55 protein-coding genes (2 of these 55 running past the window's edge) are annotated in these 55,338 nt (G+C 63.7%); 34 read left to right on the top strand and 21 right to left on the bottom strand.

The features are described 5' to 3' along the window. The 7 genes in view from AC2TC0_RS02120 to AC2TC0_RS02090 are tightly spaced (at most 4 nt apart) and all read left to right on the top strand, a layout consistent with a single transcriptional unit that may run on beyond the window. Nucleotides 1-1,123, top strand: partial view of a DUF4350 domain-containing protein gene (locus AC2TC0_RS02120; RefSeq protein WP_484715837.1) — the 3' portion only. 137 nt of this gene lie to the left of the window's left edge; 1,123 of the gene's 1,260 nt are visible here — the last part of the coding sequence; its start codon lies off the left edge, out of view; its stop codon occupies nucleotides 1,121-1,123. After that, nucleotides 1,113-2,078, top strand: coding sequence for an AAA family ATPase (locus AC2TC0_RS02115; RefSeq protein ID WP_484715836.1), 966 nt, complete (start codon nucleotides 1,113-1,115; stop codon nucleotides 2,076-2,078). The genes AC2TC0_RS02120 and AC2TC0_RS02115 overlap by 11 nt, the downstream gene beginning before the upstream one ends. Next, nucleotides 2,075-3,412 (top strand): DUF58 domain-containing protein, encoded by a 1,338-nt coding sequence (locus AC2TC0_RS02110; protein WP_484715835.1) that lies wholly within the window; start codon nucleotides 2,075-2,077, stop codon nucleotides 3,410-3,412. The genes AC2TC0_RS02115 and AC2TC0_RS02110 overlap by 4 nt, the downstream gene beginning before the upstream one ends. Further along, nucleotides 3,412-4,431 carry a stage II sporulation protein M gene (locus AC2TC0_RS02105; RefSeq protein ID WP_484715834.1) on the top strand — a complete coding sequence of 340 codons (1,020 nt, stop codon included), beginning with the start codon at nucleotides 3,412-3,414 and terminating at the stop codon, nucleotides 4,429-4,431. The genes AC2TC0_RS02110 and AC2TC0_RS02105 overlap by 1 nt, the downstream gene beginning before the upstream one ends. Continuing rightward, nucleotides 4,428-5,303, top strand: coding sequence for an RDD family protein (locus tag AC2TC0_RS02100; RefSeq protein ID WP_484715833.1), 876 nt, complete (start codon nucleotides 4,428-4,430; stop codon nucleotides 5,301-5,303). Before AC2TC0_RS02105 ends, AC2TC0_RS02100 begins: the two co-directional genes overlap by 4 nt. Nucleotides 5,304-5,307: 4 nt before the next feature. Next, nucleotides 5,308-5,985 carry a nitroreductase gene (locus AC2TC0_RS02095; protein ID WP_484715832.1) on the top strand — a complete coding sequence of 226 codons (678 nt, stop codon included), beginning with the start codon at nucleotides 5,308-5,310 and terminating at the stop codon, nucleotides 5,983-5,985. Next, on the top strand, nucleotides 5,982-6,479 hold the full coding sequence (locus tag AC2TC0_RS02090; RefSeq protein ID WP_484715831.1) for a hypothetical protein: 498 nt from the start codon (nucleotides 5,982-5,984) through the stop codon (nucleotides 6,477-6,479). The genes AC2TC0_RS02095 and AC2TC0_RS02090 overlap by 4 nt, the downstream gene beginning before the upstream one ends. Nucleotides 6,480-6,489: 10 nt before the next feature. Here the strand turns inward: AC2TC0_RS02090 and AC2TC0_RS02085 are convergent, their stop codons facing one another. After that, complete coding sequence (locus AC2TC0_RS02085; protein ID WP_484715830.1) at nucleotides 6,490-6,915, bottom strand: hypothetical protein; 426 nt, start codon at nucleotides 6,913-6,915, stop codon at nucleotides 6,490-6,492. Nucleotides 6,916-7,008: 93 nt separating this feature from the next. Between AC2TC0_RS02085 and gyrB the strand changes: the two genes are divergently transcribed. After that, nucleotides 7,009-9,534 carry a DNA topoisomerase (ATP-hydrolyzing) subunit B gene (gyrB, locus tag AC2TC0_RS02080; RefSeq protein ID WP_484715829.1) on the top strand — a complete coding sequence of 842 codons (2,526 nt, stop codon included), beginning with the start codon at nucleotides 7,009-7,011 and terminating at the stop codon, nucleotides 9,532-9,534. Next, nucleotides 9,531-11,063 (top strand): cryptochrome/photolyase family protein, encoded by a 1,533-nt coding sequence (locus AC2TC0_RS02075; protein ID WP_484715828.1) that lies wholly within the window; start codon nucleotides 9,531-9,533, stop codon nucleotides 11,061-11,063. The genes gyrB and AC2TC0_RS02075 overlap by 4 nt, the downstream gene beginning before the upstream one ends. On the opposite strand, the gene AC2TC0_RS02070 is transcribed toward AC2TC0_RS02075, so the two are convergent. After that, entirely contained in the window at nucleotides 11,060-12,001 is a 942-nt protein-coding gene (locus tag AC2TC0_RS02070) for a glutaminase (RefSeq protein WP_484715827.1), read from the bottom strand. The two genes, AC2TC0_RS02075 and AC2TC0_RS02070, sit on opposite strands and share 4 nt — an antisense overlap. 22 nt (nucleotides 12,002-12,023) lie before the next feature. Further along, a complete protein-coding gene (locus AC2TC0_RS02065) occupies nucleotides 12,024-12,794 on the bottom strand; it encodes an SDR family NAD(P)-dependent oxidoreductase (RefSeq protein ID WP_484715826.1) in 771 nt (256 codons plus the stop codon). A gap of 121 nt (nucleotides 12,795-12,915) precedes the next feature. On the opposite strand from AC2TC0_RS02065, the gene AC2TC0_RS02060 reads away from it, so the two are divergent. From AC2TC0_RS02060 to AC2TC0_RS02045, 4 genes are all read left to right on the top strand, one after another. Continuing rightward, on the top strand, nucleotides 12,916-15,336 hold the full coding sequence (locus tag AC2TC0_RS02060) for a ligase-associated DNA damage response DEXH box helicase (protein ID WP_484715825.1): 2,421 nt from the start codon (nucleotides 12,916-12,918) through the stop codon (nucleotides 15,334-15,336). A gap of 58 nt (nucleotides 15,337-15,394) precedes the next feature. After that, nucleotides 15,395-16,414, top strand: a complete 1,020-nt coding sequence (locus AC2TC0_RS02055) for a retroviral-like aspartic protease family protein (RefSeq protein WP_484715824.1) — start codon at nucleotides 15,395-15,397, stop codon at nucleotides 16,412-16,414. 45 nt (nucleotides 16,415-16,459) lie between these two features. Further along, nucleotides 16,460-17,170: a ligase-associated DNA damage response endonuclease PdeM gene (pdeM, locus tag AC2TC0_RS02050; protein ID WP_484716457.1), complete on the top strand. Its 711-nt coding sequence runs from the start codon at nucleotides 16,460-16,462 to the stop codon at nucleotides 17,168-17,170. A 95-nt stretch (nucleotides 17,171-17,265) separates the two neighbouring features. Beyond that, nucleotides 17,266-20,034 carry a TonB-dependent receptor gene (locus AC2TC0_RS02045; protein ID WP_484715823.1) on the top strand — a complete coding sequence of 923 codons (2,769 nt, stop codon included), beginning with the start codon at nucleotides 17,266-17,268 and terminating at the stop codon, nucleotides 20,032-20,034. Nucleotides 20,035-20,147: 113 nt separating this feature from the next. On the opposite strand, the gene AC2TC0_RS02040 is transcribed toward AC2TC0_RS02045, so the two are convergent. Beyond that, the gene (locus AC2TC0_RS02040; RefSeq protein ID WP_484715822.1) at nucleotides 20,148-20,813 is read right to left on the bottom strand and encodes a YggS family pyridoxal phosphate-dependent enzyme; all 666 of its coding nucleotides are present in this window, start codon (nucleotides 20,811-20,813) and stop codon (nucleotides 20,148-20,150) included. A gap of 49 nt (nucleotides 20,814-20,862) precedes the next feature. Between AC2TC0_RS02040 and AC2TC0_RS02035 the strand changes: the two genes are divergently transcribed. Then, a complete protein-coding gene (locus AC2TC0_RS02035; RefSeq protein WP_484715821.1) occupies nucleotides 20,863-21,465 on the top strand; it encodes a thiamine phosphate synthase in 603 nt (200 codons plus the stop codon). 25 nt (nucleotides 21,466-21,490) lie between these two features. On the opposite strand, the gene AC2TC0_RS02030 is transcribed toward AC2TC0_RS02035, so the two are convergent. Then, the gene (locus tag AC2TC0_RS02030; RefSeq protein ID WP_484715820.1) at nucleotides 21,491-22,123 is read right to left on the bottom strand and encodes a hypothetical protein; all 633 of its coding nucleotides are present in this window, start codon (nucleotides 22,121-22,123) and stop codon (nucleotides 21,491-21,493) included. Between the two features lie 335 nt (nucleotides 22,124-22,458). Between AC2TC0_RS02030 and AC2TC0_RS02025 the strand changes: the two genes are divergently transcribed. Genes AC2TC0_RS02025 through holA form a run of 4 tightly spaced genes read left to right on the top strand, consistent with a single transcriptional unit; the run spans nucleotide 22,459 to nucleotide 27,037 of the window. Further along, nucleotides 22,459-22,899: a DUF3576 domain-containing protein gene (locus AC2TC0_RS02025; RefSeq protein ID WP_484715819.1), complete on the top strand. Its 441-nt coding sequence runs from the start codon at nucleotides 22,459-22,461 to the stop codon at nucleotides 22,897-22,899. Between the two features lie 51 nt (nucleotides 22,900-22,950). Next, nucleotides 22,951-25,500, top strand: a complete 2,550-nt coding sequence (leuS, locus tag AC2TC0_RS02020) for a leucine--tRNA ligase (RefSeq protein WP_484715818.1) — start codon at nucleotides 22,951-22,953, stop codon at nucleotides 25,498-25,500. After that, nucleotides 25,500-26,009: an LPS assembly lipoprotein LptE gene (lptE, locus tag AC2TC0_RS02015; RefSeq protein WP_484715817.1), complete on the top strand. Its 510-nt coding sequence runs from the start codon at nucleotides 25,500-25,502 to the stop codon at nucleotides 26,007-26,009. The genes leuS and lptE overlap by 1 nt, the downstream gene beginning before the upstream one ends. After that, entirely contained in the window at nucleotides 26,006-27,037 is a 1,032-nt protein-coding gene (holA, locus tag AC2TC0_RS02010; protein WP_484715816.1) for a DNA polymerase III subunit delta, read from the top strand. Before lptE ends, holA begins: the two co-directional genes overlap by 4 nt. Before the next feature lie 74 nt (nucleotides 27,038-27,111). Here holA and AC2TC0_RS02005 read toward each other — a convergent pair whose 3' ends face one another. Continuing rightward, the gene (locus tag AC2TC0_RS02005) at nucleotides 27,112-27,633 is read right to left on the bottom strand and encodes a DUF4402 domain-containing protein (RefSeq protein WP_484715815.1); all 522 of its coding nucleotides are present in this window, start codon (nucleotides 27,631-27,633) and stop codon (nucleotides 27,112-27,114) included. Nucleotides 27,634-27,763: 130 nt separating this feature from the next. Between AC2TC0_RS02005 and msrB the strand changes: the two genes are divergently transcribed. Together msrB and AC2TC0_RS01995 are read left to right on the top strand one after the other, a co-directional pair. Next, nucleotides 27,764-28,162, top strand: coding sequence for a peptide-methionine (R)-S-oxide reductase MsrB (gene msrB, locus AC2TC0_RS02000; protein ID WP_484715814.1), 399 nt, complete (start codon nucleotides 27,764-27,766; stop codon nucleotides 28,160-28,162). 113 nt (nucleotides 28,163-28,275) lie between these two features. Then, complete coding sequence (locus AC2TC0_RS01995; protein ID WP_484715813.1) at nucleotides 28,276-30,324, top strand: transglycosylase domain-containing protein; 2,049 nt, start codon at nucleotides 28,276-28,278, stop codon at nucleotides 30,322-30,324. Here AC2TC0_RS01995 and AC2TC0_RS01990 read toward each other — a convergent pair. Genes AC2TC0_RS01990 through AC2TC0_RS01980 form a run of 3 tightly spaced genes read right to left on the bottom strand, consistent with a single transcriptional unit; the run spans nucleotide 30,321 to nucleotide 32,054 of the window. Beyond that, the gene (locus tag AC2TC0_RS01990) at nucleotides 30,321-31,037 is read right to left on the bottom strand and encodes a M48 family metallopeptidase (protein WP_484715812.1); all 717 of its coding nucleotides are present in this window, start codon (nucleotides 31,035-31,037) and stop codon (nucleotides 30,321-30,323) included. The genes AC2TC0_RS01995 and AC2TC0_RS01990 overlap by 4 nt on opposite strands. Continuing rightward, nucleotides 31,018-31,455, bottom strand: coding sequence for a YcgN family cysteine cluster protein (locus tag AC2TC0_RS01985; protein ID WP_484715811.1), 438 nt, complete (start codon nucleotides 31,453-31,455; stop codon nucleotides 31,018-31,020). The genes AC2TC0_RS01990 and AC2TC0_RS01985 overlap by 20 nt, the downstream gene beginning before the upstream one ends. Beyond that, nucleotides 31,452-32,054 (bottom strand): SCO family protein, encoded by a 603-nt coding sequence (locus AC2TC0_RS01980; protein ID WP_484716456.1) that lies wholly within the window; start codon nucleotides 32,052-32,054, stop codon nucleotides 31,452-31,454. The genes AC2TC0_RS01985 and AC2TC0_RS01980 overlap by 4 nt, the downstream gene beginning before the upstream one ends. Before the next feature lie 103 nt (nucleotides 32,055-32,157). Between AC2TC0_RS01980 and AC2TC0_RS01975 the strand changes: the two genes are divergently transcribed. From AC2TC0_RS01975 to AC2TC0_RS01960, 4 genes are all read left to right on the top strand, one after another. Beyond that, nucleotides 32,158-32,772 carry an ankyrin repeat domain-containing protein gene (locus tag AC2TC0_RS01975; RefSeq protein ID WP_484715810.1) on the top strand — a complete coding sequence of 205 codons (615 nt, stop codon included), beginning with the start codon at nucleotides 32,158-32,160 and terminating at the stop codon, nucleotides 32,770-32,772. A gap of 81 nt (nucleotides 32,773-32,853) precedes the next feature. Further along, a complete protein-coding gene (ribB, locus tag AC2TC0_RS01970) occupies nucleotides 32,854-34,155 on the top strand; it encodes a 3,4-dihydroxy-2-butanone-4-phosphate synthase (protein WP_484715809.1) in 1,302 nt (433 codons plus the stop codon). Between the two features lie 3 nt (nucleotides 34,156-34,158). Continuing rightward, on the top strand, nucleotides 34,159-34,584 hold the full coding sequence (gene ribH, locus AC2TC0_RS01965; protein ID WP_484715808.1) for a 6,7-dimethyl-8-ribityllumazine synthase: 426 nt from the start codon (nucleotides 34,159-34,161) through the stop codon (nucleotides 34,582-34,584). A 4-nt stretch (nucleotides 34,585-34,588) separates the two neighbouring features. Then, a complete protein-coding gene (locus AC2TC0_RS01960) occupies nucleotides 34,589-35,209 on the top strand; it encodes a hypothetical protein (RefSeq protein WP_484715807.1) in 621 nt (206 codons plus the stop codon). An 85-nt stretch (nucleotides 35,210-35,294) separates the two neighbouring features. On the opposite strand, the gene AC2TC0_RS01955 is transcribed toward AC2TC0_RS01960, so the two are convergent. After that, the gene (locus AC2TC0_RS01955) at nucleotides 35,295-36,386 is read right to left on the bottom strand and encodes an alkene reductase (protein WP_484715806.1); all 1,092 of its coding nucleotides are present in this window, start codon (nucleotides 36,384-36,386) and stop codon (nucleotides 35,295-35,297) included. A 61-nt stretch (nucleotides 36,387-36,447) separates the two neighbouring features. Here AC2TC0_RS01955 and AC2TC0_RS01950 point away from each other — a divergent pair, with 61 nt between their 5' ends. From AC2TC0_RS01950 to AC2TC0_RS01925, 6 genes are all read left to right on the top strand, one after another. After that, a complete protein-coding gene (locus AC2TC0_RS01950; RefSeq protein WP_484715805.1) occupies nucleotides 36,448-37,365 on the top strand; it encodes a DMT family transporter in 918 nt (305 codons plus the stop codon). Nucleotides 37,366-37,374: 9 nt separating this feature from the next. Continuing rightward, nucleotides 37,375-38,040 carry a COQ9 family protein gene (locus AC2TC0_RS01945; RefSeq protein WP_484715804.1) on the top strand — a complete coding sequence of 222 codons (666 nt, stop codon included), beginning with the start codon at nucleotides 37,375-37,377 and terminating at the stop codon, nucleotides 38,038-38,040. A gap of 59 nt (nucleotides 38,041-38,099) precedes the next feature. Beyond that, nucleotides 38,100-38,345: a FeoA family protein gene (locus AC2TC0_RS01940; protein ID WP_484715803.1), complete on the top strand. Its 246-nt coding sequence runs from the start codon at nucleotides 38,100-38,102 to the stop codon at nucleotides 38,343-38,345. Continuing rightward, nucleotides 38,342-40,204 carry a ferrous iron transporter B gene (feoB, locus tag AC2TC0_RS01935; RefSeq protein ID WP_484715802.1) on the top strand — a complete coding sequence of 621 codons (1,863 nt, stop codon included), beginning with the start codon at nucleotides 38,342-38,344 and terminating at the stop codon, nucleotides 40,202-40,204. The genes AC2TC0_RS01940 and feoB overlap by 4 nt, the downstream gene beginning before the upstream one ends. A 36-nt stretch (nucleotides 40,205-40,240) precedes the next feature. Next, complete coding sequence (ssb, locus tag AC2TC0_RS01930; protein WP_484715801.1) at nucleotides 40,241-40,753, top strand: single-stranded DNA-binding protein; 513 nt, start codon at nucleotides 40,241-40,243, stop codon at nucleotides 40,751-40,753. A gap of 133 nt (nucleotides 40,754-40,886) precedes the next feature. After that, nucleotides 40,887-41,366: an MmcB family DNA repair protein gene (locus AC2TC0_RS01925; protein ID WP_484715800.1), complete on the top strand. Its 480-nt coding sequence runs from the start codon at nucleotides 40,887-40,889 to the stop codon at nucleotides 41,364-41,366. A gap of 128 nt (nucleotides 41,367-41,494) precedes the next feature. Here the strand turns inward: AC2TC0_RS01925 and AC2TC0_RS01920 are convergent, their stop codons facing one another. The 5 genes from AC2TC0_RS01920 to AC2TC0_RS01900 all read right to left on the bottom strand — a co-directional run bounded on the left by AC2TC0_RS01920 (nucleotide 41,495) and on the right by AC2TC0_RS01900 (nucleotide 46,119). Continuing rightward, nucleotides 41,495-42,109, bottom strand: coding sequence for a riboflavin synthase (locus AC2TC0_RS01920; protein WP_484715799.1), 615 nt, complete (start codon nucleotides 42,107-42,109; stop codon nucleotides 41,495-41,497). Between the two features lie 8 nt (nucleotides 42,110-42,117). Next, complete coding sequence (gene ribD / locus AC2TC0_RS01915) at nucleotides 42,118-43,107, bottom strand: bifunctional diaminohydroxyphosphoribosylaminopyrimidine deaminase/5-amino-6-(5-phosphoribosylamino)uracil reductase RibD (RefSeq protein WP_484715798.1); 990 nt, start codon at nucleotides 43,105-43,107, stop codon at nucleotides 42,118-42,120. Then, nucleotides 43,104-43,556: a hypothetical protein gene (locus tag AC2TC0_RS01910; RefSeq protein WP_484715797.1), complete on the bottom strand. Its 453-nt coding sequence runs from the start codon at nucleotides 43,554-43,556 to the stop codon at nucleotides 43,104-43,106. Before AC2TC0_RS01910 ends, ribD begins: the two co-directional genes overlap by 4 nt. 273 nt (nucleotides 43,557-43,829) lie before the next feature. Next, complete coding sequence (locus AC2TC0_RS01905; protein WP_484715796.1) at nucleotides 43,830-44,291, bottom strand: acyl-CoA thioesterase; 462 nt, start codon at nucleotides 44,289-44,291, stop codon at nucleotides 43,830-43,832. A gap of 7 nt (nucleotides 44,292-44,298) precedes the next feature. Beyond that, entirely contained in the window at nucleotides 44,299-46,119 is a 1,821-nt protein-coding gene (locus tag AC2TC0_RS01900; RefSeq protein ID WP_484715795.1) for an aminopeptidase P family protein, read from the bottom strand. 152 nt (nucleotides 46,120-46,271) lie between these two features. Here AC2TC0_RS01900 and AC2TC0_RS01895 point away from each other — a divergent pair, with 152 nt between their 5' ends. Continuing rightward, a complete protein-coding gene (locus tag AC2TC0_RS01895; RefSeq protein ID WP_484715794.1) occupies nucleotides 46,272-47,045 on the top strand; it encodes an SDR family NAD(P)-dependent oxidoreductase in 774 nt (257 codons plus the stop codon). A 170-nt stretch (nucleotides 47,046-47,215) separates the two neighbouring features. Then, entirely contained in the window at nucleotides 47,216-49,291 is a 2,076-nt protein-coding gene (locus AC2TC0_RS01890; RefSeq protein WP_484715793.1) for a S9 family peptidase, read from the top strand. An 8-nt stretch (nucleotides 49,292-49,299) separates the two neighbouring features. On the opposite strand, the gene AC2TC0_RS01885 is transcribed toward AC2TC0_RS01890, so the two are convergent. From AC2TC0_RS01885 to AC2TC0_RS01865, 5 genes are all read right to left on the bottom strand, one after another. Next, the gene (locus tag AC2TC0_RS01885; RefSeq protein ID WP_484715792.1) at nucleotides 49,300-49,911 is read right to left on the bottom strand and encodes an HAD family hydrolase; all 612 of its coding nucleotides are present in this window, start codon (nucleotides 49,909-49,911) and stop codon (nucleotides 49,300-49,302) included. A 94-nt stretch (nucleotides 49,912-50,005) separates the two neighbouring features. Then, nucleotides 50,006-50,131 (bottom strand): type B 50S ribosomal protein L36, encoded by a 126-nt coding sequence (gene ykgO, locus AC2TC0_RS01880; RefSeq protein WP_003046794.1) that lies wholly within the window; start codon nucleotides 50,129-50,131, stop codon nucleotides 50,006-50,008. Between the two features lie 128 nt (nucleotides 50,132-50,259). Then, entirely contained in the window at nucleotides 50,260-51,723 is a 1,464-nt protein-coding gene (rpoN, locus tag AC2TC0_RS01875; RefSeq protein WP_484715791.1) for an RNA polymerase factor sigma-54, read from the bottom strand. Nucleotides 51,724-51,763: 40 nt separating this feature from the next. Beyond that, nucleotides 51,764-52,576 carry an LPS export ABC transporter ATP-binding protein gene (gene lptB, locus AC2TC0_RS01870; protein WP_484715790.1) on the bottom strand — a complete coding sequence of 271 codons (813 nt, stop codon included), beginning with the start codon at nucleotides 52,574-52,576 and terminating at the stop codon, nucleotides 51,764-51,766. Between the two features lie 248 nt (nucleotides 52,577-52,824). Beyond that, the gene (locus AC2TC0_RS01865; protein ID WP_484715789.1) at nucleotides 52,825-53,646 is read right to left on the bottom strand and encodes a division plane positioning ATPase MipZ; all 822 of its coding nucleotides are present in this window, start codon (nucleotides 53,644-53,646) and stop codon (nucleotides 52,825-52,827) included. An 81-nt stretch (nucleotides 53,647-53,727) separates the two neighbouring features. Between AC2TC0_RS01865 and panC the strand changes: the two genes are divergently transcribed. Together panC and AC2TC0_RS01855 are read left to right on the top strand one after the other, a co-directional pair. Continuing rightward, nucleotides 53,728-54,567: a pantoate--beta-alanine ligase gene (gene panC, locus AC2TC0_RS01860; protein ID WP_484715788.1), complete on the top strand. Its 840-nt coding sequence runs from the start codon at nucleotides 53,728-53,730 to the stop codon at nucleotides 54,565-54,567. 135 nt (nucleotides 54,568-54,702) lie between these two features. Further along, complete coding sequence (locus tag AC2TC0_RS01855) at nucleotides 54,703-55,023, top strand: hypothetical protein (RefSeq protein ID WP_484715787.1); 321 nt, start codon at nucleotides 54,703-54,705, stop codon at nucleotides 55,021-55,023. Here the strand turns inward: AC2TC0_RS01855 and AC2TC0_RS01850 are convergent. Next, nucleotides 55,020-55,338: the final stretch of a GNAT family N-acetyltransferase gene (locus AC2TC0_RS01850; RefSeq protein WP_484715786.1), read on the bottom strand. It continues 821 nt past the right edge of the window; only the last 319 of its 1,140 coding nucleotides appear in the window; its start codon lies off the right edge, out of view; the stop codon is at nucleotides 55,020-55,022. The two genes, AC2TC0_RS01855 and AC2TC0_RS01850, sit on opposite strands and share 4 nt — an antisense overlap.

Raw genomic sequence — 55,338 nt, 5'->3', positions numbered from 1 at the left:
GGGTCATGCGCTTTCGAAGGGCGTGGCGGGTTATGCCGGGATCGTCGATTATGCCGAACGCGCCGGGATGGCGGTCGATGTGCGGCGTGAGGTGGTGGAGGCCGTGCCGCTGAAGGATGACGAGGGCGGCACCTTGCTGGTGCTCACCCCCGATCGGGACAGCGACCCCGATGAGATTTCCGCACTCATCAAGGCGCACGGGCGCGAACCGGTACTGATTGTCCTGCCCAAATGGCAAACCCTGCCGCATCCGCAGCGCAAGGGCTGGGCGGGCGCGGCATTTCCCGTGACAGCGCCCAAGGCCTTGTTGTCCAAGGCCTATATTGGCGGTGGCATTGGTGCGCCGCGGATCGCACCTCTGGCCGCGCCAGCTAGGACCGTTTTTGCGGCACCCGCCAATCGCCGCCAGACGATCACGCTGGCGGCTGGACGCTGGCAGCGGCTGAAGGCGGGTTCGCTGAACAGCGCCATGCTGGCCATGCCGGGCGGCGATGAAGCTTTGCTGGTGCGCCGCTATGAGGGGCAGATATACGTCCTCGCCGACCCCGACCTCATTAACAATTTCGCTTTCGCCAGCCGCGAACGTGCGCGCACCGCGCTCGCCGTGCTTGATCTGGTGGCAGAGGACAGCGACGCAGCTGGAATCGCCTTCGACGTCACGCTCAATGGCCTCGGCGGCGGCAGCGGCTTTCTGCGGCTCGCGTTTGTGCCGCCTTTCATCGGCATCACCGCCTGCCTGATCGCGGCGGGGCTGTTCGCGCTGTGGCAAGCGGCGGCCCGCTTTGGCCCTGCCCGCGTACCTGCGCGTGCCATCCCCATTTCCAAGCGCGCGCTCATTGAAAGCAGCGCCGAACTGGTCGCACAGACGCGGCGTGAGGCCGATGGTGCCGACGCCTGGCTGCGTGGTCAGCGCGAGGCGCTGGGGCGTGCGCTGCACGCGCCGCCGGGGCTCGAAGGTGCCGCGCTCGATGACTGGATCGACCGCCGCCGGCCGGCCAGGGACGGGGGCGATGGCTTTGCCGCGCTCGCCCGCCGCCTCCCGCTCGCCCGTAATAGCAACGAATTATTGGGGCTCGCCCGCGCCCTGCACACCATCAGAAAGGATTTGCTGCGTGAGCATTGATAACATCGACGGCGTCGCCAAACTTGCGGGCCAGCTGCGCGCCGAAGTGGGCAAGGCCGTGGTCGGGCAGGACGCCCTTGTTGACATGGTCAGCATCGCGCTGCTCGCGGGCGGCCATTGCCTGCTCGAAGGGCCACCGGGTACCGCCAAGACGCTGCTCGCCCAATGCTTTGCCCGCGCCGCCGGGCTGGGTTTCGGGCGCATCCAGTTCACGCCCGATCTGATGCCTGGTGACATTTTGGGGTCGAACCTGTTCAACTTCCAGACCTCGACCTTCACCCTCACCAAGGGGCCGATTTTCACCGAGCTGCTGCTCGCCGACGAAATCAACCGCACCCCGCCCAAGACGCAGGCCGCGCTTTTGGAAGCGATGCAGGAACGCCGCGTCACCATCAACGGCGAGCCGCACAGTCTCAGCCCGCGCTTCACCGTGCTGGCAACGCAAAACCCGATCGAGCAGCAGGGCGTCTATCCACTGCCCGAGGCGCAGCTCGACCGCTTCCTGTTCAAACTCATCGTCGGCTATCCCGATGCCGCCGAAGAACGGCGGATCGTCGCCGACCATGGCGGACGCTTCAAGGCGCCGGCGGCGGGCGATTTCGGGGTGACACAGATTGCCGACGCCGCGGCCATCGCGGCGGCGATTGATGTCGTCGCCCAAGTGCGGCTGGCCGACGAGATTGTCGACTATATCGTGCGCCTCGTCCGCGCGACGCGCGCCACCGCCGATCTCGAATGCGGGGCCAGCCCTCGCGCCGCCAGCCTGCTTGCGCGCGCTGCCTGCGCCAGCGCGGCTATCGACGGGCGCGACTATACCATCCCCGACGATGTCAAACGCCTCGCCGCCAATGTACTGCGCCATCGTTTGATTCTGTCGCCCGCCGCCGAAATCGACGGGCGCAATGTCGAAACGGTGGTCGAGGAACTGGTGAACGCGACCGAGGTGCCGCGTTGATTCTGCCCACGCCGCTCACGATTCTGTTGCTGCTCACCGGCGCGCCGGTGGCGCTGGGACTGGGCCTGATCCGCCCCGACTTGTGGCTCTTGTCGCTGGTGTGGATTGGGGTCATCGCGGCGCTGATGCTGGTCGATGCGCTGGTCGCGGGCGATCTGCGCCGGATCGCGGTTGATCTGCGCGCGCCGCGTAGCGTGGGCATCGGCGACCCCTTCAACCTGCTGGTGCGCCTCGACGCGCCGGGCGCGCGCTGGAAACCGGCCAAGATTGACATTGCCATGGCGGTCGATGCGCGGCTCGATGCCGGGGGACGGATTGCGGGCATCGGTTTCCCGGCCGATGCGCCCGGTGGGGCGGGGCTGACGCTGATCAAGAATTTCCCCCTCGCCGCTGCGCGGCGCGGCACCGCGCGCGTCGACGGGCTGTGGCTGCGCTGGCGCGGACCCTTGGGCCTCGCCATCCTCCAGCGCCGCTATGCCGAGCACCGCGAGATCGCCGTTGTGCCCAGCTTGCGCAGCGTGCGCGAAGACGGCCTCAAGCTGTTTCGCCGCGATGCCCAATTCGGCCTGCGTCAACAAATGCTGGTGGGCGAAGGCAGCGAATATGAAGCGCTGGGCGAATATCAGTCCGGCATGGACCGGCGCAGCATCGATTGGACCGCCTCGGCGCGCCATGTGAAACTTTTGGCGAAAGAATATCGCATCGAACGCGACAACCGGCTGGTGCTGGCCATCGACGCCGGCCGCACGATGAGCGAGCCGGTTGACGGCATGCCGCGCGTCGACCGTGCCGTTTCTGCGGCGCTGCTGCTCGCCTTTGTTGCCTTGAAGATGGAGGACCGGGTCAGCCTGTTCCACTTCGCTGCCAAGCCCGGCGGATCGACGCCGGTGCTGGCGCACAGCAGCGATTTTCCGCTGCTCCAGGCGGCCGCCGCACGCATCGATTATGCGCATGAGGAAAGCAATTTCACGCTGGCGCTGGCAACCCTCGGCGCGCAGCTCAACCGCCGTTCGCTGATTGTCCTCTTCACCGAATTCACCGATCCGACCAGCGCCGAGCTGATGATCCGCGCCGCCGGACGGCTGGTGAAGCAACACCGCCTGCTGTTCGTGGTGCTCAAGGACAGCGAGTTGGAAGCGGTTGAACGGATGGAGCCAACCGAGCCCGCCGATCTGGTGCGCACGAATGTCGCTGCCGCGCTGCTGCGCGACCGCCGTATTGTCATCGCGCGGCTGCAACGCATGGGCGTCGATGTGGTCGAAGTGGCGCACGACCGCGTGTCGAGCGGTGTGCTCGATGCCTGGATGGCGATCAAAAAGGCCGGGAGTCTCTGATGCCTGCCGTGCAAGCCCCCGCCTTTTCCGCCAGCCGCTTCCGCGCCGAGCGCGAGGCCGACTGGATCATTTTCGACCAATTGCTCACCCGGCTGGAAAAAGGGTCGGCATCGTCCTTGTCCACCGACGAGCTGCTGCGCCTGCCCGTGTTATACCGCGCGACACTTTCGTCACTTTCCATCGCGCGCGCCACCAGCCTTGATCGCGCGCTCAATGACCATCTGGAATCGCTCGCGATGCGCGGCTATTTCCTGCTCTACGGCGTGCGCGAAAAGCGCAGCGCGCGGCTCCTGCGATTCTTCGCCCACGACTGGCCCGCCGCCGTGCGCGCGGTTTGGAAGGAGACACTGGTGATCGCGCTGGTGCTCTTGCTTGGCATCGCGACCAGCTGGTCCTTGACCGCCAGCGACCCGCAATGGTTCTTCCAGTTCGTTCCCGAAAATCTGGCGGGCGGGCGCACGCCCGAAGCGAGCACCGAATATCTCCGCTCGACCATCGGTCACGGCAAAGCGCTGGTCGAAGATGGCGAAAGCAGCGGCATGGCTGTCTTTGCCTCCTATCTGTTCCAGCACAACAGCCGCATCGGCATTATGTCTTTTGCGCTGGGATTTGCCTTTGGCGTGCCGACATTGCTGCTTATCTTTTACAATGGACTGTCGCTGGGGCCGATGCTGGCGGTGTTCGCGGGCAAGGGACTGGGCGTCGACTTCGGCGGCTGGCTTGCCATCCACGGCACGACCGAGCTCTTCGCGATCATCCTTGCAGGCGCTGCGGGGCTCAAGATCGGCACGACCATGCTTTTCCCCGGCGAAATGGACCGACTAACCGCACTGTCACGCGCTGGGCGCACCGCAGGGAAGGTCATGGTCGGCGTCATCATCATGATGCTTTGCGCTGGCCTGCTCGAAGGCTTTGGGCGCCAGCTGATCACCGACACCGTGCTGCGATATAGCGTCGGCGGCACGTTGCTGCTCGGCTGGCTCGCCTTTTACTACGCGCCGCGGCGGACAGCGGCATGACCCCCGAAGCCACCGCACAGGCCGCCGCCATCCAGAACAAGCGCGACAAGCGCCGCCAGTTCGTCACCCCCGAAGGCGTCGATCTGGAACTGGCGATTGCCAGCTCGGGGCTGCGCTTTGCTGCGCTGGTGATCGACCTGACATTGCTGATTCTGATCCTCATCCTCTTCACCCTGCTCGCCATCTGGATTGGCTTTGGCGGCGGGGCGGACGCTGCGGCCACCATCTGGCTGCTGGGCTTTTTCCTGCTGCGCACCTTCTGGTTTATCGGCTTTGAACTCGGCAAACGCGCTGCAACGCCGGGCAAGCGTATTGCGGGCATCCGCGTCGTCGCGCGCGACGGTGGGCGCTTGACGGCGGACGCCGTGATCGCGCGCAACCTGATCCGCGAACTGGAAATCTTCTTGCCGTTCACTTTTCTCGGCGCTGGCGCGGCCGAGGATATGGTGGGCTGGGGCACCAGCCTGGCGGGCGCGGCGTGGACGCTGACCTTGGGCTTCTTCCTGCTGTTCAACCGCGACCGGATGCGCATGGGCGATCTGATCGCCGGCACCTGGGTGGTCCAGGCAGGGCGAGCGCGGCTGGCCCGCGATCTGGCCACGGCGAGCGCCGCTGATGAAGGTCTGCGCTTCACTGACGCCGAACTTGCTGTTTATGGCGAATTTGAACTGCAGGAACTGGAACGCGTCCTGCGCACCAACGAATCACGCGTGGTGGCACAGGTCGCCGACACCATTCGCGCCAAAATCGGGCGCATGCGCGCCGAGGATGATGCCATTTTTCTCGAAGCCTATTACCGTCAATTGCGCACGCGGCTGGAACGGGGAATGCTTTTCGGCAAGCGCCGCGCCAACAAATTCGCCAAGGAATGAGCTTATGTCTGTAGCCGATGCCCTACACTCCCGCCGTTCGGTGCGCGCATTCCGCCCCGATCCCGTTGATCCAGCAATTCTTCGCGATGCCTTGGCGGCGGCGCAGCGCGCACCGTCGGGCGGCAACCTTCAACCCTGGCGCGCCATCGTGCTCACCGGCCAGCCGTGGGAGCGGCTCAAGGAAGCGGTCGCCGCGCGCGTCGCCATGGGGGCCGAGGGGCAGCAGATGGAATATTCCATCTACCCCGAAATCCTGCCCGATCCCTGGAAGGCGCGCCGCTATGGTGTGGGCGAGGCGCTCTATGGCGCGCTTGGGATTCCACGCGAAAACAAGATGGGCCGGATGCTGCAATTTGCCGAAAATTTCCGCGGCTTCGGCGCGCCGGTGATGCTGTTTCTCTATACCCCGCGCACTATGGGGCCGCCGCAATGGTCCGACATGGGGATGTGGCTGCAATCGCTGATGCTGCTGCTGACCGAAGCGGGCCTCGGCACCTGCGCGCAGGAATGCTGGGCGGTTTATGGCGAAACCATCCGGAACGAACTCGGGATCGCCGACGACCAGATCCTTTTCTGCGGCCTCGCCATCGGCCACACCGATATCGACAATCCGGTCAATAATTGGTCCGTGCCGCGCGCGCCGCTCGATGAGGTGATTGAATGGCGCGGGTTCGAAGGATGAAACGGCGGATCGCGGCCGGGCTGCTTGTCGCCATGCTGGCCGGTTGCGTGGCAGCGCCCAAGCCGGCTGCCCCGCCGCCCCGGCCGCCAGTGGTTGTCGCGCCGCCGCCTGCGCCCGTGCTGCCCCCGCCGCCAGTGCAGCCGTGGGACGAACTGCCGGTCACCGAAGGCGGCTGGCAACTGGCTGCAGACGGCCGCGCTGCTCGCTTCGTGGATGACAGCGGCGTTGAACGCGCGGCGATCGTCTGCGCGGCTCCGGGGCGCATCATCCGGATCGGCCTGAACGGAGAGCGGGCCATGCGGCTGGGCATTTCAACGAGCAGCGAGCTGCGCGAACTCATGCTCGCTGATGGCTCCGCCGACTTGCCGGTGGGCGATCCGATCCTCGATGCCATCGCCTTTAGTCGTGGCCGTTTTGCGCTCCGCGCCTCGCAATTGCTTGTGCTGCCGGTGCAGGCCGAAATCGGCCGCGTGATAGAGGATTGCCGCGGTTAGGGTCCTGACCCTAGCTCCCCAGCCGCACCGTCCCGCCCTTGATCCAGCCCCAGCGGCACGGGCCCTGATACTCGCGCGCATCGCGTACCGGACGGCCGACTTGGCACAGGTCCATATCGCCGCCGGGCGCGGGAAACACCACACCGAACCAGCGGTCGTCGTCCGTCGCCTCGCACAGCGCAACCCGCGCCCCGCCCGCCAATCGCGCCTTGATTACCCGGGTTTCGTCGGGCGCCCAATAAACCTCGGTCCCTGCCTCGATGACCCGCGAGACGCTAGGGCAGGCGGGCAGGCTTGCGCCTTCGCTGCCGATATTCACCGGGCGTGATGCAATCGGCGCCCCGCCATCATCCAGCGCGGCATTATCGGGCGGCGGCGGCGCTTCGCTGCACGCGGCGACACACAGGATAAGGACGACGGCAAGAACATATTTCATCGCTGCAAACTAGCCGCGCGCGGCGCTGCTGGCAATCGCTGCCGAATTACGTTTTTCCTTGGGTTTTGCGCTGCTCATCCCTATAGAATCGGCATGAACGAGACCCCTGAAAATCCGCGTCAGCAAACGCCCAATACCAATGCCTATGGTGCCGATTCGATCAAGGTGTTGAAGGGCCTCGACGCCGTTCGCAAACGCCCCGGCATGTACATCGGTGATACCGACGATGGCTCGGGCCTGCACCATATGGTGTTCGAGGTTAGCGACAATGCGATTGACGAAGCGTTGGCGGGCCACTGTGACCGCGTGCTCATCACCTTGAACGCCGATGGCTCGGTCAGCGTCGAGGACAATGGCCGTGGTATCCCCACGGGCATCCATGCCGAAGAGGGCGTCAGCGCCGCCGAAGTTATCATGACCCAGCTGCACGCGGGCGGCAAATTTGAAAATACCAGCGACGATAACGCCTATAAGGTCTCAGGGGGCCTGCACGGTGTTGGCGTGAGCGTGGTCAACGCGCTGTCCGAATGGCTTGAGCTCACCATCTGGCGCGACGGCCAAGAACATTGGATGCGCTTTGAACATGGCGATGCGGTCGCGCCGCTGCGCGTCAGCGGCCCGGCGCCGGAAGGAAAGAAGGGCACACGCGTTACCTTCCTCGCCTCGACCGACACGTTCAAAAATGTCACCGAGTTCGACTTTGACAAGCTCGAGCATCGCTACCGCGAGCTCGCCTTCCTCAATTCGGGCGTGCGGGTTATTCTGGCTGACGAACGCCACGCCGAACGGATCGAGCATGATCTTTATTATGAGGGCGGCATTGCGGCTTTCGTGAAGTGGCTCGACCGCAACAAGACCGCGCTGCTGCCTGATCCGATTGCAATCAGCAGCGAGCGCGACGGTATTGGTATCGACGTCGCGCTCGAATGGAACGACAGCTATTATGAAAATGTGTTGTGCTTTACCAACAACATCCCGCAGCGCGACGGCGGCACCCACCTTGCCGCCTTCCGCGCCGCGCTCACGCGCACGCTCAACAATTATGGCGAGAAATCGGGCATCCTGAAGAAAGAGAAGGTCAGCCTGACTGGCGAGGATATGCGCGAAGGGTTGACCGCGATCGTCTCGGTCAAGCTCCCCGACCCCAAATTTTCTTCGCAGACCAAAGACAAGCTGGTCTCCTCGGAAGTGCGCCAGCCGCTGGAAAGCCTGATGGCCGATCGCATGAGCGAATGGCTCGAGGAAAATCCCGCTTATGCCAAGGCAGTGATCGCAAAAATCATCGACGCCGCCGCCGCGCGCGAAGCAGCGCGCAAGGCACGCGAGCTCACGCGGCGCAAGGGCGCAATGGACATCGCAAGCCTTCCTGGCAAGCTCGCCGATTGTCAGGAGCGCGATCCGACGAAGTGCGAACTCTTCCTCGTTGAAGGCGACTCGGCGGGCGGCTCGGCGAAACAGGGCCGCGACCGCCATGTTCAGGCGATCCTGCCCTTGAAAGGCAAGATTCTGAACGTCGAGCGCGCGCGCTTTGACCGCATCATCTCGTCAAAGGAAGTTGGCACACTGATTCAGGCGCTGGGCACCGGCATCCGCGATGAATTTAACCTCGAAAAGCTGCGTTATCACAAAATCGTGATTATGACCGACGCTGACGTCGACGGCGCGCATATCCGCACGCTGTTGCTCACCTTCTTTTACCGACAAATGCCCCAAATCATTGAAAAGGGGCATCTTTATATCGCACAGCCGCCGCTCTACAAAGTCGCCAAGGGACGGTCCGAGGTTTATCTGAAAGACGATGCGGCGCTTGAAAATTACCTTGTCGATGCCGCGCTCGACGGCCTTCGGCTCGAAACTGCGGGCGGCGCGCGCAGCGGGGCCGATCTGCGCGGGCTGATCGACCATGCCCGCCGCACCCGCGCGCTGATGCGCTATGTCCCGCGCCGCTACGATGCTGCGCTGGTCGAGGCGCTGGCGCTGAACGGCGCGCTTGACCCAGCGCTCGATGTTTCCGCGCGCTCCGCCGCTGCCGCCCGCACAGCCAGTTGGCTCGACGCCGCCGATGCCGCGACCAGCGGCACGCGCGAATCGCAATGGGCCATCGCCCTGGTCGAAGGTGGCTACAGTGCCGAGCGGCGCTGGCGCGGCGTGTCCGACCACCACGCCATCGACGCCGCATTCCTTGCGAGCCAGGAGGCGCGGCGCGTCCACGCTCTCGCCATTGCCGAGGCCGACAGCTATGCCGCCCCCGCGCGCCTTGTGAAGCTGACGAGCGCCCAAGCCGCTGAGCCCGAGATCGAAAGTGACGACGGCGAAACCCCCGCTGCGCGCACACCCGCCAGCACCGTCGTCACACGCCCGTCCGACCTGCTCGAGGGCGTGTTTGCTTACAGCCGAAAGGGCCTGGCGATAAGCCGCTACAAGGGGCTGGGCGAAATGAACGCCGAACAATTATGGGAAACCACGCTCGACCCTTCAAATCGTTCACTTTTGCGCGTCGAGGCCGAACAGGCCGATGTCGCGCACGACATCTTCGAACGGCTGATGGGTGACGAGGTCGAACCGCGCCGCGACTTCATTCAGGCCAATGCGCTCAACGTGGCCAATCTGGACGTGTGACCAGACCAACGCTGATCCTCATCCTCGGCGACCAGCTGTCGGCAGAGATTAGCAGCCTGACCGATGCCGACCCGGCGGCAACCGTCATCCTGATGGCCGAGGTTGCGGCTGAGGCCGACTATGTCTGGCACCACCGCAAAAAGCTCGCCTTTGTGTTCAGCGCCATGCGCCACCACGCTGCCGCGCTACGCGATGCCGGCTGGATGGTCGATTATGTCGCGCTTGATGATCCAGGCAACAGCGGCAGCTTGTGCGAGGAAGTGGCGCGTGCCATCCGGCGCCACCGGGCGCAGCGGCTCGTTGTCACCGAAGCAGGTGAATGGCGGCTGCGCACCGAAATGGCGGGCTGGACCGGCGCGCTGGGCGTGCCGGTCGACATCCGCGCCGACGACCGGTTCCTGTGCAGCGAGGCCGAATTCGCCGCTTGGGCCGATGGCCGCAAGGCGCTGCGTATGGAATATTTCTACCGTGACATGCGCCGCAAGACCGGCCTGCTGATGGAGGGCGGTCAGCCCGCGGGCGGCCAATGGAATTACGACGCCGATAATCGCAAGCCCGCCAGCGCCGACCTGCTCATGCCGCGCCCGCGTCGTACAGCACCCGACGCCGTTACGCAGCAGGTGCTGGCGTTGGTTGCAGCGCGTTTCCCTGACCGCTTTGGCAGCCTTGACGATTTCTGGTTCGCAGTAACGCGCGAAGAGGCAGAGGCACAGTTTGACAATTTCATCGCCGACGCCCTGCCTCGCTTTGGCGATTATCAGGATGCGATGCTGTTCGGCGAACCGTGGCTCTATCACAGCATTGTGGCGCTCTATCTCAATATCGGCCTGCTAGATCCCTTGAGCGTCTGTCAGGCCGTTGAACGGGCATGGCGAGCGGGGACGGTGCCGCTCAACGCTGCCGAAGGCTATATCCGTCAGATCATCGGCTGGCGCGAATATGTGCGCGGCATCTATTGGCGCGAGGGGCCTGATTATGTGGATCGCAACGCCCTCGCCGCCACGCGCCCGCTACCCGATTTCTACTGGAGCGCGCAGACGGACATGGCATGCATGCGTGCTGCCATCGAGCAAACGCGTGATCACGCCTATGCCCACCATATCCAGCGACTGATGGTCACCGGCAATTTCGCGCTGCTTGCGGGCATTGATCCGCACGCGCTGCACCTTTGGTATCTCGCCGTCTATGCTGACGCCTATGAATGGGTCGAGGCACCCAACACCATCGGCATGAGCCAGTTTGCAGACGGCGGCCTGCTTGCGTCCAAACCCTATGCGGCGAGCGGCGCCTACATAGACCGCATGTCGGACTATTGCCGAGGATGCCGACATGATGTGAAGGCCAAGAGTGGCTCGAAAGCCTGCCCCTTCAATCGCCTCTATTGGCCCTTCCTGATCCGTCATACCGACCGGCTGGCGCGCAATCCACGCATGGCGCCGATGTACCGGACGTTGAACAATTGGGGCGCAGACAAGCGCGCCGCACTGATGGCAGATGGTGAAGCTTGTCTTGGCGAGCTTGGCCTTTAACCAAAAACCGACCAACCGGTCGCCCAAGCGAAATGTTCCAGGGCCTCTGCCCCGGCCAGCGAGGTCCCGGCGGCATTCAGTCCTGGCGACCACACCGCGATCGACCCGCGCCCAGGTGCGATGCACAAAATGCCGCCGCCTACGCCCGACTTGCCGGGCAGTCCGACCTTGAAGGCGAATTCGCCTGAATTGTCATAATGGCCGCACCCCAGCATGATGGCGTTGATGCGCCGTGCGCGGTGCGGTTCAACCAACTGCTCGCCGGTGCGGGGGTCGCGGCCATTGCACGCTAGGAACAGCCCCGCTTGGGCGAGCTGGCGACAGCTCATCGCCAGCGCGCATTGGCGAAAATAAACCTCCAGAACGGTTTCCACGGGATGCCGCAGATTGCGGAACGCCGCCATGAAATGCGCGAGGCTGCGGTTGCGCGCGCCAGTCTGCGATTCGGAACTCGCAACCTCGGCATCAATGGTCACGCCATCATCGTGGGCGCGCGCGCGCATATATTTCAGGATCTCGGCAACCACGACATCGCTGGCGCGCCCGTCAATCAGCCGGTCGGTCGTGGCAATCGCCCCGGCGTTGATGAACGGGTTGCGCGGGATCCCTTGCTCGTTTTCCAGTTGGACAATCGAATTGAACGCGCTGCCCGACGGCTCGCGTCCGACGCTGGACCATAAATCGCTGCCCAGCCGCCGCAGCGCCATCGCCAGGGTGAACACTTTCGACACCGACTGGATTGAAAAGGGCACATCGGCGTCGCCCGCGACATGCACTGTCCCGTCGGGCAGCGCGAGGGCAATGCCCAATGCGCGTGGTTCGACGTTCGCCAGCGCGGGAATATAATCAGCAACCTTGCCCTTGCCGACGTGCGGCAAAGCGACCTCATAGGCTTGGGTGACACAGCGTTCGAGATCGATAAAGGGGGCTTCGGTCATGCTAGCTGGCTAGCACAGTTCATTAAGGCACCACCAGTTCGCCGTTCCAGTCGCGCTGCTGCCCCGATTGTTCCGGCGTTGCCGCATCGAGCACCGCCAGCATCGCGCCTGCACTCGCCTCGGGCGTCAGCAGATTGGCGACGCCACGCTGGAATGGCTGCGACAGTGCGGTGTCGACCGTGCCCGGATGCAACATCAGCACGGCGAGCTGCGGATGCGTGCGCGCCAATTCGATGCTCAATGTGCGCAGCAGCATCGCCAGCGCCGCCTTGCTGGCGCGATAGCCATACCAGCCGCCCAGCCGGTTATCGCCGATGCTTCCCACCCGCGCGCCGACGATGCCAATCAGCGCGCGGCGATCGCGTGGAACATGCGGTAGCAAAGCTTTCAGTGCCAGCAACGGTCCGGTGGCGTTGACCGCGAACAATTCCGCGAACGCATCGGCCTCGATGGTCTTCCAGCTCTTTTCCGGCTGCACCGCGCCGCCGCGATGCAGCAGCCCGCTGGCGATGAAGATCAGGTCGATGGGGCCGTCCGCGCCGATGGCGGCGGCCGCACCGGCCATGCTGGCGGCGTCAGTCAAATCGGCGGCATGCCGGATGGCGCTCGTCGGCCCGGCGTCGCCGCTGCGGCTGACACAGTGCAGCGCCACGCACCGCGGATCGCTCGCCAGCCGCGCCGCCACCGCCGCGCCAATGCCGCCTCCTGCGCCGATGACGACGCCGCGGTAGTTCGACTGCAATGATTTCATGTCCGCCATATTCTGCTGCCGCCCGTCCCAAAGCCTCGTCATGCTGAACTTGTTTCAGCATAACGCGCCACTGACGGTTTGTTATCCCGAAACAAGTTCGGGATGACGAGACACGGGTGCAATGTGCATAACTCACCCGCCAGAAGCGAGATTGCGCAACTTGATGCCCCTCCCCGCCCCCTTCACCAACTGGTTTGCCCAGCGCGGCTGGACCTTGCGCCAGCATCAAGCGGCCATGATCGATGCTGCGGCAGCCGGCGACCACGCGCTCCTCGTCGCCGCCACCGGCGCGGGGAAAACGCTCGCGGGGTTTCTCCCCAGCCTCATTGATCTGGCTGATGGCGTGCACGACGGCCTCCACACGCTCTACGTCTCGCCGCTCAAGGCGCTCGCTGCCGATATCGAGCGCAATCTCGCTGCCCCCATCGCCGATATGGGTCTGCCGATCCGCGTCGAAACCCGCAGCGGCGATACATCGAGTGACGCCAAAGCGCGCCAGCGCAGCCGCCCGCCGCATATCTTGCTGACCACGCCCGAATCGCTGTCGCTGCTGCTCTCCTATCCCGACAGCTTCACCCTGTTCGCGAACCTCAAAACCGTGGTGATCGACGAGGTTCACGCCTTCGCTACCGGCAAGCGCGGTGACCTGCTCGCCCTTGCCCTTGCGCGGCTGCACAGCATCAACCCCGCGCTGCGCCGCGCAGCGCTGTCGGCGACCATTGCCGACGTGGATGCCTATCGCCGCTGGCTCGCCCCCGGCGGCGATGTTGCGCGCGTGCGGCTGGTGGAAGGCGAGGCAGGGGCGGACCCCGATGTGCGCATTTTATTGCCCGAAGGCGCAGTGCCCTGGGCGGGCCATTCGGGCCGATATGCCATCCACCAGGTGATGGCCGAGGTGGCGCGGCACCGTACCACCATCATTTTCTGCAACACGCGCGGGCTGGCCGAGCTATTGTTTCAGGAATTGTGGAAGGCCAATGACGCGGGCCTGCCCATCGCCATCCACCACGGCAGCCTTGATCGAGAGGCCCGTCTGCGCGCTGAGGCAGCGATGGCCGCAGGGCGGCTGCGCGCGCTCGTCGCCACCTCTAGCCTCGACATGGGGCTCGACTGGGGCGACGTCGATTGCGTCATCCAGATGGGCGCGCCCAAAGGCTCCTCGCGGCTGCTCCAGCGCATCGGCCGTGCCAACCACCGGCTCGACGAACCCAGCCGGGCGCTCCTAGTGCCGGGCAACAGGTTCGAGTTTCTGGAAGCACAGGCTGCACTCGACGCGGTCGCCGCGGGGGAGCGCGACGCCGATGCTTTCCGCCCCGGCGCACGCGACGTGCTGGCACAGCACGTCATGGGCATGGCCTGTGCCGCGCCCTTTGCCGAAGCGGAACTGTTCGCCGAAGTGCAAAGTGCCGCTCCTTATGCCGATATGTCGGCCGAAGAATTCGCGCGCATCATCGGTTTTGTGCGCGACGGCGGCTATGCGCTCAAGGCCTATGACCGCTTTCGGCGGTTGGCGCCCGATGGACCCGTCAAAGATGGCAAGATACGCTGGCGCATCGCACACCCGCGCCTTGTCACCCAGCACCGCTTGAATGCTGGCATCATCGTCGACGCCCCCACGCTCGATGTGCGCTTCAAGAATGGGCGGCGACTGGGCAGTGTCGAGGAGTATTTTGCGAGTACATTGACCGTGGGTGACACCTTCGCTTTCGCCGGTTTGTCGTTGGAGGTAGAGGCGATGCGCGACCTTGATCTCATCGTTCGCGCAACCAGCAAACCGGCGCGCATTCCCAGCTATGTCGGCGCGCGAATCGCACTGTCGACGCGCCTCGCTGACCGGGTACGCGACTTTCTCGCCCATCCGGCCAGCTGGGACCGCTTCCCGCCTGATGTGCAGGGATGGCTGCGCCTGCAGGCCGCTAAATCGGTGCTGCCCCGCCCCGGCGAGCTGCTTGCCGAAACCTTTCCGCACGAAGACCGCCACTATCTGGCGCTCTATCCGTTTGAAGGCTGGAACGCACACCAGTCGCTCGGTATGCTCTTAACCAAGCGGATGGAACGCGCGGGCCTCCAACCTCTGGGTTTTGTTGCCTCGGACTATGCGCTCGCCATCTGGTCGGTGCGCCCGGTAGCCGACCCCGCTGCTCTCCTGTCGCCCGACATTTTGACCGACGAATTCATCGAATGGGTCGAAGGTTCGAACCTGCTCAAACGCGCTTTTCGGGAGGTGGCGGTGATCGGCGGCCTCATCGAACGCCAGCATCCGGGCAAGCGCAAGACCGGCAAACAGGTGACCTTTTCCACCGACCTGATTTACGACGTCCTGCGCAAGTTCGAGCCCGACCATTTGCTGATTCAGGCGGCGTGGGCCGATGCGCGCACGCGCCTCACTGATGTCGCCCGGCTCGGCGACCTCCTCGACCGCGCGGCGGGGACCTTGCTCCATCAACGATTGCCGCGCATCAGCCCGCTGGCCGTGCCGCTCTTGGTGCTGATCGGGCGCGAAAGCGTCGGCACCGACGCCACTGACGATGCGTTGCTGATGGAAGCGGCAGCGCAGCAATTGGCGGCAGTGGCGGCGGGTTGAGCATGCTTGCGGACCCGGCACGATAGGCATATCATCAGGTCGGGAGAGGAGCGGCAGCATGGCCCGCAAATTCATCGTACCTGCCACGCTGCTTGCCGCGCCGCTGCTGCTTGGCGCAGCCTCGGTCGGTGCGCCCGCAGCGCCTGTCCCCGATCTAGGCCAGAGCGCAGTGGCCACCGAAACCGTCGCAACGCCGCTGATCCAGCCCTTTGATATCGACGCCTCGCGGCGCATGGCGGTGCCGGTTACCATAGGCGATCAAGGGCCGTTCAGCTTTCTGGTCGATACAGGCGCGGAGCGCACCGTCATTTCGCGCGAACTGGCGAGCCGGCTGGCATTGGCGCAGGGCCAGCAGTTGCGCCTCGCCACCATCAGCGGCCCCGCCACCGCGCCGTCCTATAAAATTGCGGCGCTGGCCATGACCGACCTCACGCTGGCGCCCTTTGAAGCGCCGGCGCTTTATGGAAATCATATCGGCGCAGCCGGGTTGTTGGGCGTGGATATGCTGCAAGGCCGCCGCGTGCTTATCGATTTCCGCCGCGAGGAAATGCGTATCAGCGCCAGCCGCCGCAATTTGCGTCCAATAATTCGCGATGATGATGCGATTGTCGTCACCGCACGCAATCAGGCGGGGCGCCTGATCCTCTCCGATGCGCGCATTGACGGCAAGCGCGTGGACGTGATTGTCGATACCGGCGCCCAAACCAGCATCGGCAATCTGGCGATGATGCGGCTGGTGAGCCAGCGCGGCGAGAATCGGTTTCCCTTCGTCGCCAGCCAGCTGACCGGCGTGAACGGCGAGACAATACCGGCTGAAAAAACCGTGCTGCGCCGCATCAATATTGAGGGCATTGATGTCAACGACCTGACCGTCTCTTTCGCCGACAGCCATGCATTTCGCGCGCTCGGCCTGCGTGACCGCCCGGCGATGCTGCTGGGGATGGACGGGCTGCGACTGTTCGACCGGATCGAGATTGATTATGCCAACAAACGCATCATCCTCGATCTGCCGGATGGCGCGGGACGCAGCGAGGGCCAGCGGCTGGCAGCAGGGGCCAAACGCGCGCGCGCATCCTGATCGGCCTTGCCGCAAGCGGCGCGGCGGGTTAGCGCCCCTGGGGTGATGGAAACCGCGACGCCTGACCCATTTGCCTTTGATTTCGCGGGGGAACGCTGGTCAGCGACGCCGGAAGGTGCGCTGTTCTGGCCGCGTCGCCGCGTGCTGTTGGTAGCCGACCTGCACCTGGAAAAGGCGAGCTGGTTTGCCGCGCATGGCCAGCCCCTGCCACCCTATGACAGCCGCATCACCATGGCGCTGCTGGCAGTGTTGGCCACCCGCCTCGTCCCCGACGAAATCTGGTGTCTGGGCGACAGCTTCCATGACCATGGCGGTCAGGCGCGGCTTGACCCGGCGGCGGCGACTCTATTGGCTCAGCTCGCCACCCGCCACCGCTGGCGCTTCATTGCGGGCAACCATGACGGGCTGCCGGATGGGCAGTGGGGCACTCAATCGTGCGAAGAATGGATCGACCAAGGCATTGTTTTTCGCCATGAGCATGACCCTGCCGACCCGCGACCCCAGATTTCCGGCCACTTCCATCCCAAAACGCTGGTGCAAATGCGCGGACGACAGGTGCGCCGCGCCTGTTTTGCTTGCGGGGCCGGTGTTTTGATCCTGCCCGCATTCGGCAGTCTGACCGGTGGTCTTGACATCGATGATCCTACGATCGCACGGCTCTTCGCTGGACCCTATGCCGCCTTGGTTCCCACAGCGCAGGGGCTCGCCCGCTTTGCCCGCGCGCCTGTGGCGAAAATGTCGCATATCCCCGAATAATATGCGGTTTTTGCTGCACCGCGCCTAGCAACATGGCCGTTGCTCGCTATTACGGTGCCATAAAGAAAAATGGTTTGATTGGAGAGGATCACATTATGAACAAATTCCGCTCGACGGGCGTGGCCAATTTGTTGCGCGGCTCGGCTCTCGGTTTCTCGCTGGCGGTCGCTGTCGTCGCGATGCCCGCCGCGGCGCAGGATGCTGAAGCTCCGGCCGAAGAAGAGGTCGCGGACGACGCCATCGTCGTGACCGCACAGGGCCGATCACAGCTCCTGTCCGACGTTCCTGTCGCCATTTCGGCGGTCAACGCCGAAACGTTGCAGAACAGCGGCGCCAACGACATTCGCCAGCTCAACCAGGTGGCGCCGTCGCTGCTCGTGTCGTCAACGGGTAGCGAGGCCAATGGATCGGCGCGTATTCGCGGTATCGGCACGGTCGGCGACAACCCCGGTCTGGAGAGCTCGGTGCCGGTGTTTATCGACGGCGTCTATCGTTCGCGCTCGGGCATCGGCCTTAACGAGCTCGGCGAAATCGACCGGGTCGAGGTGCAGCGCGGTCCGCAGGGCACGCTGGGTGGCCGCAACTCGTCGGCAGGCCTCATCAGCATCTATTCCAAGCGGCCTCGCTTCGAATTTGGTGCCAATGGCGAAGCGACATATGGCAATTATGATTTCCTGCGCTTTACCGGCAGCGTTACGGGCCCCATCACCGACACCATCGCCGCGCGTCTCGACGGCGTCTATGTCAAGCGCGACGGTTTTTACCGCGATACGACCAACAATACCGACGTCAATGATCGCAACCGCTATTTCGTGCGCGGCCAATTGCTGTTCGAACCCAGCGACGCGGTCTCGTTCCGGCTGATCGCGGATTATACCTATCGCGATGAAAAATGCTGCGCGGCGACCTATGTCGACAGCTCGGTCAACCAGTTCATCGGCAACCTCAACAATCCGTCGACCCCGCTCGCGCCGCTTCAGCAGAATGGCAACAACATCATCAACGTGCTGCGCGATCTGGGCCAACCATTGGCGGCGTTCAACCAGGGCTATGGCCGGGCTATTTCGGTCACCCGGGGCCGCAGTTTTGCCGGCGAGACCAAGGACTATGGTATTTCGGGTGAGCTCGAATGGGATATTGGCGCTGCCACGCTGACGTCGATTACCGCTTACCGCGAATATCGTTCGGGACAAGGGTCGGACACAGATTATGGCGCGGTTGACATCCTCTATCGCGCCCCCAGCGACGATGCCTATCGCCAGTTCCACACCTTCACGCAGGAAGTTCGCCTGCAGGGTGAGGCATTCGATGGCAAGCTCGACTGGCTCGTCGGCGGCTTCTACGCCAATGAAAAGCTCACTGTGCGTGACAATCTGCGCTTCGGTTCGCAATATGGCCGCTTTGCCAATTGCCGCATCATCTCGGGCGGCGGTCTGGCCGGGCTCTATTCGCCGACCAGCCCCTTGTGCGTCGCCCCGGGCGTCGGCCCGGCAACACTGGCCGGTGCCACCGGCGCATCGGGGCCCGACATTGTCGCGGCCTTCACCGCGCTCGATAGCCTCAGCGATCGCGGCTCGATCAACGACCGTTATTTCCAGGAGGGTAATAACTGGGCGTTGTTCACCCACAATATCATCCACATCACCGACACGGTCGATTTGACGCTCGGCTTGCGTTATACGAACGACAAGAAGGATTTCGACGCTACCTTCAGCAACGACAATACCGTTTGCACGACCATTCAAGGACTGGTGTCGGATGATCTGGCCAGCACCAACGCCACCGCGCGGGCGCTTGCCGGTGCACTGATCGGTCTCGGCTGTCAGGGCAACTCGACCGCCGAACTCAACGGCGTGTCGATCAATGACAGCCGCAGCGAGGACGAATGGACCGGCACCGCCATCCTGTCGTGGAAGCCGATTGATGACCTTCTGGTCTACGGCAGCTTCGCGCGCGGTTATAAGGCGGGCGGGTTTAACCTCGATCGCTCGGCGCTCAAATCGTCGGTCCCGACCTTTGCCTCGGTCGGCGGCGCGCAGGCGCTGGTCGGCAATCTCCAGTTCGATCCCGAACTGGTCGACAGCTATGAAGTCGGCGCGAAATATTCGAGCGGGGCGTTCAGCGCCAGCCTGTCGGCCTTCCGCTCGGACTTCAGCAACTTCCAGCTGAACACCTTCAACGGCTCGGTGTTCCTGGTCGCCACGGTCAATGGCTGCGACAATCTGGTCGGCGGCCCCGGCGCGGATAGTGATCTCAGCAACGCCACTGGCACCTGCGCGCCCGGCGATGTGACTTATGGCGTGCGCACTCAGGGCTTCGAGCTTGAAACCTCGCTGTCGCCGGTGCGCAACTTCCGTGTCGCCGCTGGTCTCACCTATGCGCGGACCAAATATCGCAACGACCTCATCGGTACGGAAAGCGGCCTGGTGCCGCTCGATGCTGCCCTGCGCGTTCTGCCGGGCAAAAATCTGTCGAACGCGCCAGAATTTGTTGCCACCAGCAGCATCACCTGGACGCCGGACATCGGCAGCAATGGCCTCACTGGTCTCGTCTATATCGATGGCCGCCTGACCAGCGATTACAACACCGGGTCGGACCTGTTCCCGCAAAAGGCGCAGGACGGCTTTGCATTGTTCAACGCACGCGTCGGCCTGCGCGGGCCCGATGAAAAATGGAGCATCGAGCTGTGGGGGCAGAATATCTTCAACAAACAATATGCGCAGGTCGCCTTTAACTCGCCCTTCCAGGCGGGCACCACGGCGGCGCCGTTTGTTGATCCCAACTATCCCGGTGGCCGCCAGATCTTCTCGCAGTTCCTTGCCGAACCGCGCACTTATGGCATCACGCTGCGCGGCAGCTTCTGATCGCCTGACCGGTTAAGCAAAAGGCCCGTCCACCTCAGCGGTGGGCGGGCCTTTTTCTATTGTTTCAGCTGCGCAGAAACGACCGGCACCGGCCCATGCAAGTGGAACGAAACCTAACTCCGCGCGCCGAACAGCGCAGTGCCGACGCGTACATGCGTCGCGCCCAGCATCACCGCGGTGGCAAAATCGCCGCTCATCCCCATACTGCGCAGCGGTAAGGCGTGCCGGTCGGCCAGCTCGGCGAGCAGCGCGAAATAGGGCGCGGCTTCAGTATCGGCGGGCGGAATCGCCATCAGCCCGCCAATGGCCAGCCCTGCATCTTTTGCCTCGGCCAGCAATGCCGGAAGTTCGCCAATCGCCACCCCACCCTTCTGCGGCTCGTCGCCGATATTCACTTGCACGAACAAGGTCGGCTGCTTCCCTGCCTTGTCGCAGGCCCGCGCCAGTGCCGTCACTAGCGACGACCGGTCGAGCGAGTGCACGGCATCGAACACCGCCACTGCCTCGTCCGCCTTGTTGGATTGCAACTGGCCGATCAGATGCAGCGCTATGCCGGGCGTTGCGGCGCGCAGCGCGGGCCATTTAGCTGCCGCCTCCTGCACCCGGTTTTCGCCAAACACGCGCTGACCGGCGGAAATCAGCGGCACTATGGCGGCGGCGTCGTGCGTCTTGCTCACCGCGATCAGCGTCACATCATGTGCCTCGCGTCCGGCCCTGCGCGCCGCTGCGGCGATGTCCTGCTTTACGTCAATCAGCCGCTGCGCTGCATCGTCGGTCATTGGGGGCCTCTTGCTTGTGCCGGTCGAAGCCGTGCCTATAGGTGCGTTCATGGTTTCTTGTAATCCCTCGCGCGGCTGGCTGCTCACCGATGCGCGGCTCCCAGGGCATGGGCTGGCAGCGGCGCAGCGCTTGCCGCCCGGTAGCACGATTGTCCTGCGCAGCGATAAACTTGCCCCGGCTGCGCGGCGGGTGCTTGCGATCAGGCTCAAGCGCATCTGCCGCGCCCGTCGGCTGCGGCTGCTTGTGGCGGGTGACGATATTGCTATGGCGCGGCGGATAGGTGCCGACGGCGTGCATTTGCGAAGCCGCTCGGCGCGGTTGGCAGGGGCTGCACGCCGCGCCGGGCTTCGCGTCAGCGCACCGGTGCATAACTGGCAAGAGGCGCGCGCGGCGGCGCGTGCGCGCATCGATTATGCGCTGATTTCGCCGCTCTATGCGACCCGCAGCCATCCGGACGCTTCACCAATTGGACAGCGTTGCTTTATCCGGCTGGCGGTGGCGGCGCGCGCTGCACCGGTCGCGCTTGGTGGGATGACGGCGGCGCGCCACCGCGCGCTATGTTTGCGCTGCAGCCATATCAGGCCCGGTTGGGCCGCCATCGATGCATGGGAAATCGGGCGGCGCAGACCAACGCCGGCAGTTTCAGTCTAATGAAACCAGAACCCATTTCGCAGGGTCAGAAACGGAACTGCGTACCCACATAGACCGCCTGATTGTCACGCTGGTCGTTGGTCAGCGGACCAAGGCGCTCATCGCTCGAATAGCGCACCCCGGCGGTCACATCGATATTACGGCTGACACGGTACCGCCCGCTCAGGTCCACTTCCTGTCCGGCGGCCGGTGCGCCAGCGCGCGGAGTTGCGCCCACGGGATCAGCGGCAACGCTGCTGACGCGCGAGGCAAAGCGCGACGGCCTACCTTCGCGTTCCTCCGGAGCGCGCACCTGCGGCAAATTGCGGATGTCGAGCCCACGCCCAACTTGCGGCAAAACAAATTTTTCAAAGCCAACCGACTTGCCCAGATTATAGGCGACGGGAGCAATTGTCACCGGTTGGCTAGCGCCGCCGACCAGCGCGCGCGTGCGGGCTGCGTCTCCGACGGGCGCGCCGTCGCGGGCACGCACCACCACGGTAATCGCGCGATTGGTCTGTCCGCTAGCAACGACCGGCGTAAAGCTGAAATTCTGGCGCGCCCGCTCGGACACCTGCGCATATCGGGCGATCAAGCGCGGATCCCCCGCGGCGGGCGTAAACTGACCGAGCAGTGCGTTTGACAGGCCGGTTTCGCGGATCCGGTCGGTGCGGCTCATTGCGGCCAGTGCGGGCGGAAGCGCAAGCGCAGCGAGGGCCGCAACCGCAACCCCCCGCTTCATCCAGTTTGCCCCACGCTCTGTCATTGTCACAAACGACTCCAGCCAACCTTTGTTACATAGGCGTTGGTGGCCATATTGCAAAGCGCGCTAACCAGAAAATTGGGGAGGTAAACCGGCAAGCTCGAGAATCCTGCCGTGCTGTTGCAATGAGTCCACACCTGCTGCAGTCCGCCCCGCTTGCCCGCCCCCGCGAACATGGCTAGAGCAGGCCACCAACAGGATCATGCGCCCGCCCGGCACGCGGCTACGCCAAGGAAAGACAAGATACAGCGATGATTCCCATGAACCAAGCAACCCGACTGATTGTGGCTGGCGCCGCACTCGCCATGCTGACGGCATGTGGCGGCAAGGAACGCCCGCGCGCCGATGTCGCTGCCTCGCAGGTTACCACTATCGGGGTGAACAGCTTTTTGTGGCGCGCTTCGCTCGACGCCCTGTCGTTCATGCCGTTGCTGCAGGCCGATTCGTCAGGCGGGGTTATCATCACCGACTGGTATGCCAATCCGTCGAACCCCAATGAACGGATGAAGGTCACCGTTTCGATCCTCGACCGCGATTTGCGCGCCGATGCGCTGCGCGTTGCGGCCTCGCGGCAGGTGGCGCAGGGCGGAACCTGGGTCGATGCACCGGTGCAGGCGGCGACCGTGCAAAAGCTGGAGGAGATCATCCTTACCCGCGCCCGCGACCTGCGCCAAAGCGCGATCGAAGGCTGAATTTCTTGAACTGAATATGCGGCCGCGTCCGACGGCCGAAAAGGATATCGCATGACCCGCGACCCGCGCTTCTCGCCGCTCGCCGCCGATGCGCGCTGGCAGGCAGCATGGGAGGCGTCGGCCAGCTTCCGTGCCGACGATGCCAGCCCCAAACCGCGCGCCTATGTGCTCGAAATGTTTCCCTATCCCTCGGGGCGCATCCACATGGGGCATGTGCGCAACTATACGATGGGCGACGTCATCGCGCGATTCAAGAAGATGACGGGGCACGAAGTGCTCCACCCGATGGGCTGGGACGCGTTTGGCATGCCAGCGGAAAATGCCGCGATGGAAAAGGGAGTGCACCCAGGCGGCTGGACCTATGCCAATATCGCTGCGATGCGCGGTCAGTTGAAACGCCTTGGCCTCGCTATCGACTGGAGCCGCGAACTCGCCACCTGCGATCCCGCTTACTATGGTCAGGAACAGGCGCTGTTCCTTGACCTGTTTGCCGCTGGCCTCGTCTATCGCAAGGAAAGCTTCGTCAACTGGGATCCGGTCGATATGACCGTGCTCGCCAATGAGCAGGTGATCGATGGGCGAGGCTGGCGCTCGGGCGCGCTGGTCGAACGGCGCAAGCTGTCGCAATGGTTCCTGAAAATCACCGACTTTGCCGACGATCTGCTCGCTGGCCTCGGCACGCTTGACCAATGGCCCGACAAGGTGCGGCTGATGCAGGAAAACTGGATCGGCAAGTCGGTTGGCATGCAGTTCGGCTTCCGCTTTGTCGGCGGCAAGCCCGCGTTCGACGTGTTCACGACGCGCCCCGACACGCTTTACGGGGCCAGCTTCACTGCGATTTCGCCCGACCATCCGCTCGCGGCAGACCTCGCCGCGAACAGCCCGGAGCTTGCCGATTTCATCGCCCGCTGCCGTCAGCAGGGGACCAGCGCGGCCGAGGTTGAAACCGCGGAAAAAATGGGTTTCGACACCGGCCTTGCGGTTGAACATCCGCTCGACCCCGCCCGGCATCTGCCCGTCTGGGTGGTCAACTATGTGCTGATGGATTATGGGACTGGCGCGATTTTCGGCTGCCCCGCGCACGACCAGCGCGACCTCGATTTCGCGCGCAAATACGACCTGCCGGTGATCCGCGTGATTGCCGATGGTGACAATAATGACCCGCATTTCACCGGCGACGAGGCATACACTGGCCCGGGCAAAGTGGTGAACAGCCATTTCCTTGACGGCATGACCATTGAGCAGGCCAAGGCGGCGATCATTGCGCGTGCCGAACATGACGGCTGGGGTAAAGGGACCACCGTGTGGCGGCTGCGCGATTGGGGCGTGTCGCGCCAGCGCTATTGGGGCACGCCCATCCCCTTCATCCATTGTGATGCGTGCGGCGTGGTGCCGGTGCCCAAGGATCAGCTGCCCGTTACGCTGCCCGACGATGTCAGCTTCGACATTCCGGGTAACCCGCTCGACCGCCATCCGACGTGGAAGCATGCCCCCTGTCCCCAATGCGGGCAGGCGGCGCGGCGCGAAACGGACACGCTCGACACTTTTGTCGACTCGAGCTGGTATTTTCTGCGCTTTGCCAGCGCGCCAGCTGATGCGCCGTTCGATCCGGCGGTGGTGCAGCGCTGGTTACCGGTTACCCAATATATCGGTGGGGTCGAACATGCGATCCTGCACCTGCTCTACGCCCGCTTCTGGACCCGTGCGCTCCAGCATATGGGCAAGCTAGACTTTGCCGAACCCTTTGCGGCGCTGTTTACGCAAGGCATGGTGACGCACGAAACATATAGCCGCGATCAAGGCCAAGGGCTGCCGCCGCTTTTTTTCACGCCGGATGAAGTTGACCGCTCCGCCGACGGCGCGAAGCTGCAGGCGGACGGTGCACCGGTTGACATCGGCCGCGTCATCAAAATGTCGAAGTCGAAAAAGAATGTCGTCGATCCCGACGCCATCCTCGACCAATATGGCGCCGACGCGGTGCGCTGGTTCATGCTGTCGGACAGCCCGCCCGAACGCGACCTGCCGTGGAGCGAAGCGGGGATTGAAGGCGCATGGCGCTTTGTCCAGCGGCTTTGGCGCCTGTTTGGCGAAGCAGAAAAGACCGGCGATGGCGGCGTCGACAGGCCGCTCGCTCGCGCTCTGCATCAGGCCATTGCGGGTTGCGCGCAGGATATCGAGGCACTGCAGTTCAACAAGGCGGTCGCCAAAATCCACGCGCTCGCGAATGCGGTCGAAAAGGCTGCCCCTTCGGCAACGCGGGCCGAAGCCTGCGCCACGCTCATCCGCCTAATCGCGCCGATGATGCCGCATCTCGCCGAAGAAGGCTGGGCCGGGCTGCCGCCTGCGTTGCGCCCCACCCTGCTTGTCGCCGATGCACCTTGGCCCGAGGTCGACTCCACCTTGTTGGTCGAGGATGAAGTGACGATCGCCATCCAGATGATGGGCAAGCTGCGCGAAACCATCACCGTGGCCAAGGGATTGCCGCGTGAAGAGCTGGAGGCCGCCGCGCTGGCCGCGCCGCGCATCATCGAATTGCTGGCGGGGGCGAGCCCTAAAAAGGTGATTGTCGTGCCCGACCGGCTGGTCAATATCGTCACCTGATGCGTCTGATTTTTCTCCTTGCTCCACTACTGCTGGCTGCTTGCGGGCTGCAGCCGCTCTATAGCGCAGGGGGCAAGGGCGTGGTTGCCGAAACACTTGCCGATGTCCGCGTCGCCCCGATTGAAGGGCAAGCCGGCTGGCTGGTGCGCAACGCGCTGCGCGACCGTCTGGTCGCGGCGCAGGGCGGCGAAGGACCGGGCGAACGCTTCCGTCTCGACATCAAGCTTGAAGATAGCATCACCGGCTTTGGCGTGCGCGCCGACGATTCGGTTACGCGCGAGCGCCGCACGCTTCGCGCGCGCTACCAGCTGGTCGAAGCAGCGACGGGCGAGGTGCTGCTCGACGCCACCGCCACGTCGGACGCGGGCATCGATGTTGTCGGCAGCGAATTCGCTACTATTGCGGCTGAACAAAGCGCTCAGGAACGCCTCGCCCAGGCTATTGCCGACCAGATTGTCGCGCGCCTGGCCGTCTTCGCGCGCCGCCGTGCTGCCGCGCCGGGGCGATGAAGGCGGAAAAGCCCGCCGACCTTGGCCGCCTGACCAGCCTCGGCGGCGGCACGCGGTTTTATCTGGTGGCCGGTCCCGACGAAGCAAGCTGCGCCGCGCTGGGCGCGCACCTCGTCGCCCTGGCCGGTGCCGATGCCGAGCGCATTGATCTGTCGAGCGACGAGGTAAAGCGCGATCCGGCGCGCCTCGCCACCGAAGCCGCGTCGCTATCGCTGTTCGCCGGAGCGCGGGTCGTGCGGCTGACCATTGCGGGCAGCGGCGATGACTGTCTGGATGCGGTGGCGGCGCTGCTCGCGGCCGACGCCGCACCCAATCCGGTCGTCGCCACCGCGCCGTCGCTCACCAAAAAGTCGAAACTGTTCAAGCTGGCGGAGGATTCGGCGCTGGTGCGCGCTGCCGTCTGTTATCAGCCCGACACGCGCGAGCTGGTCAGCATCGCTGTCGCTGCGGCCCGCGGCGAAGGGTTGCAGCTCGGCGGGCGCGAGGCGACGATGCTGGTTGAAATGGTGGCCGGCGACCAGCAATTGCTGGTGCGCGAGATAGAGAAACTGGCGCTCTATCGCGATGCCGCGCCCGACCGCCAGCGCGCAGTGGTGGCCGAAGACATTAGCGCTCTGGGCGCGGGCATTGATGAGGAAGATATCGGGGCCTGTGTCAATGTCGTGCTGGGCGGCAAGGTTGCCGAATTGCCCGCCATGCTGGCCAGCGCCGAAGCCGTGGGGGTCGCAGATATCCGCCTGTTGCGTGCGCTGGCCATCCGGGTGCAATTGCTGGCGCGGCTGCGCGCCGAGGTCGACGGAGGCCAGCACCCGCGCACGTTGGTTAGTGACAAACGCTATGGCATCTTCTGGAAAGAGGTTGATGCCGTCACGGTCCAGCTGCGGCTGTGGGATGCGATCCGGCTGGCGCGGCTGATGACCTTGCTTCTGGGCTGCGAACGCGCCCTCAAGGCATCGGGCACAGCGGGGTCGGTGCTGCTGCGGCGCCTGCTCGTCGATGTTGCTCGCCAAGCCGCGCGGGCGCGGTAAATCAATCTCCGGTCATCCCAGAATTGATCCGGGACGACGATACTGAAGCCACTTGGTCGGGCTGACCTCCAACCTTACTCATATTCTACCGAAATCGGAATACGCCCGCGGTAGTTGCCGTCGCCGTCGCTCGCCACGGTCAGCCGCCCGCCAAAGCGAAAGCGCAGCCGCCCGTTGGGGCCCAGTCGCGGCGCCGGGCCGAGGTCGGTCACGACATCAACCACGCGGGCGCTGCGCCCTTGATCGCCGTCCAGCAGGATTTCCGCGGGAATTGCGATGCGGACGGCGCGACCCGGCGTGCCGCTGATCATGGCTTCGCCGGACAGCGCCATGCCGCCCAGATCGCGCACGTCACCGCCCAGCCGCCGCTGCCCGCTTACCGGATCGACCGTTACGCTACCGCCGCTGCGTCCAGTGGCCACGCGGCTGAAATCCAAGGCAGATGAAATTTCGATGCGCAAGGGCAGTTCGTCGCTCGCCGGGACCGGCCGGTTGGCGCTGGCACCGCTTTGGTCGCACAGCAGGCACGGCGCGGCGCTGACGGACGGCCAGAACAGCACTGCCGGAAGCAGCGAAAGGGTCAGACGCAATATCACGGTATCGGGCTTGGCACATCATGGTTAACCACGCGTAACCACCGGGCGAGCAGGCGTAACCCGGCGGCCCCTTGCAGCGAACCCGCTGAGCCCCGATATGCGGGTTGCTCCAGTCACGAAAGGCTGACCCATGACCAAACCCAAACCGCTCGACCCCATGGCCGAATATGTGCTGCGCGAAGGCGGCACCGAACGCGCCTTCACCGGAAAATATAATAATTTCAAAGGTGACGGTATGTTCCACTGCGCCGGTTGCGGCGCGCCGCTGTTCGACAGCCAAACCAAATATGACAGCGGCTCGGGTTGGCCCAGCTATACCGCGCCTGCCGACGAAGCAGCGGTGAAGGAACTGGCCGATACCAGCCACGGCATGCGCCGCGTCGAGGTGCGTTGCGCGCGCTGCGAAGGCCATTTGGGGCATGTCTTTCCCGACGGTCCCGGGCCGACCGGGCTGCGCTATTGCATCAACAGCGCCGCGCTTGACTTCGCCGCGCGCGACGCGGATGACGCGGGCACGGGCACTGATTAACGCGGCATAAAGCGAGGCTGCGTCAAGGCCACACCGGGTGATGGACAAAAGGATGATGGCTTTTGCGCGGTGAACGGCGACAATTGACGGGCGGCGACGCTGGTGGCCGCAGTGTGAAAAAACCCACCGCGCCGCGCCCCGACGATGTGCCGCCGACCGGTTGGCGGCTGTGGTTGCGCCGCCTCGTCCGTTGGGGTCTGGGTGCGGGCTTGGTTGCTTTTGTCGCACTTGGCGTCGCGGTGGGCATCGCGGTGCAGCGCATCCCCAGCTTTGAACAGCTGAAGGGCACCCCGGCGGGCCAGACAATTCGCGTGCGCGCGGTCGATGGCACCGTATTCTTCACCCTCGGCCCTAACTACGGCCGCTGGCTGCCCTTGTCCGAAGTGCCGCAGGTGATGCAGGATGCGATGGTCGCGGTTGAGGATCGGCGCTTTCGCTATCACCCTGGCGTCGATCCGGTCGGAATTGCGCGCGCCGTCACGGTGAGCGCGACCGGCGGCGGTCGGCTGCGCGCCGTGTCCACCATCTCGCAGCAACTCGCGCGGAACCTGTTCCTGTCGAACAACCGCAGCTATGTCCGCAAATTGCGCGAAGCCGTGCTGGCGATGGCGCTCGAATGGAAATTCTCGAAGGACCAGATTCTCGAAATATACCTGAACAAGGTGTACTTCGGCGGCGGCAGCTATGGCATCGACGCCGCCTCACGCACCTTTTTCGGCCACAGCGCGACTGAAATGTCGCTGTCAGAGGCGGCGGTAGTCGCCGGGCTAGTGAAGGCCCCGTCGCGCTATGCCCCCACCGCCGACCCGCGTGCTGCGCTCGGCCGCGCCGGCGTCGTTTTGGACGTCATGGTTGATGCCGGTTTTCTGACTGCCGCAGAAGCCGCCAACGCCAAGCCTGCAAATGTCAAAATGGCGCAGGAAAGCGGCCAAAATAGCGCGCGCTATTTCACCGACTGGATGCTTCCCCAGCTCGATCTGGTCATCGACGAAGGCACCAAGGCGCTTGATGTTTGGACCACGCTCGACCTTAATCTCCAGCGCGCCGCCACCAGCGCGATCCAGGCCAATGTTCCGCGCGGGGTGCAGGGCGCGCTGGTCAGCCTTGACCGTGACGGCGCAGTGCGGGCGATGGTTGGCGGCACCGACTATGTCAGCTCCAATTATAACCGCGCGACCCAGGCCGTGCGGCAGCCGGGGTCGGCGTGGAAATTGTTCGTCTATCTGGCCGCGCTCGAATCCGGGCTGCGCGTCGATGACAAGGTGGTCGACCAGCCAGTGACGATAAACGGCTGGAGCCCTCGCAACGCGACCGGGCGCTTCTCGGGCGAAATGACAGTGCGCACCGCCTTTGCCAATTCGATCAACACCGTGGCGGCGGTGATCGGCGATGAAATCGGCTTTTCGGCGGTGGCGGGCATGGCGCGCCGCTTTGGTATCACCACCCCGGTCAATACCCAGCCCTCGATGGTGCTCGGCACGGCCGAGGTTCGCGTCATCGACATGACCGCCGCCTTTGCCGCGGTTGCGCGGCGCGGCGTGTCGGTCGAGCCCTATGGCATCACCAAGGTTGCGACGACCGAAGGGGAGCTGCTTTACCAGCGCAAGCCGCAAGCGGGCCAACGGCTCGTTGATGATTGGGTTGCGGCGGGGATCACCGACCTGCTGCAAACTGCGGTCAACACCGGCACCGGTCGCGCCGCGCAAATCGGCCGCCCGGTCGCTGGCAAGACCGGCACCACGACCAGCAACAAGGACGGCTGGTTCCTTGGTTTTTCCAGCGGTCTTACCACCGGCGTGTGGATGGGCCGCGACGATGCCAAAGCGGTCGGCGGGCTCCAAGGCGGCCGCGCCCCGGCACAGGCCTTTGCGCAATATATGCGCATCGCCGTCGCGCGCCGCCCGGTCGAGCCCTTTGACACCGAGGTCGTACTGCCCGAATGGCAGCTGGAAGAAGACGGTGAGGCCTACTTTGGCGAGCCGGGGGCTGAGGGTTATGTCGACGAAAACGGCATGCCGATCGAGTTGCCCGTCGAACCGGAGGCGGGCGAAGGCGGGGAATTCGTCGCCCCGCCCAAGGAGCCGGTCGAACCAAAACTCGACGAAGATTGGCTCAACGAACAAACCGGAGGCGGGGGCGCGCAGCCTCCGCCCCGGCCCTAGCCAAAGCGGTAGCGGTGCAGTTCGCGCCCGTTGGCTTTCAGCCAGCGCCGGGCGCCCGCCACCGGAGCGCCGTTGAGAACGTCGACCAACGCGTGAAACTCCGGCCCATGGTGCATGTGCACCCGGTGCGCCACTTCATGCGCCACGGTCGCGCGGCGGACCGCGTCGGGTGCCATGATTAGCCGCCAGCTATAGCGTAGCCGTCCGTCGGCGGCACAGCTGCCCCAGCGACTCCTTGGATCGCCCACCGCGACGCTGGCGATGGCAATGTCATGCGCGGCGGCGATGGTACGGCTTTCGGCATCAAGCAGCGCCAGCGCTTCGGCTTTCAGCCAGCGTCCGATCCGCGGGCCCACGGTTTCGGCGGGGCCGCCCAGCATCAGCGCCGCGCCGTCGTCCACCACCCTGCGCGCCCGGCCCGCGTCCCACTCAACCCGGCGCAGCGTTCCGCGCACGGGCAGGCTGACCCCGGCTGTTACCGCAATCGGGCCCTCGTCGCGCGCCACTTGCCCCGCGATCCACCCTTGCTGGTCCTTAACCCACGCCAGCGCCTGCCGTTCGCTCGCGCGGCGCGGGATGGTCAGGCGCAGCTCGCCGCGCACGGCGTCAAACACCAGCCGGTACCGCCGCGCGGCAGAGTGGCGCACGAGCCGCAACGGCCAGTCTTGCCCCGCAACGGCGATATGCAGCGCCTCAAACTTCGCGTTCGACAAGATGCTGCTCCAGCGGCCCGGCAATGGTTTCGCTCACTGTCCAGCCGACAATCGACTGCCCTGCACGGTGCACGGCGCCATGGTCCCCGCTTTCCAGATAATGCCAACTGGGCAATGGCAGGCCATCCGCGCGCAGCCGGTAGGCGCAGGTCAGCGGCAGCCACGCGATCTCGTCAATCTTGTGGCGGCTCAGCGCCAGGCAATCGGGCACATGGCGCTTGCGGTTTGGATAATCGCTGCAGCGCGCCGTCGCGGGATCGATCATTCGGCACACGACATTGGTGGGATAAATCCGGCCCGTATCCTCATCTTCCAGCTTGTGGAGGCAGCATTTACCACAGCCGTCACACAGCGCCTCCCATTGCCCGGCGTCCAACGTATGCAGCGGCGCATCCCACCAACGGGTCGCCGCGCTCATTTGACCCAGCGGTCAAGTTCGGCGGCGACCAGCGCGGGCCGCCCCTCGTCGTCGGGCGTGCTGATGTCATCGATGGGGAGCAACGCCAGCGGCTCGCCCTCAGGCCCCATCAGATAGGCGAGCTGCGTATGTGCCATCAGATAGCGGTCGGGGGCGGAGCCCTCCTGCTTCTTATATGTCACCAGAAACGCCTTGGCTGCCTCGGCCACCGCCGCATCGCTGCCGGTCAGGCCCAAGAGGCGCGGATGATAGCGCGCAACAAACGGCGCCAGCGCTTCGGGCGTGTCGCGCGCAGGGTCGATGCTGATGAAAATCGGCGCGACCTTTGCCCCGCGCTCGGGGTCGATGCTCTCGAACTGACGCAGCCCCGCCATCAGCTTCTGCAAATCGACCGGGCAGACATCGGGGCAAAAGCTGTATCCGAAATAGATCAAGCGATATTGCCCTTTAAAGTCACTATCGCGTACGGTTTTGCCGCTCTGGTCGGTCAGCATGAACGGGCCGCCAATGGTCGCACCCTGCAGCGGCGGTTCGGGCGGCGGGCCTGAACAGGCAGCGCTCAACAGCAGGATAGGCGCCAGCACACCCGTTCCTAGCATCACCCTTGCGTGGCGGGGGGCGAAGGCCCCATATAGTCGGTTCATCATGCCGCCAGCCTTGCTGGTGTAAGGCGGCAAAATCAAGCATTCGTCAGGTGGCCCCATGCTGCGATTTTTCCGTTTTGCCCGTTTTGCCCTTCCCGCCCTCGCCGCGGCGCTGCTCCTGCCCACCAGCGCCGCCGCGCAATTTTCGGACAGTTATAATTTCCTCAAAGCCGTGCGCGAACGTGACGGGGCCGAGGCGAGCAAGTATCTGAACGACGAAACGACCCGCGTTATCAATACGCGCGATACGTCGAGCGGGGAAACGGCGCTCGCCATCGTCATCAAGAACCGCGACCTTAGCTGGACGCGCTTCCTGCTCGCCAAAGGCGCCAATCCCGGCATCGCCGACCGCCAGGGGATGACGCCGCTCATGCATGCGACGCTTCTCGGCTTTACCGACGGCGCTGAAGCGCTGCTGGGGCGCGGCGCGCAGGTCGATCAGGCCAACAGCCGCGGCGAAACCGCGCTGATTCTGGCGGTGCAGCGCCGCGACGCGGCAATGGTGCGCATGCTGGTCAAACGCGGAGCGAATCCGGACAAAACCGACCATATTGCCGGGCTGTCGGCGCGTGACTATGCCAAGCGTGACGATCGCACCGGCACCATGCTGGCGCTGCTCGACGCAAAGGACGAAACCACCAGGCCGCTGGGGCCGGTGTTCGGACCGAATTGACCGGTTCAATGTAATTCTAACCTTGTAAATCACACTGTAGTGTGAAACAGAAACGCATCTCCACAGTGGAAGGTGTGTATCATGTCGACCGAACTCATCACCCGCCTTCGCGGCCTCGTCACCGAAGGCGGATTGTCGCGCTCGGGGCTCGCCCGTGCGGCGGGGTTGCATGCCAATACCTTGCGCGATCTGGACCAGCCCGACTGGAACCCCACCGCCGACACGCTGCGCAAGCTCGAAGCCTATTTGTTCGACAGTGACGACACGCCCGCGCTCGTCCCCATCGAAGAAATCATCGAGGAAGCGCGCAACGGCCGCATGTTCATCCTGGTCGATGATGAAGACCGCGAGAATGAGGGCGACCTTATCATTCCCGCGCAAATGGCCACCCCCGATGCGATCAACTTCATGGCGACGCACGGCCGCGGGCTTATCTGCCTCGCCATGACCCGCAGCCGGGTCGACCAATTGGGGCTCGACCTGATGAGCCGCTCGAACGGCACCCGCCACGAAACCGCCTTCACCGTGTCGATTGAGGCGCGCGAAGGCGTGACAACGGGTATTTCGGCGCACGACCGCGCGCGTACCATTGCGGTGGCCATCGATGCAGGCAAATCGCGCGACGATATCGTCACGCCGGGCCACGTCTTTCCGCTGGTCGCGCGCGACGGCGGCGTCCTGGTGCGCGCGGGGCATACCGAGGCGGCGGTTGACGTCGCGCGGCTAGCCGGGCTCAACCCGGCGGGCGTGATTTGCGAAATTATGAAGGACGACGGCACCATGGCGCGGATGGACGATCTCGTCGCCTTCGCGCGGCTCCACAAACTCAAAATGGGGACGATCCGCGACCTCATCGCCTATCGCCGCAAACATGATCACCTCGTCGAAAAGCGCGCCGAAATGACCTTCACCAGCCGCTGGGGCGGCGACTGGAAGGCGATTACCTTTTTCAACAAGGCCACCGGCGATGAAACCATGGCGCTGGTCAAAGGCCATATCGACCCCGGGCAGCCGACACTGGTGCGCATGCACACCATGTCGATGTTCGTCGATGTGTTCGGTGAAACCAACGAACGCGCAGGGCTGTTGTCGCGCTCGATGGAAATGATTGCCGAGGAAGGGCGCGGCGTGCTTGTGCTTATCAACAAGCCGATGCAGGGCATCGTCTCGCGCTTCATGGCGCTGCGCGCCCAAGGCAAAGCGGCGGGCGACCCACAGGTGGAGGAGCTGCGCGATTACGGTGTCGGTGCGCAAATCCTCGCCGAACTGGGGGTCCACGACATGGTGCTGCTGACCAACACACACCACAGCTTGGTCGGGCTCGACGGTTATGGCTTGTCGATCGTCGGCGAACGCGCCATTCCCGGTACCGGAGGCGAATGATTCATGGCCAATCTGCTGATTGTCGAGGCGCGCTTCTATGCGCATATCAACGACATGCTGCTCGATGGCGTGCGCAGCGCGATCGACGCGGCGGGACATACTCACGAAACGGTCACGGTTCCCGGCGCGCTCGAAATCCCCGCCGCCATCGCGCTCGCCAGCGAAACCGGACGCTATGACGCCTATGTCGCGGTCGGCGTGGTGATTCGCGGCGAAACCTATCATTTCGAAGTCGTGTCGAACGAAAGTGCGCGCGCGATCATGGCGCTCAGCCTCGACGGCTTTGCCATTGGCAACGGCATATTGACCGTGGAGAATGAGGCGCAGGCGCTGGTGCGCGCCGACAAGACGCTGAAGGACAAGGGCGGCGAAGCCGCCAAGGCGGCGCTCGCGATGCTTTCGCTCAAGTATCGGTTCGGCGTTGCCTGACCGGATGCCACCTTCGCGCTACCGCATTGTCGAGCGCGGCGGGCGGCTCGAAATCATCGACCGTGAAACCGGCGAACGCCCGCAAAGCGCCGCCGAACGCATGGCCGCGCACGACGCGGCGCATGGCAACGCCGCGCTGCGCTTTGACCGGCTTGAGGAACAGCGCGCCGAACCGCCGCCGCCCGCAGCGGCCAATCCGGCTGCGCCCAAGCCCGCGCCGCCCAGCGATCCGATCCGTGAGCGGCTTCAGAAGAAAGCCTCACCTTGGCAACCCAAGGGCGAAGCCAAACCGCCGCACGCCAAGCATCCGGCTGACCCGCCTATGCAGCGTCCCGCACAAACCGCTTCCTCGCTCGTAAAGGGCACTTTCGTCACTGGCAAATGGTGGGACAGCAAAGGCCCGCGCAGCGTAGCTTTGGGGGAAAAGGGCAAGGCCAAACTTGGCAACGGCTTGATGACCGCGCTCATCATCGGCTTCTTCATCCTGATCGCGCTCATCGTCGTCCAGCCCGCGCTGTTGCTGGTCGCCGCTTTCGTGCTGTTCCGCTTCGGCGGCACGATCGTTGGCCCCATCGGCGCCTGGCTGATCGACGACGCTATCAAGGCCGACGGCGGAACAGCTTAGCCAAGCCCGAACGTGGTTATTCCGGCAAGAGCTGAAACCGGCGGCGGGAGCGAAGTGATTTCTTACCCTTCGCGCGCAACGAAACCTATGCCGCTACCCCCGTCAGCGCCGGAAAGTCGGTGTAGCCCTCGGCGCCCGGCCCATACCAGTCGCGCGGGCTTGACGGGGTAAAGGGCGCGCCGGTGCGCAACCGCTCAACCAGATCGGGAGCACCGATAAACGGACGACCATAGCTAATCGCATCGGCGAGACCCGACGCCAGATCTTCGGCAAAATTCTCGCCGTCATATTCCTGGTTCAGCACCAGCGGCGCATGGAACACTTTGCGGATATCGGGCGACACGCGCGGCACATCGCTTTGCCCGAAATCGCCATATGGCTTTTGTTCGCGCAGCTCGAGGAAAGCGATGCCGATGCGCTGCAATTCGGCTGCCGCGGCGGTGAACAACACCACTGGATTGCTGTCGTCGGCCCCTTGCGTTTCGCCATTGGGCGACAGCCGCACCGCAGTGCGATCTGCACCGACGGTATCGGCCACCGCCTGTGTCACTTCAGCGAGCAGGCGGATACGGTTCTCGATCGGCCCGCCATAGGCATCATCGCGGAAATTGCTGTTGTCGCGCAAAAACTGGTCGATCAGATAGCCGTTGGCTGCATGGATCTGCACCCCGTCAAAGCCCGCGCGCATCGCATTCTTGGCGGCATGGACATAATCGCCAATGACGCGCGGGATCTCGTCGAGTCGCAGCGCGCGCGCCTGGACATAATCTTTTTTGCCTTCGGCGGTGTGGGCAAAGCCCGGCGCTTTGGTTGCCGACGACGACACCGGTGGCTCGCCGCCCATGAAATCCGAATGGACGAGGCGGCCCATATGCCACAGCTGCAAGATGATGCGCCCGCCTGCATCGCGCACTGCGCCAGTCACCGGCTTCCACGCCTCGACTTGTTCATCCGACCAGATGCCCGGCGCTGCGGGCCAACCCGACCCTTCTTGGCTAATCCCTGTGGCCTCGGCGATAATCAACCCGGCGGCGGCGCGCTGGCTGTAATATTCGGCCTTGAGTGCGGTGATGGGTACATGCCCCGCGCTCGACCGCCCGCGCGTCAGCGGCGCCATCAAAATGCGATTTGGGGCAGACACCGCACCCAGCTGGATAGGATCGAACAGGCTGGTCATGGGGGCGTTTCCTCCTTGCATTGCAGTTTGCAACCTTCTGCCTGTCAGCTAAGCGCGCGCCATGACCGATGCAAGCGCTCCGCAAGACAAGTTAATCTTTGCCCCTGCCAAGCGCGGCAGTGCGGGCCTTGCCTTTGCGGCACTGATCCTCGGCAATGTCGCTATCGCCTTCGGCCCGCTGCTCGTCCGACTGGCCGACACCGGGCCGATTGCCACAGGCTTCTGGCGACTTGCGCTTGCCGCGCCGCTGCTCGCGCTGATCGGCTGGCGCGCCGGGTTTCGCCCGCGTCAGTTGTCGGGCGGTGTGCTCGCGCTATTGCTGATCGCGGGGGCCTTGTTTGCCGCTGACATCATTGCCTGGCACCTCGGTATTTTCCAGACCAAGCTCGGCAACGCCACCCTCCTCGCCAATTGCGCCAGTCTGCTGCTCGCCGTTTATGGTGTGGTGCTCGCCCGCCGCCTGCCCACGCCGATGCAGGGAACAGCCATGCTGTTGGCGTTCGGCGGCGCCGCGCTGCTGATGCTGCAAAGTTTCGAACTCTCGCCTCGTCATTTCAACGGCGATCTGCTCAGCCTGCTCGCAGGCCTGTTCTACACTTGCTATCTCGTGGCGATGATGCGCGCGCGCGAACAGACCGAAAGCTGGATGGCGCTCGCTATCGCCAGCGCCGTCGCTGCAGCGCTGCTGCTCCCCGCAGCAATTTACGCGGGCGAACGGGTGTGGCCTGGTGACTGGACCCCGCTGATCATCCTGGCGCTGACCAGCCAGATTGTGGGGCAAGGGTTGCTCACTTTCGCCATGCCGCATGTCAGCCCGCTGGTGCTGGGTCTTGCGCTGCTGCTCCAGCCCGCTTTGTCGGCCTTTGCCGGCTGGTGGGCTTTCGGCGAAGCGCTGACTCCGCTCGATTTCATCGGTGGCGCGATGGTGATGGCGGCGCTCATACTCGTGCGCCTTGCCGACAGGCCCGGGCGGGCCTAGATTGCCGCTATGACCAGCGTTCTCCCCGCCGATCCCACGCTCGACGAAATTCGCAATGCCCTTGCTGCCGCAATTGCCGAGGCAGCCGCTTTTGACGGATTCACGCCGCTTGCTGTCGCCAACGCCGCGTGCGACGCGGGGGTTGATCCTGACGTCGCCCAGCTCGCCTTCCCTGGCGGCGCGCCGGATATGGTCAGCGCATGGTTCGCTGCGGTCGATGCCGAAATGCTCGAACGCTTGCCCGCCGACCAGCTCGCGGCGATGAAGATCCGCGATCGCATCACCGCGCTCGTCGAAGCGCGGATCGACATTCTCGCGCCGAACCGCGAATCGCTCCGCCGGGCGTTGGGCGTGCTGGCACTCCCGACCAATGTTGCCCTCGCCGCGCGGCTTGGCTGGCGCGCCGCCGACACCATGTGGGCAGCGGCAGGCGACACTGCCACCGATTTCAACCATTACAGCAAACGCGCGATTCTCGGCAGCGTCTATGCCGCGACCATGGCGGTGTTCCTGAACGACGAAAGCGAAGGCCACGCTGACACGCGAGCCTTCCTTGCCCGTCGCATCGCGGGCGTGATGAAATTCGAAAGCTGGAAGCACCGCCGCAACGCTGCCAAACTCGAGCGGCCAAGCCTGACCCGGTTCATCGGCCGCTTGCGTTACGCCGGGAAATAATCACCGTCCCGCACGTTATCGACTCGCCAAGCCAAGCTTCTATTGATAATCGCTCGCAAATGGACACTACGCTCGACCGACTGCCGCTCGGTCAAACCGCCCGCATCATCGCCATCGACTGGGACGCACTGGACGTTGCCGAAGGGCGACGGCTGCGTGAGCTGGGGTTGCTCGACGGAGTCGAGCTGACCGCGCTCCATCGGGGCAGTATGTTTTGGCGCGATCCGCTCGCCGTGGCGATTGGCCGGATGCGCATCGCCATCCGCGCGCGCCACGCCGCCGCCATCCGGGTCGAGCAGATATGACGACCGCTGCACCTCTGGTAGCGCTGGTCGGCAATCCCAATGCCGGAAAATCTAGTCTGTTCAACGCACTAACCGGCGCGCGCCAAAAAATCGCCAATTATCCTGGTGTCACGGTCGAACGGCACAGCGGCCGTACGAGTTTTGCCGACGGCCGCCCGCTTGAACTCATCGACCTGCCGGGCAGCTACAGCCTTACGCCCGCCAGCCTCGACGAAGCGGTCACCCGTGATGTCGTACTGGGCCAACAGGCGGGCGAACGCCGCCCCGATGGATTGATTATTGTCGTCGATGCAGGAAACCTTGATCAACATCTCTGCTTCGCGCTCGAGCTGATCGGCCAGGGCCTGCCCGTGGTGATTGCGCTCAATATGGTCGATATGGCCGCGCGCGACGGGTTGGAACTGGATGCTGCTGTGCTCGCTTCCGGGCTCGGCGTGCCCGTCGTGCCGACTGTCGCGGTGCGCAAACGCGGGCTCGACGCGCTGCTCGATGCGCTCGATGGGGTGCTGAAGCGGGACGCAGCCGCCGCGCCTGCCACCAACGATGATCAACGCGCGCTGCATCATCAGGCCCGCGCCCTTGCGCGCAAGGCAATCGTCCGTGAGGCCCCCGCGCGCCGCTGGACGCATGCGCTCGATCGCGTGCTGCTGCATCCGGTCGCTGGCTTTGCCATTTTACTCGCGCTCTTGTTCGTCATGTTTCAGGCTGTGTTTGCGTGGGCAACGCCCTTTGCCGACGCGCTCGAAGGCGGCATTGGCATGGTGCAGGGACTGGTTGTAGATGCCATGCCCGACGGTTTTTGGCGCGGGTTGATTGTCGAAGGTTTGCTCGGCGGGGTCGGCTCGGTGGTTGTGTTTCTGCCGCAAATTCTGATCTTGTTCCTCTTCATCCTGTTGCTCGAGGCGTCGGGTTATATGACGCGCGCGGCCTTTCTGATGGACGGATTGATGGCCAAGGTCGGCCTGTCGGGGCGCGGTTTCATTCCGCTGCTGTCCAGCTTTGCGTGCGCCATCCCCGGCATCATGGCGACACGCGCCATGCCTGATGCGCAGGACCGGTTGACTACCATCCTCGTCGCCCCGCTGATTACCTGTTCAGCACGGCTGCCTGTTTATGCGGTCATTATCGCCGCCTTCATTCCCGCAACTAATGTGGGCGGCTCGCCTGTGGGAGTGCAGGGGCTGGTGCTGTTTGGCCTCTATCTGTTTGGCATCGTCGGCGCGTTGCTCGTCGCGCTGGTGCTGCGCCGCACGGTCACCAAGGGGAATACGGCGGGTATGATGATGGAATTGCCGCGCTATCAAATGCCGCGTGCGAGCGATGTTCTGCTGGGCCTGTGGCAGCGCGCCTGGGCCTTCCTGCGCCGCGCCGGGACCATCATTCTTGCCACCACGGTCGTCCTGTGGCTGCTCCTCACTTATCCGAAGGTGCCACCGGGCAGCGAGGTCAGCCAGGTTGATTACAGCGTCGCTGGCCGCATCGCTTCGGGGTTGGAAGTCGTCGTCAAGCCTATCGGCTTCAACCACGACATTGCCCTCGCACTGATTCCCGCCATGGCAGCGCGCGAGGTAGCGGTCGCCGCGCTCGCCACCGCCAATGCGGTCGATGCGGGGGATGACGAGGAAGCCATGGCAACCGCGCTGGGTGATACGCTGGCGGGCAAATGGTCGCTGGCCACCGCGCTTGCCTTCCTCGCCTGGTTCGTGTTCGCGCCGCAATGCATCTCGACCATCGCCGTCACGCGCCGCGAAACGGGCGGGTGGAAATGGCCGCTGTTCATGGTGGGCTATCTTTTTCTGCTCGCTTATGTGGCGGCAGGCATCACCTACTGGACAGCGGTCGCCCTTGGGCTAGGGTGAATCCCATCAAATTTCCAAAGGGGAGCAAACGGGGCCATGGCTGGCAGCGTCAATAAAGTCATTTTGATCGGCAATCTGGGGGCCGATCCCGAAATCAAATCTTTTCAGAACGGCGGCAAAATCGCCAACATTCGCATTGCCACGTCCGAACAGTGGAAGGACCGCATGTCGGGCGAGCGCAAGGAGCGCACCGAATGGCACAATGTCGTTATCAATGGCGACGGGCTGGTCGGCGTGGTCGAACGCTATCTGAAAAAGGGCAGCAAGGTTTATATCGAAGGATCCTTGCGCACCCGCAAATGGCAGGACCGCGACGGCAATGACCGCTATACCACTGAAGTCGTGGTCGCGGGCATGGGCGGAGCGCTGACTATGCTCGATGGCGCACCCGGCGGCGGCGCGCGCAGCAACGACGGCTGGGGCAATGGCGGCGGCAGTGGCGGCAGCAGCTGGGATCAAGGCGGCGGAGCGCCGTCGGGCGGCAGCGGGGGCGGGTCGGGCGGCCGCGCACCGTTTGACGACGATCTCGATGATGATGTGCCGTTCTGAGCACTGCTAGGCCATCAAAACCGTTCGTCCTGAGCGTGTCGAAGGACCGTTCTTTCTGTCGATGGTGGTAATAAAGGACAGCCCTTCGACAGCGACCCATCGGGAGCCAGGGCAAGCGGGGTAGGGGGAATCTTTGGCTCAACCAGCAAGCCAATCCATCACCGCCATAGATGTCTGCCGCGGTGTTACCCGCCTGTTCGCGCAAGCGGGGCTGGTGGCTATCCCCGAAGTGGCATTGCCCAACGGGCGCCGTGCCGACTTGCTCGCCATTGATGCCATGGGGCAGATTAGCATAGTCGAGGTCAAGGTCAGCCGCGCCGACCTGCACGGCGATGGCAAATGGCCCGACTATTGCGACTGGTGCGACCGCTTTTATTGGGCGCTCGCCGACGGGCTAGATCCCGCGATCCTCGATACGCCGCCCTACCGCCCCGAAATGGCGGGGCTGATTATCGCCGATCGCTATGGCGCAGCCCTGGTGCGCGAAGCGGCCGTCGAGCCAATCGCCAGCGCCCGCCGCAAGGCCGAGCTGCTGCGGGTGGCGCGGCTGGCGATGCGGCGGTTAATGGTCGCCAATGACCCCGATCTCGCCGCCGACTGGGCCGACGGCTAGCCGCGCGCCTGCAATTCCCTATCCTCGTTATTCCGGACTTGATCCGGGATAACAAGCGAATGGAGCCCGTTATCCCGAATCAAGTCCGGGATGACGAAATTTGTAGCGCTAGAACCGACATCAGCGCGTCAACCCCGCGCCTGCATCCGCTGCAGATAGCGCGCGAGCACGTCGATCTCCAGATTGACCGGCCGCCCAGGTGCTGCTTCGTCCAGCGTAGTCATCGCGCGGGTGTGCGGGATGATGTTCAGCGTGAAATGCGCGCGGCCGTCGCTCTGATCCGCCACGCTGTTGACCGTCAACGACACGCCGTCGACTGTTACCGAGCCCTTGGCGGCCAGATAGGGCGCGATTTCGGCGGGCGCGGCAATGGTGACCACCCAGCTGTCGCCGCTCGGTACGATGCTGACCACTTCGCCCACCCCGTCGACGTGGCCGGTAACGATATGCCCACCCAACTCGTCGCCGACTTTCAGCGCGCGTTCCAGGTTCAGGCGGACGCCGGCATCCCACATCCCCGGCGCGGTACGCGCCTGCGTCTCGGCGCTGGCATCGACCGCGAACCAGTGCCCATCGGCGTCGCTGCCCTTGTCCACGACCGTCAGGCACGCCCCCGAACAGGCGATCGACGCCCCGATCGCAATGCCGGCCGGGTCATAGGTGGTGCCGATCACCAGCCGCAAATCGCCACGCTCCTCGCGCGCGCGAACGGTGCCAATGTCGGTGATAATGCCGGTAAACATGGTTGGGCTCAATCCTCTCGCACCGCGTCGTAGACGGCCAGCCGGTCGCTGCCAAGCATCCGGTTGTCGCTGAGCTGCCAGCGTCCGTGCGCATCCGCCAGGTCGTCGAGGCCAAGGTCGGACAGCGCGCTGCGCCCTGCACCGATCAGGATCGGGGCCTGATAATGCAGCAGCCGGTCAACGCGCCCTGCGCGCAGGAAAGCAGCGGCGGTCTGCGCTCCGCCTTCGACCAGCAGCGATTCGACGCCGAGCAGCCTATCGGTCGCCTCGGGGCTGGCAACCGTAGTCCAGCCCTTGGGCGCACTACCGCTGGTAAGCACTAGTCGCTGTGGGCTGCGCCCCTCCAGCCCCCGCAGACGGACATCAAGAAGCGGGGCGTCGGCTTCCAAAGTCCCGCGCCCGACCAAGATCGCATCGTGCCGCGCGCGCTCCAGATGTCCATGCGCCCGTGCTCGCTCGCCAGTGATCCAGCGACTCTGGCCATCCGCGCGCGCGATCATCCCGTCCAGTGAAGTTGCGATTTTCAGCGTGATGAAGGGCCGACCGCGCCTGACGCGCGACAGCCACGGGGCCATGCTAGCGCGCGCTGCCGTGTCGCCAATGCCTTCGATCACCTCCACACCGGCGGCATGCAGGCGTGCAATACCTTGTCCGGCTGTGCGCACATCAGGGTCGGCCAGCGCGGCCACCAGGCGGGCAACCCCTGCCGCGATTAGACTGTTCGCACAGGCAGGCCCGCGCTCGCTGACATGCGCACATGGCTCCAGCGTGACATATGCGGTGGCACCGCGCGCCGCCGCTCCCGCCTCGGCCAGCGCCATCGCCTCGGCGTGCGGGCGGCCGCCGGGCTGAGTCCACCCGCGCCCGACGACTCGGCCTTCGTTCACCAGCACACATCCGACATTGGGATTGGGGGTCGTCCGCGCTGTCCCGCGCGCCGCCAGCGCTAACGCGGCTGCCATCCAGCGGGCGTCATCCGGGTCTGCGGCCTTGCTCAACGCGGCGGTGGTGCGCCGCGCGCGGCGCGCTCGGCCAGGGTGGATCGCTTGACTTCGGGCCGTTTGCCAATTGCGTCGGCTTCGGCCCCCAATGTCTCGCGCGTCAGCTTGTCGGCCTCGGTCGAATCATATTCGATGCCAAGCGACTTGGCGAGTTCCTGGTAATTGCGCCGCCGCTCGGCGTTGCGCCGGGTGGTTTCCTTGGCGCGCGCGATCCAGTCGGCGCGCACTTCGGCATCGCTGCGATCGGCCTTCCAGCTCTCGAAATAGACGATGCTCGCGCGGGGCGGATCGTAACGGATCAGTTTCTCGGAAAAACCCCAGAAAACAACCGCCGCCAGTGCGGCCGCAACGCCGAGCAGCGGCCAGCGGTGTGGGCGTGGTTCACGGATATAGGCCCAGAAATCACTCGCCCCGCCCGCTACATCCCAATTGCCAAACATGCGCATGACCATGATTTAGGCGATTCGGCGCGGCGTTGCCAGACATTGATGCGCAAGCCGTCATTCCCATCTGCTCAGGATAAACCGGCACCGAACGCCGCTGCTTGCTAAAATGCGATTGCAAATTCTGCAATTGTGAATGTGCATTTCGCAGTTGCACAATGAATGCTGCACTGCAATATCAGCCTTGCCTTTCAGGCATCCTCTCCCAAAACTTTCACAGGGCCACCCTCGGGTGGCCCTTTTTTCTTGGGCGCGGCGCCCTCCGCCGGCGCTCCTTTAGCTCTGGTCGGGCATTATCGCTTCGAATCGCCGCACCTCGGCGATAAAGCTACCGGGCAATGGCTCGGTTTCGCCGCTGTCCAGGCCGACGTGGGCAAAGGTCAGCGTGACGTCGCACAGCCGCTCGTCGCCACGGAACATCCCGCAATGCAGCGTGAATTGATCGCGTCCGAACCAGGCCACGCGCGCGCCGATGGTAACGATCTCGTCCAGCCGCGCCGGGGCATGATAATCAATTTCGGCATTCACCACGACAATATCGGTCAGATATTGCTGGAAATATTGCTCGGGCAATCCTTCGCCCAGTGCACGGAAATATTCGGTCAAGCCAAGATCGGCATAGACCAGATAGTTGCTGCTATAGACCACACCGGTGCGGTCGAGCTCGTTGAAGCGCACGCGCGCATCATGCTGCATGCGGAACTGCGCCTTGGGGACGGCGTGAAAGCGATCATCCATGACGGGTTCAGGCGGCGAGCGCTGGCTGCGCGATGCCGAGCGGAGCTGTCGCGCTTCTTAACCAATCCAGCTCTTCATCATTCATTCCATGTGCCAACTTGGCAAAAACATCGGCGTGATAGGCATTGAACCAGGCAATTTCCGCAGGCGACATCAGCGCCGCGTCGATCAAAGTCTTGTCGATCGGGGCGAATGTGATGGTTTCAAATGCCAGCATCGGCTGTTCAGCATCGGCCAGCGGCGCGGGTACCACCAGCACCAGATTTTCGATGCGGATGCCAAATTCGCCGGTCTTATAATAACCAGGCTCGTTCGACAGAATCATCCCCGCGTGCAGCGGCTCTTCGGTCCCAGCTTGCCCGCCCGATGGCTTGGCAATGCGCGCGGGCCCTTCGTGTACCGCCAGATAGGTGCCGACGCCGTGGCCGGTGCCATGCGCATAATCGACCCCGTCTGCCCATAGAAATTGCCGGGCCAGCGTGTCGAGCTGGCTGCCGCGCGTGCCAACCGGAAAGCGCGCAGTGGCGAGCGCGATATGACCCTTCAACACCTGCGTGAAGCGCCGTTTCATTTCCGCGGTTGGCTCGCCAATCGCGACGGTGCGCGTGATATCGGTCGTGCCATCGGGATATTGGCCACCCGAATCAACGAGGTAAATCCCCTGCATTGGCAAAGGCGCGCTATTTTCCGGGTCGAAGCGGTAATGCGGGCTCGCCGCATTGCCCGCCGCTGCGGAGATTGTGTCGAACGATAAATCTCTCAAATCGCCACTCATCTCACGAAAGCCGCGCAACTTGTCGGCAACGCTTGCCTCGGTCAGCCCGCCCGCCGGGGTGGCGCCCTCCAGCCAGCGCAGGAAACGCGTCACCGCAACGCCGTCGCGTACATGGGCATTTTTCATGCCGGCGATCTCGACAGGATTCTTGCACGCCTTGGGTAGCACGGCAGGGTCGCGGCGGCGCACGATGGTCGCTCCGCCATCCTCCAGCGCCTTAAAGATCGCCGCGACCGCGCGCTCGGGGTCGGTGGCAACGCGCTTGCCCTGCATCGCCGCCAATGCCGCGGTCAACGCACCATAATCGTGCAGCCGCACACTATTGCCCAAATGCTGGCGCACCGGGTCAGTCACTTTGTCGGGCGCGATGAACAAATCGGCGGTCGCGTCGGCGTGGATGATGGCAAAGGCCAGCCCCACCGGCGTCCGCGCCACATCCGCCCCGCGCAGGTTGAACGTCCAGGCGACCGAATCGAGCGCGGTCATCACGGTCGCGTCCAGCCCCTCGGCCTTCAGCCAGTCCGCGATGGTGGCGCGCTTGGCGCTCGCGCTCTGCCCCGCCAGCGCATCGCTGTGCACCGCCACCGGCGCGGCGCTGGGCGCGGGGCGGTCGTTCCACACCGCATCGATGGGGTTGCGCGCCACTGCGACCAACTCGGCCCTCTTGGCGGCGAGCTGGGCGGCGGTCGATTTTACCCAGTCAACGCCGTGCAGCCATGGATCATAGCCAATCCGCTGTCCCGCCGACACATTGTCGGCCAGCCACGCCGCCACGCTCGACACCGGCACATCGACATAGTCATAATCCGCGCCGCTCACCTGCTGGCGAACTTGCAACGTATAGCGCCCGTCGGTGAACATCGCCGCCTTGTCGGCCAGCACCGCCGCCGTCCCCGCCGACCCGCCAAAGCCCGTCAACCACGCCAGCCGCTGCGCATAGTCGCCGACATATTCGGACATATGTTCGTCGCTGATGGGGACGACGAAGCCATCGAGGCCGTCGGCGGTGAGCTGCGCGCGCAGTGCGGCAAGGCGGGCAGAATGTGGCGACATGGGGTTCCAGACTGTTGCGTTGATGGTGGCAGCATAGCTGCCGCACGCTCCAAGGGAAAGCATTTGCCACGGTGTTGCCGCGTCCGCATAGTCCCGCGGGGCGGCTCACCACCACAGCCTTTGCTGCCCGGCAAAGCAGCGGAGAGAGAATCATGAGCGGTTTCCAGAACAAGGTCGTCCTGATCACGGGGGCGACATCGGGCCTTGGCGCGACCGCGGCGGTGTCGCTGGCCAGCAAGGGCGCCAAGGTCGCCATCACCGGGCGGCGCGAGGAACAGGGCCATGCCGTGGTTGCGCAAATGGAAGCGGCCGGCGGCGAAGGAATGTTCATCCAAAGCGACGTCACGGTTCAGGCCGATGTCGATGCGATGGTCGCGAAAACTGTTGATCGCTTTGGGCGGCTCGACGGCGCGGTGAACAATGCGGGCATAACAGGCGGTATGTTTAAGCCGGTCGCCGACTTTTCCGACGAGGACTGGCACAGCGTCATCGACATCAACCTGACCGGGGTCTTCGCCAGCATGCGCGCTCAAATCCCTGCAATGCTCGCGAGCGGCGGCGGTTCGATTATCAACATTTCGTCGATGTACGGCCTGAACGGCGGCGACATTGGCAATTGCGGCTATGTGACCAGCAAATGGGGCGTCATTGGTCTGACCAAGACCGCCGCGATCGATTATGCGCAGGCGGGCATCCGCGTGAACGCCATCTGCCCCGGCTATTGCCATTCGGAAATGGTGGATCCCTATGCCGAAGCCGAACCGGCGCTGTTCGAAAAGCTGCTCGAACGATATACCGCATCGGGAAAGCTCGGCGAATCGCACGTCGTCGCCGACGCGATCGAATTTCTGCTCTCTGACCAATCGAGCTTTATTAGCGGTGCCGCCATCCCGGTTCAAGGCGGTCAGCATTCGCGCCTGTATTAGGCGCGCCGCCTTTATCGCAGCCGGAAAAATCCGCTAGCCGCACTGCGGCAGATTGTGCCAATGACCGGCGGTTGATCCTGCCGGAGCCTGAATTGATGCGTGCTACAGCCATCTTTGCCCTTGCCGTCGCTGCCGCCTTTTCGGCCCCTGCCCTTGCCCAGAAAGCCCCCATGACCGAACCGACCGCATCACCCGTCCAGCCCCCAATTGCCAAGAAAATCCCGCACAATATGGTGCGCCACGGCGTAACGATGGTCGACAATTACCACTGGCTCAAGGATCAGGGTTACCCCAAGATCGATGACCAGCCGGTGCTCGATTATCTGAATGCCGAAAACGCATATTTCGATGCGGTGATGAAACCGCATGCGGCGCTCACCGAGCGGTTGTTTCAGGAGATGCGTGGACGCATCAAGGAAGCCGACGCCAGCGTGCCCCAAAAGGATGGTGATTACCTCTATTGGGTCGAATATGAGGAGGGTGCCGAATATAAGAAATGGTATCGCAAGCCTGTCTCGGGCGGCGATGCGCAGCTGATTTTAGACGAGGTCGCGCTAGCCGAGGGCAAGGAATATTTCCGCCTTGGCGCCTTCTCGGTCAGTCCCAACGGCAAGCTGCTGGCGTTCAGCGTCGACGATAATGGCTCCGAACGCTTCGAGGTTCGTTTTCGTGATCTGACGACCGGGGCGATGCTAGCCGATGTAATACCTGGCACATTGTCGTCGCTGGTCTGGGCTGAAAACAACAATGTGTTGCTCTATGGCCTCGCCAACGAAAATTGGCGCACCGACAATGTTTGGATGCACGTCATCGGCACCAAACAAAGCGAAGATGTGCAGATTTTCAAGGAAGCCGACCCTGGCTTCGGCGTCGGCATCGGCACCACCGCCGCCGACGACTATATCGTCATCGCCACCGGCGACAATGAAACCAGTGAGGTTTATTTGCTCCCTGTCGACGAACCGAATGCGCAGCCTATGCTAGTGTCGAAACGACAAAAAGGCCGCGAATACAGCGTCGATGTGCGTGAGAAAACGCTTTATATCCTCACCAACGACGAACATCCCAATTTCCGTGTTGCCACCGCCAGCCTTGATACGCCCGATAATTGGACGACGCTGATCGCCGGGTCAGACGATGTCTACATCACCGACCTATCCATTTTTCGGGACTATTTCGTGCTTGAGACGCGCGAGGGTGGCTTGGACCAGATTGACTTGCGCAGCTATGCCGCGCCGACGGTGGCGGGACGAATCAAATTTCCTGAAACGACCTATGTTGCAGGGTTGGGCGACAATCCCGAATATCATCAGGACAAATTGCGCATCGATTATGAATCGATGATCACGCCAGATACAGTTTATGATTATGACGTGAAGGCGAAAACGCTCGCGACGCTAAAGGTCCAGGAAATCCCTTCGGGGTATGACGCGAGCCAGTATATAACCGAAAGGGTTAGCTTGAAGGCGCGTGACGGCACCATGGTGCCGGTATCGCTGATGTACAAAAAAGGGCTACAGCGCGACGGCTCGGCGCCGCTTCACCTCTATGCCTATGGCAGCTATGGCTATCGCGTGCCGCCGGGCTTTTCGACGAGCCGCCTCAGCCTGGTTGATCGCGGTATGATCTACGCCATCGCGCATGTGCGCGGCGGCGATGATCTGGGGCGCAAGTGGTATCTCGCCGGTAAGATGTTCGAGCGCAAAAATACCTTCAATGATTTCATAGACGTGGCGCGCGGCTTGATCGCGGAGAATTATACAAGCGCGGGCAAGATCAGTATCGAAGGCCGCTCGGCGGGCGGACAGGTTATGGGCGTGGTCTATAACGAGGCGCCCGAACTGTGGGGTGCCGTGCTCGCGGGGGTGCCCTTCGTCGATGTTATCAACACGATGACCGACGACACGCTGCCGCTTACGCCGGGCGAATGGCCCGAATGGGGCAATCCGATCACCAGCAAGGCATCGTTCGACTATATGCTGTCATACAGCCCTTATGAAAATGTGGGGACCAAAGCCTATCCGCCAATGCTCGTTTCGGCGGGTCTCAACGACCCGCGCGTGACCTATTGGGAATCCGCCAAATGGGTTGCCCAGCTCCGCGCGCGCCGGACAAATGACGCAACGCTGCTGCTACGCACCAATATGGGCGCGGGTCACGGCGGCAAATCGGGTCGCTGGGGCGCATTGCGCGAAGATGCCGAGGAATTTGCCTTCGTGCTGACGCAGCTGGGGGTGGAGAAGTAGGGGACAGCTCAGTCCGGCAAATAGCCGCGCGCCGCAAGGTCGCGGGCTAACTCGGAAGCGTCGACAAAGTGATGCCCCGCAATTCCCAGCGACTCCGCTCCGGCCACATTGGCGGCAATGTCGTCGATGAAATATGCGCCTGCCGGGTCAATGCCGAATCGTTGGATAGCTAACGCGTAGATCGCCGGGTCGGGCTTCACCAGCTTCTCTGTCCCCGACACAATAATGCCCTGAAAGCGGTCAAACACCGGCTGGGTCGGACGGAACATTTCCCAGAATTCATGCCCGAAATTGGTGATGGCGAACAAAGGCACGCCCGCCGCGTCGAGCCGCTCAACCAGCTCTAGGCTGCCCGGCACGGGCCCTGGGATGGTCTCGTTGAACCGCGTCGCATAAGCGTCGATCAACGCGGCATGCGCAGGAAATTCAGCCTTCAACTCGTGCACCATCTCGGCCAGTGGGCGCCCGGCGTCGTGCTGGAAATGCCATTCGGGCGTGACGACATGCGCTACAAACCATTCGAGTTCGGCGGGATCGGCGATCAGTTTCGTGAACAAATGACGCAAGTCCCACTGGAACAGCACTTTGCCAACGTCAAAGATGACACAGCGGGCGATCATGCGCGCAACCACGCGAAAGCGCCGCCGGAATCTTCCGACGGCGTAACGCTTTTCAACAATAGCGGGCGGGGCAAATATGCCCCGGCCAGCGGCATTAGCCCTGGCGCGCCTTGAACCGGCGGTTGGTCTTGTTGATCACATAGGTCCGGCCACGGCGGCGAATCACGCGGTTGTCCCGGTGGCGGTCCTTCAGCGATTTCAGGCTGTTGCGAATCTTCATGGCTGGTTCCGAATATATGGCGTTGCACGCGAAGCGGCGCACCTATGGGGCAAAGCGGTGATTGTCAACCGCAACCAAGACATGAACCGCGGCTTTGTTGGGGTTCATGCCCTCGGCGTGAACAAAAATCAGCCAGCAAGCGCTTTCTGTCGCCGCCGCTGGACCGACGAGCCAATCCCCATCGCCTCGCGATATTTGACCACTGTGCGCCGGGCAATGTCATGCCCCTCCTTCCCCAGCAGCGCGGCAATAGCATCGTCGGACAGGATCGCCTTGCCATCTTCGCCCTCGATCAGTGCGCGGATACGGCTCTTGATCGCCTCCGCCGATGCTGCCCCTTCGCCGTCAGTCGCGGCAATCCCGCTCGAAAAGAAATACTTGAGCTCGAACACGCCGCGCGGGCAGGACAGATATTTGTTGCTGGTGACGCGGCTGACGGTCGATTCGTGCATGCCGATGGCCTCAGCCACTTGCCGCAGTGTCAGCGGGCGCATAGCGCTCACCCCGTTGCGAAAAAAGCCATCCTGTTGCTTCACAATTTCACTAGCGACCTTGACGATGGTGCGCTGGCGCTGATCGAGCGCGCGCACCAACCAGTTGGCCTCGGCAAGCTGCTCTGAAAGCCACGCGCGGCTCTGCGTCGCCGCGCCTTTGGTCAGTTCGGTATAATAGCGGCGATTGACCAACAGCCGCGGCAGCGTCGCGCCGTTGATTTCAATGGCCCAGCCGGATTTGACCGGCCGCACAAATACATCGGGAACCACCGGCTCAGCGGTGACGGTCCCGAACCGCAGCCCCGGGCGCGGGTCATAGCCGCGCAGTTCGCGGATCATGTCTGCCATATCCTCATCATCGACACCGCAGATGCGCTTCAACTGGGGCAGGGCACCCTTCGCCAGCAAGTCGAGGTGCGCAATCAGCGTCGCCATGGCGGGATCATAACGGTCGGCCTCGCGCGCCTGAATGGCAATGCATTCGGCGAGGTCGCGTGCGCCCACGCCGCTGGGGTCGAAGCGCTGCACCTCGGCCAGCATTGCCTCGACCGCCGCGCGCGCCACCCCCAGCCTGTCCGCCAGTTCGGTAATATCGGCCCGTAAATAACCGGTCTCGTCGATCAGACCGATAATCTGTTCGGCAATCAGCAGGTCCAGCCCCGAAAACCGCTGGCCGGCCTGCGCCAGCAAATGGTCACACAAGCTGCCTTCAGGACAGGCAAAGCCATCGAAATCCACGCCTTCGCCATCACCACCGCCGGACACTGCACTGTCGCTCAGGCTATCGTGGTGAAAGGTTTCGGTGCCGAAATCGACGTCCAGATCGTCGGCTACCGGCGCATCACCGCTCAGCATCGTATCGGCCGCACCATCATTTGCGACGGTCGGTGCCTCGAATGCAGTGTCGTCGTTCACCTCGCTGTCGGCGTCGCCGCTGCCGCCATCCATCTCGAGCAGCGGGTTAGCGGCCAACGCGTCGCTGAGATAATCTTCAAGCTCGAGGTTGGACAGCGCGAGCAGCTTGATTGCTTGCTGCAGCTGCGGCGTCATCACCAGCGCTTGGCTCTGGCGAAGGTCAAGGCGGGGACCGAGCGCCATCCTTGGTTACTCCGCCGTCAGCTGCCGCGCCCGGATCGGCTCACAGCGAAAAACTTTCGCCCAGATACAGCCGCCGCACATCCGCGTCAGCCACCAGCTCGGCGGGTGACCCAGCGAGCAGCACCTTGCCGTCATAAATAATGCAGGCGCGGTCGACGAGTTCCAGCGTCTCGCGCACATTATGGTCGGTGATCAGCACGCCGATGCCGCGCGTCTTCAAATCTGCCACCAGATCGCGAATATCGCTGATCGATAACGGATCGATGCCGGCAAAGGGTTCATCGAGCAAAATGATTGACGGGTCGGCGGCCAGCGCGCGGGCAATTTCGGCGCGGCGGCGCTCGCCCCCTGACAGCGCCATCGACGGCGATTCGCGCAATCGCGTCAGGCCGAATTCGTCGAGCAGCCGCTCCAGCTTTTCGGATCGCGCCGCCTTGTCAGGTTCGCTTAGCTCCAACACCGACGCGATATTTTGTTCAACCGTCAGCCCGCGAAATATCGAAGTTTCCTGGGGCAAGTAGCCCAGCCCCAAAATCGCGCGGCGATACATTGGCAGTTGCGTAATGTCGGCGCCGTCCAGCATGATGCGCCCAGCATCGGGTTTGACCAGCCCCATGATCGAATAGAAACAAGTGGTCTTCCCTGCGCCATTGGGGCCGAGCAAGCCAACAACCTCGCCCTTTGCAACCGATAGCGAAACATCGGACAGAACAACACGCTTGTCATAGCTTTTGGCGATGCTGATGACGGCAAGGCCGTTGCCGCGCACGGCATCCTCGTGCGCGTGTGCGACATTTTCGGCAACGCCATGCGTGCTGCTGGACGCGGAAGTGGTGATTTCGCTGTCGGCCATGGAATTGCTTGCTGCCTGAATTGAATTGGCGCTGCGTTACCCCAGCGGCGCGGCAAAGGTCAATCTGGCAGGATTTTTGCTTGGTATACCAAAACGGCGCCAGATCGGGCGGGCTTGGCTGCGACACGCCACGCTGTTGGCGCCATGCTCCCGCTAATGTTTGAGACTGACCGTCCCGATTATCGCTTGCGCGCCGAGGCCATGCTGATTCTGCTGTTGCAAACCGCGATGCTGCTAGCGACCTTGGCCTAGTCCGCGGCGACCGGCGGTGCGAACAAATCGCCATCGGGGTGCATGCGTTCGCGCTGCGGCAGGTTAAGTCCCGCCAGCGCCTCGCGCAATTCCTGACGCGCGACCACATGTGCAATGGCAAGGCCGCCCAAATGCGCCTTGTCGAGCAAAGTCAGCCCGGTCGGAAACAGTTCGCGGTAAATCACCCGCTCGCCCAGCCCGGGGATCACACGAAAGCCAACGCGCCGCGCCAGCTGGTCCAGGGCATCGCCGACGCGGCGCATGTTGCGCGCTTCGACATGCTGCAAGCGGTTGCGCAGGATGACCCAATCGATGGTGCGCCCATCCGCCTTGGCGCGCGCTTTGCGCGTGTCCCAGATCAGCTCGGAATAGAAGCTGGGGCGGATGACGCGAAAATCCTCCGGGTCCACCTCGCCGATCAGGTCGAAATCGATAAAGCTGTCGTTGATGGGAGTAACCAATGTATCAGCGCGCGTTGCCAGATAACGGGTGAATTTGTCATCGCGACCCGGCGTGTCGATGACCAAATAATCGCAGTCAGCCGACAGCGTGCCCAACTGATTGTCCAGCGTTGCAATCGAATCGCCATTGAACACGTCAAAGCGTGGACTGGGCAAATCAATGTCGCGCCGCGCCGCCGTGCGCTGGCGGTTTTCCAGATAGCGGTGAAAGGTGCGCTGGCGCGAATCAAGGTCGATGCCCGAGACGCGCCACCCCATGGCGGACAAGGCCACAGCAAAATGCACTGCGCAGGTCGATTTGCCTGTCCCGCCTTTCTCGTTGGCGAACAGGATGACATGCGGGCTAGCTGGGTTCATGGGCATTGCGGCTTTGTAACTTGCGGGCTTAAAAGTCCGCGCGGGTTGGACGAGCTTGGTGTTAGAGGAGCAGGCGAAGCGGTGCAAATCATCCGTGAAGTGAGCGCGCTGCGTAGCGCCGTACGGCATTTGCGCACGGAGGGGGCGACACTGGCGCTGGTGCCGACAATGGGCGCGCTGCACGATGGGCACCTGGCGCTGGTCGCTGAGGCACGGCGCAAGGCCGATCATGTCGCGGTCTCTATCTTCGTCAATCCGACCCAGTTTGGACCGAATGAGGATTTTGCCGCCTATCCGCGTGACGAGGCCCGCGATGCGGCGCTGCTGATCGATGCCGGGGTGTCGCTGCTGTGGGCCCCCGATGTCGCCGCCATGTATCCGGCGGGTCATGCTACCCATATTGCAGTCGCGGGGCTCGGTGATGATTTTTGCGGCGCGGCGCGGCCCGGCCATTTCGACGGCGTGGCGACCGTGGTCACCAAACTCTTCAACCAGGTTCAGCCCGACATCGCGCTGTTCGGTGAAAAGGATTGGCAGCAACTCGCCATCATCCGCCGGATGACCGCCGACCTCGACCTGCCGGTTGCGGTGCACGGCGTCGCTATCGTGCGCGAGGCCGACGGGCTCGCCCGTTCGTCGCGCAATGCATATCTGTCAGAAGGGCAGCGCGCTGCGGCAGCGGCCTTTCCGCGCGCGCTTAAGGAAGCCGCGGGCGCAATTGCGGCGGGGACCCCTGTCGCGGAAGCATTGGCGGGCGCCGAAGCTACCATTTTGGCGGGCGGCTTTGAAAGCATCGACTATATTGCGCTCGCCGATGCGGTCACGCTCCAACGGCTCGAAACTTGGCGTGAACCGGCGCGCCTGCTGGCTGCGGCGCGCCTCGGGCGCACCCGATTGATCGACAATTGGCCGGTTGGTTAACGGATTAAACAACTTTTTTTCATACAGTTAATACCGAAATCAAAATTTCTGCTAGCGGCGTTAACCTTTTGTTGACCACGCTCGGCAAATTTCCCTCTGTCAGCCCGGTGTGTTCGGGCTTGGGGGGGACGGCACATGGCCAACAGCATGAAGAGCGCGCAGTATCTGGTCGAAGGCAGCCTGGCGGGGGCCGCACGTGGCGAAGCGGCGGCCTATTTCGACCTCGGCATCGCTTTCTCCACCGGCAGCGGCGGGGTCGATGTCGACCTCATCCAGGCACACAAATGGTTCAACTTGGCTGCGCTGGCTGGCAACCGCGAAGGCCAGCAGTGCCGCGCCGACGTCTCGGCCGAAATGAGCCGCGAGGAAATCGCCGAAGCACAGCGTCAGGCGCGCGCCTGGCTCGACGAAACTGCCCGCCGTCCCGTGGAAGAAGCACGCCGCTACGCGGCCTAAGCCTTGCGATAGGGCAAATGCCGCGCTAGCCAGTCGGCTTCGACTTCCTCGGCGGCGCGCTCGCGCTCCAGAAATTCGCCCACCGCGCGGCGAAACCCGGGATCGGCGATATAATGCGCTGACCAAGTGGCAACGGGGGCATAGCCGCGCGCGAGCTTATGCCCGCCCTGCGCTCCCGCCTCGACCGTCTTCAGTCTGCGTGCAATGGCGATGTCGATCGCCTGATAATAGCAAAGCTCAAAATGCAGGAAGGGGATGTCGGCGCGCGCGCCCCAATAGCGGCCATAGAGCGTGTCGCCGCCGATAAAGTGAAGC

Source organism: Sphingopyxis sp. sgz302558, assembly GCF_057220455.1.
Note: the sequence above shows the minus strand (reverse complement) of the source record. Positions and strands in the feature narration are given on the sequence as shown.

Bases quoted from the DNA above. Each gene is read 5' to 3' on its own strand.
- AC2TC0_RS02105 (WP_484715834.1), top strand. From the start codon at position 3,412: ATGCCTGCCGTGCAAGCCCCCGCCTTTTCCGCCAGCCGCTTCCGCGCC.
- AC2TC0_RS02100 (WP_484715833.1), top strand. From the start codon at position 4,428: ATGACCCCCGAAGCCACCGCACAGGCCGCCGCCATCCAGAACAAGCGC.
- AC2TC0_RS02095 (WP_484715832.1), top strand. From the start codon at position 5,308: ATGTCTGTAGCCGATGCCCTACACTCCCGCCGTTCGGTGCGCGCATTC.
- AC2TC0_RS02090 (WP_484715831.1), top strand. From the start codon at position 5,982: ATGAAACGGCGGATCGCGGCCGGGCTGCTTGTCGCCATGCTGGCCGGT.
- AC2TC0_RS02085 (WP_484715830.1), bottom strand. From the start codon at position 6,915: ATGAAATATGTTCTTGCCGTCGTCCTTATCCTGTGTGTCGCCGCGTGC.
- gyrB (WP_484715829.1), top strand. From the start codon at position 7,009: ATGAACGAGACCCCTGAAAATCCGCGTCAGCAAACGCCCAATACCAAT.
- AC2TC0_RS02070 (WP_484715827.1), bottom strand. From the start codon at position 12,001: ATGACCGAAGCCCCCTTTATCGATCTCGAACGCTGTGTCACCCAAGCC.
- AC2TC0_RS02065 (WP_484715826.1), bottom strand. From the start codon at position 12,794: ATGACGAGGCTTTGGGACGGGCGGCAGCAGAATATGGCGGACATGAAA.
- AC2TC0_RS02060 (WP_484715825.1), top strand. From the start codon at position 12,916: ATGCCCCTCCCCGCCCCCTTCACCAACTGGTTTGCCCAGCGCGGCTGG.
- AC2TC0_RS02055 (WP_484715824.1), top strand. From the start codon at position 15,395: ATGGCCCGCAAATTCATCGTACCTGCCACGCTGCTTGCCGCGCCGCTG.
- pdeM (WP_484716457.1), top strand. From the start codon at position 16,460: ATGGAAACCGCGACGCCTGACCCATTTGCCTTTGATTTCGCGGGGGAA.
- AC2TC0_RS02045 (WP_484715823.1), top strand. From the start codon at position 17,266: ATGAACAAATTCCGCTCGACGGGCGTGGCCAATTTGTTGCGCGGCTCG.
- AC2TC0_RS02040 (WP_484715822.1), bottom strand. From the start codon at position 20,813: ATGACCGACGATGCAGCGCAGCGGCTGATTGACGTAAAGCAGGACATC.
- AC2TC0_RS02035 (WP_484715821.1), top strand. From the start codon at position 20,863: ATGGTTTCTTGTAATCCCTCGCGCGGCTGGCTGCTCACCGATGCGCGG.
- AC2TC0_RS02030 (WP_484715820.1), bottom strand. From the start codon at position 22,123: ATGAGCCGCACCGACCGGATCCGCGAAACCGGCCTGTCAAACGCACTG.
- AC2TC0_RS02025 (WP_484715819.1), top strand. From the start codon at position 22,459: ATGATTCCCATGAACCAAGCAACCCGACTGATTGTGGCTGGCGCCGCA.
- leuS (WP_484715818.1), top strand. From the start codon at position 22,951: ATGACCCGCGACCCGCGCTTCTCGCCGCTCGCCGCCGATGCGCGCTGG.
- lptE (WP_484715817.1), top strand. From the start codon at position 25,500: ATGCGTCTGATTTTTCTCCTTGCTCCACTACTGCTGGCTGCTTGCGGG.
- holA (WP_484715816.1), top strand. From the start codon at position 26,006: ATGAAGGCGGAAAAGCCCGCCGACCTTGGCCGCCTGACCAGCCTCGGC.
- msrB (WP_484715814.1), top strand. From the start codon at position 27,764: ATGACCAAACCCAAACCGCTCGACCCCATGGCCGAATATGTGCTGCGC.
- AC2TC0_RS01985 (WP_484715811.1), bottom strand. From the start codon at position 31,455: ATGAGCGCGGCGACCCGTTGGTGGGATGCGCCGCTGCATACGTTGGAC.
- AC2TC0_RS01980 (WP_484716456.1), bottom strand. From the start codon at position 32,054: ATGCTAGGAACGGGTGTGCTGGCGCCTATCCTGCTGTTGAGCGCTGCC.
- AC2TC0_RS01975 (WP_484715810.1), top strand. From the start codon at position 32,158: ATGCTGCGATTTTTCCGTTTTGCCCGTTTTGCCCTTCCCGCCCTCGCC.
- ribB (WP_484715809.1), top strand. From the start codon at position 32,854: ATGTCGACCGAACTCATCACCCGCCTTCGCGGCCTCGTCACCGAAGGC.
- ribH (WP_484715808.1), top strand. From the start codon at position 34,159: ATGGCCAATCTGCTGATTGTCGAGGCGCGCTTCTATGCGCATATCAAC.
- AC2TC0_RS01960 (WP_484715807.1), top strand. From the start codon at position 34,589: ATGCCACCTTCGCGCTACCGCATTGTCGAGCGCGGCGGGCGGCTCGAA.
- AC2TC0_RS01955 (WP_484715806.1), bottom strand. From the start codon at position 36,386: ATGACCAGCCTGTTCGATCCTATCCAGCTGGGTGCGGTGTCTGCCCCA.
- AC2TC0_RS01950 (WP_484715805.1), top strand. From the start codon at position 36,448: ATGACCGATGCAAGCGCTCCGCAAGACAAGTTAATCTTTGCCCCTGCC.
- AC2TC0_RS01945 (WP_484715804.1), top strand. From the start codon at position 37,375: ATGACCAGCGTTCTCCCCGCCGATCCCACGCTCGACGAAATTCGCAAT.
- AC2TC0_RS01940 (WP_484715803.1), top strand. From the start codon at position 38,100: ATGGACACTACGCTCGACCGACTGCCGCTCGGTCAAACCGCCCGCATC.
- feoB (WP_484715802.1), top strand. From the start codon at position 38,342: ATGACGACCGCTGCACCTCTGGTAGCGCTGGTCGGCAATCCCAATGCC.
- ssb (WP_484715801.1), top strand. From the start codon at position 40,241: ATGGCTGGCAGCGTCAATAAAGTCATTTTGATCGGCAATCTGGGGGCC.
- AC2TC0_RS01920 (WP_484715799.1), bottom strand. From the start codon at position 42,109: ATGTTTACCGGCATTATCACCGACATTGGCACCGTTCGCGCGCGCGAG.
- AC2TC0_RS01910 (WP_484715797.1), bottom strand. From the start codon at position 43,556: ATGCGCATGTTTGGCAATTGGGATGTAGCGGGCGGGGCGAGTGATTTC.
- AC2TC0_RS01905 (WP_484715796.1), bottom strand. From the start codon at position 44,291: ATGGATGATCGCTTTCACGCCGTCCCCAAGGCGCAGTTCCGCATGCAG.
- AC2TC0_RS01900 (WP_484715795.1), bottom strand. From the start codon at position 46,119: ATGTCGCCACATTCTGCCCGCCTTGCCGCACTGCGCGCGCAGCTCACC.
- AC2TC0_RS01895 (WP_484715794.1), top strand. From the start codon at position 46,272: ATGAGCGGTTTCCAGAACAAGGTCGTCCTGATCACGGGGGCGACATCG.
- AC2TC0_RS01890 (WP_484715793.1), top strand. From the start codon at position 47,216: ATGACCGAACCGACCGCATCACCCGTCCAGCCCCCAATTGCCAAGAAA.
- AC2TC0_RS01885 (WP_484715792.1), bottom strand. From the start codon at position 49,911: ATGATCGCCCGCTGTGTCATCTTTGACGTTGGCAAAGTGCTGTTCCAG.
- ykgO (WP_003046794.1), bottom strand. From the start codon at position 50,131: ATGAAGATTCGCAACAGCCTGAAATCGCTGAAGGACCGCCACCGGGAC.
- rpoN (WP_484715791.1), bottom strand. From the start codon at position 51,723: ATGGCGCTCGGTCCCCGCCTTGACCTTCGCCAGAGCCAAGCGCTGGTG.
- lptB (WP_484715790.1), bottom strand. From the start codon at position 52,576: ATGGCCGACAGCGAAATCACCACTTCCGCGTCCAGCAGCACGCATGGC.
- AC2TC0_RS01865 (WP_484715789.1), bottom strand. From the start codon at position 53,646: ATGAACCCAGCTAGCCCGCATGTCATCCTGTTCGCCAACGAGAAAGGC.
- AC2TC0_RS01855 (WP_484715787.1), top strand. From the start codon at position 54,703: ATGGCCAACAGCATGAAGAGCGCGCAGTATCTGGTCGAAGGCAGCCTG.